The sequence below is a fragment of the Mesorhizobium sp. B2-3-14 genome (genome assembly GCF_006442175.1).
Lineage (GTDB): Bacteria > Pseudomonadota > Alphaproteobacteria > Rhizobiales > Rhizobiaceae > Mesorhizobium > Mesorhizobium australicum.
This window is the reverse complement of the sequence record NZ_VFVP01000016.1, coordinates 1-57,671: the sequence shown is the minus strand read 5'-3', so window position 1 is coordinate 57,671 and position 57,671 is coordinate 1. Positions and strand designations below refer to the sequence as shown.

General features: G+C 61.1%; 41 protein-coding genes (1 of these 41 running past the window's edge). 24 read left to right on the top strand and 17 right to left on the bottom strand.

The features are described 5' to 3' along the window. Window positions 1-554 carry the 5' portion of an EamA family transporter gene (locus tag FJ950_RS27715; protein ID WP_140620205.1) on the bottom strand. Its footprint begins 394 nt before the window's first position, so only the first 554 of its 948 coding nucleotides appear in the window; it begins with the start codon at window positions 552-554; its stop codon lies off the left edge, out of view. A 42-nt stretch (window positions 555-596) separates the two neighbouring features. Between FJ950_RS27715 and FJ950_RS27710 the strand changes: the two genes are divergently transcribed. After that, the gene (locus FJ950_RS27710) at window positions 597-1,232 is read left to right on the top strand and encodes an ABATE domain-containing protein (protein ID WP_246681393.1); all 636 of its coding nucleotides are present in this window, start codon (window positions 597-599) and stop codon (window positions 1,230-1,232) included. Window positions 1,233-1,411: 179 nt separating this feature from the next. Beyond that, window positions 1,412-2,005, top strand: coding sequence for an SOS response-associated peptidase family protein (locus tag FJ950_RS27705; protein WP_140620203.1), 594 nt, complete (start codon window positions 1,412-1,414; stop codon window positions 2,003-2,005). Window positions 2,006-3,688: 1,683 nt separating this feature from the next. Here the strand turns inward: FJ950_RS27705 and FJ950_RS27695 are convergent. The 3 genes from FJ950_RS27695 to FJ950_RS27685 form a co-directional block, all read right to left on the bottom strand. Continuing rightward, window positions 3,689-4,405, bottom strand: coding sequence for a Crp/Fnr family transcriptional regulator (locus FJ950_RS27695; RefSeq protein ID WP_140620199.1), 717 nt, complete (start codon window positions 4,403-4,405; stop codon window positions 3,689-3,691). A 134-nt stretch (window positions 4,406-4,539) separates the two neighbouring features. Then, on the bottom strand, window positions 4,540-4,821 hold the full coding sequence (locus FJ950_RS27690) for a hypothetical protein (RefSeq protein ID WP_140620198.1): 282 nt from the start codon (window positions 4,819-4,821) through the stop codon (window positions 4,540-4,542). Between the two features lie 435 nt (window positions 4,822-5,256). After that, complete coding sequence (locus FJ950_RS27685; RefSeq protein ID WP_140620196.1) at window positions 5,257-7,557, bottom strand: mannose-1-phosphate guanylyltransferase/mannose-6-phosphate isomerase; 2,301 nt, start codon at window positions 7,555-7,557, stop codon at window positions 5,257-5,259. 211 nt (window positions 7,558-7,768) lie between these two features. Here FJ950_RS27685 and FJ950_RS30145 point away from each other — a divergent pair, with 211 nt between their 5' ends. The 5 genes from FJ950_RS30145 to FJ950_RS27665 all read left to right on the top strand — a co-directional run bounded on the left by FJ950_RS30145 (window position 7,769) and on the right by FJ950_RS27665 (window position 13,258). Then, window positions 7,769-7,897 carry a hypothetical protein gene (locus tag FJ950_RS30145; protein ID WP_281405554.1) on the top strand — a complete coding sequence of 43 codons (129 nt, stop codon included), beginning with the start codon at window positions 7,769-7,771 and terminating at the stop codon, window positions 7,895-7,897. Between the two features lie 241 nt (window positions 7,898-8,138). Further along, window positions 8,139-8,474 carry a hypothetical protein gene (locus FJ950_RS27680; RefSeq protein ID WP_140620194.1) on the top strand — a complete coding sequence of 112 codons (336 nt, stop codon included), beginning with the start codon at window positions 8,139-8,141 and terminating at the stop codon, window positions 8,472-8,474. Between the two features lie 174 nt (window positions 8,475-8,648). Beyond that, on the top strand, window positions 8,649-10,475 hold the full coding sequence (locus tag FJ950_RS27675; protein WP_140620192.1) for a Wzz/FepE/Etk N-terminal domain-containing protein: 1,827 nt from the start codon (window positions 8,649-8,651) through the stop codon (window positions 10,473-10,475). A gap of 168 nt (window positions 10,476-10,643) precedes the next feature. Next, window positions 10,644-11,444 carry a sugar transferase gene (locus tag FJ950_RS27670; protein WP_140620190.1) on the top strand — a complete coding sequence of 267 codons (801 nt, stop codon included), beginning with the start codon at window positions 10,644-10,646 and terminating at the stop codon, window positions 11,442-11,444. Between the two features lie 251 nt (window positions 11,445-11,695). Further along, window positions 11,696-13,258: an acyltransferase gene (locus FJ950_RS27665; protein ID WP_140620188.1), complete on the top strand. Its 1,563-nt coding sequence runs from the start codon at window positions 11,696-11,698 to the stop codon at window positions 13,256-13,258. Window positions 13,259-13,573: 315 nt separating this feature from the next. On the opposite strand, the gene FJ950_RS27660 is transcribed toward FJ950_RS27665, so the two are convergent. Both FJ950_RS27660 and FJ950_RS27655 read right to left on the bottom strand, forming a co-directional pair. After that, window positions 13,574-14,881 carry a polysaccharide biosynthesis/export family protein gene (locus FJ950_RS27660; protein WP_140620186.1) on the bottom strand — a complete coding sequence of 436 codons (1,308 nt, stop codon included), beginning with the start codon at window positions 14,879-14,881 and terminating at the stop codon, window positions 13,574-13,576. A 13-nt stretch (window positions 14,882-14,894) separates the two neighbouring features. Continuing rightward, window positions 14,895-15,767: a glycosyltransferase gene (locus tag FJ950_RS27655; protein ID WP_140620184.1), complete on the bottom strand. Its 873-nt coding sequence runs from the start codon at window positions 15,765-15,767 to the stop codon at window positions 14,895-14,897. A 293-nt stretch (window positions 15,768-16,060) separates the two neighbouring features. On the opposite strand from FJ950_RS27655, the gene FJ950_RS27650 reads away from it, so the two are divergent. Continuing rightward, a complete protein-coding gene (locus tag FJ950_RS27650; protein ID WP_051407744.1) occupies window positions 16,061-17,245 on the top strand; it encodes a glycosyltransferase in 1,185 nt (394 codons plus the stop codon). Here the strand turns inward: FJ950_RS27650 and FJ950_RS27645 are convergent. After that, window positions 17,238-18,368 (bottom strand): glycosyltransferase family 1 protein, encoded by a 1,131-nt coding sequence (locus FJ950_RS27645; RefSeq protein WP_140620182.1) that lies wholly within the window; start codon window positions 18,366-18,368, stop codon window positions 17,238-17,240. The two genes, FJ950_RS27650 and FJ950_RS27645, sit on opposite strands and share 8 nt — an antisense overlap. Window positions 18,369-18,564: 196 nt before the next feature. Between FJ950_RS27645 and FJ950_RS27640 the strand changes: the two genes are divergently transcribed. Further along, a complete protein-coding gene (locus tag FJ950_RS27640) occupies window positions 18,565-19,842 on the top strand; it encodes a glycosyltransferase family 1 protein (RefSeq protein WP_140620180.1) in 1,278 nt (425 codons plus the stop codon). A 135-nt stretch (window positions 19,843-19,977) separates the two neighbouring features. After that, window positions 19,978-21,123 carry a glycosyltransferase gene (locus FJ950_RS27635; protein ID WP_140620178.1) on the top strand — a complete coding sequence of 382 codons (1,146 nt, stop codon included), beginning with the start codon at window positions 19,978-19,980 and terminating at the stop codon, window positions 21,121-21,123. A 30-nt stretch (window positions 21,124-21,153) separates the two neighbouring features. Here FJ950_RS27635 and FJ950_RS27630 read toward each other — a convergent pair whose 3' ends face one another. After that, on the bottom strand, window positions 21,154-22,605 hold the full coding sequence (locus FJ950_RS27630) for an oligosaccharide flippase family protein (RefSeq protein ID WP_140620318.1): 1,452 nt from the start codon (window positions 22,603-22,605) through the stop codon (window positions 21,154-21,156). Window positions 22,606-22,976: 371 nt separating this feature from the next. Between FJ950_RS27630 and FJ950_RS27625 the strand changes: the two genes are divergently transcribed. From FJ950_RS27625 to FJ950_RS27585, 9 genes are all read left to right on the top strand, one after another. Beyond that, the gene (locus FJ950_RS27625; protein ID WP_140620176.1) at window positions 22,977-24,425 is read left to right on the top strand and encodes a DUF4214 domain-containing protein; all 1,449 of its coding nucleotides are present in this window, start codon (window positions 22,977-22,979) and stop codon (window positions 24,423-24,425) included. A 60-nt stretch (window positions 24,426-24,485) separates the two neighbouring features. Then, window positions 24,486-25,796 (top strand): DUF4038 domain-containing protein, encoded by a 1,311-nt coding sequence (locus tag FJ950_RS27620; RefSeq protein ID WP_246677791.1) that lies wholly within the window; start codon window positions 24,486-24,488, stop codon window positions 25,794-25,796. A 122-nt stretch (window positions 25,797-25,918) separates the two neighbouring features. After that, window positions 25,919-27,091: a polysaccharide pyruvyl transferase family protein gene (locus FJ950_RS27615; protein WP_246681392.1), complete on the top strand. Its 1,173-nt coding sequence runs from the start codon at window positions 25,919-25,921 to the stop codon at window positions 27,089-27,091. 241 nt (window positions 27,092-27,332) lie between these two features. Beyond that, entirely contained in the window at window positions 27,333-28,313 is a 981-nt protein-coding gene (locus FJ950_RS27610; protein ID WP_140620171.1) for a glycosyltransferase family A protein, read from the top strand. A gap of 49 nt (window positions 28,314-28,362) precedes the next feature. After that, window positions 28,363-29,379 (top strand): glycosyltransferase, encoded by a 1,017-nt coding sequence (locus tag FJ950_RS27605; protein ID WP_140620169.1) that lies wholly within the window; start codon window positions 28,363-28,365, stop codon window positions 29,377-29,379. A 330-nt stretch (window positions 29,380-29,709) separates the two neighbouring features. After that, window positions 29,710-33,102 (top strand): Wzz/FepE/Etk N-terminal domain-containing protein, encoded by a 3,393-nt coding sequence (locus FJ950_RS27600; protein WP_140620167.1) that lies wholly within the window; start codon window positions 29,710-29,712, stop codon window positions 33,100-33,102. Window positions 33,103-33,570: 468 nt separating this feature from the next. After that, complete coding sequence (locus FJ950_RS27595) at window positions 33,571-35,463, top strand: PQQ-binding-like beta-propeller repeat protein (protein WP_181171470.1); 1,893 nt, start codon at window positions 33,571-33,573, stop codon at window positions 35,461-35,463. 198 nt (window positions 35,464-35,661) lie between these two features. Beyond that, the gene (locus tag FJ950_RS27590) at window positions 35,662-36,723 is read left to right on the top strand and encodes an NAD(P)-dependent oxidoreductase (protein WP_140620164.1); all 1,062 of its coding nucleotides are present in this window, start codon (window positions 35,662-35,664) and stop codon (window positions 36,721-36,723) included. A 5-nt stretch (window positions 36,724-36,728) separates the two neighbouring features. Continuing rightward, window positions 36,729-38,042 carry a DUF4910 domain-containing protein gene (locus FJ950_RS27585; protein WP_140620162.1) on the top strand — a complete coding sequence of 438 codons (1,314 nt, stop codon included), beginning with the start codon at window positions 36,729-36,731 and terminating at the stop codon, window positions 38,040-38,042. Here the strand turns inward: FJ950_RS27585 and rfbC are convergent. Then, window positions 38,037-38,585: a dTDP-4-dehydrorhamnose 3,5-epimerase gene (rfbC, locus tag FJ950_RS27580; RefSeq protein WP_140620160.1), complete on the bottom strand. Its 549-nt coding sequence runs from the start codon at window positions 38,583-38,585 to the stop codon at window positions 38,037-38,039. The two genes, FJ950_RS27585 and rfbC, sit on opposite strands and share 6 nt — an antisense overlap. Before the next feature lie 315 nt (window positions 38,586-38,900). Between rfbC and FJ950_RS27575 the strand changes: the two genes are divergently transcribed. Genes FJ950_RS27575 through FJ950_RS27565 form a run of 3 tightly spaced genes read left to right on the top strand, consistent with a single transcriptional unit; the run spans window position 38,901 to window position 41,658 of the window. After that, a complete protein-coding gene (locus FJ950_RS27575; RefSeq protein ID WP_140620159.1) occupies window positions 38,901-40,196 on the top strand; it encodes a class I SAM-dependent methyltransferase in 1,296 nt (431 codons plus the stop codon). Further along, window positions 40,193-41,008, top strand: a complete 816-nt coding sequence (locus tag FJ950_RS27570; protein WP_023774755.1) for a sugar phosphate nucleotidyltransferase — start codon at window positions 40,193-40,195, stop codon at window positions 41,006-41,008. The genes FJ950_RS27575 and FJ950_RS27570 overlap by 4 nt, the downstream gene beginning before the upstream one ends. Then, window positions 41,005-41,658: a PIG-L deacetylase family protein gene (locus FJ950_RS27565; protein WP_140620157.1), complete on the top strand. Its 654-nt coding sequence runs from the start codon at window positions 41,005-41,007 to the stop codon at window positions 41,656-41,658. The genes FJ950_RS27570 and FJ950_RS27565 overlap by 4 nt, the downstream gene beginning before the upstream one ends. Window positions 41,659-41,825: 167 nt before the next feature. On the opposite strand, the gene FJ950_RS27560 is transcribed toward FJ950_RS27565, so the two are convergent. From FJ950_RS27560 to FJ950_RS27545, 4 genes are all read right to left on the bottom strand, one after another. Further along, window positions 41,826-43,253, bottom strand: coding sequence for a glutamate-1-semialdehyde 2,1-aminomutase (locus FJ950_RS27560; protein ID WP_140620155.1), 1,428 nt, complete (start codon window positions 43,251-43,253; stop codon window positions 41,826-41,828). 563 nt (window positions 43,254-43,816) lie between these two features. Next, window positions 43,817-44,491 (bottom strand): response regulator transcription factor, encoded by a 675-nt coding sequence (locus tag FJ950_RS27555; protein WP_246681391.1) that lies wholly within the window; start codon window positions 44,489-44,491, stop codon window positions 43,817-43,819. A 771-nt stretch (window positions 44,492-45,262) separates the two neighbouring features. Then, window positions 45,263-45,487: a hypothetical protein gene (locus FJ950_RS27550; protein WP_140620151.1), complete on the bottom strand. Its 225-nt coding sequence runs from the start codon at window positions 45,485-45,487 to the stop codon at window positions 45,263-45,265. A gap of 1,174 nt (window positions 45,488-46,661) precedes the next feature. Further along, complete coding sequence (locus FJ950_RS27545) at window positions 46,662-46,895, bottom strand: hypothetical protein (RefSeq protein ID WP_023781630.1); 234 nt, start codon at window positions 46,893-46,895, stop codon at window positions 46,662-46,664. A gap of 388 nt (window positions 46,896-47,283) precedes the next feature. Here FJ950_RS27545 and FJ950_RS27540 point away from each other — a divergent pair, with 388 nt between their 5' ends. Both FJ950_RS27540 and FJ950_RS27535 read left to right on the top strand, forming a co-directional pair. Next, window positions 47,284-48,792, top strand: coding sequence for a phosphomannomutase/phosphoglucomutase (locus tag FJ950_RS27540; RefSeq protein WP_140620149.1), 1,509 nt, complete (start codon window positions 47,284-47,286; stop codon window positions 48,790-48,792). A gap of 890 nt (window positions 48,793-49,682) precedes the next feature. Continuing rightward, entirely contained in the window at window positions 49,683-50,003 is a 321-nt protein-coding gene (locus FJ950_RS27535) for a DUF982 domain-containing protein (protein WP_140620147.1), read from the top strand. A 218-nt stretch (window positions 50,004-50,221) separates the two neighbouring features. On the opposite strand, the gene FJ950_RS27530 is transcribed toward FJ950_RS27535, so the two are convergent. The 4 genes from FJ950_RS27530 to FJ950_RS29975 form a co-directional block, all read right to left on the bottom strand. After that, complete coding sequence (locus FJ950_RS27530) at window positions 50,222-51,955, bottom strand: tetratricopeptide repeat protein (protein ID WP_140620145.1); 1,734 nt, start codon at window positions 51,953-51,955, stop codon at window positions 50,222-50,224. A gap of 30 nt (window positions 51,956-51,985) precedes the next feature. Beyond that, window positions 51,986-53,347, bottom strand: coding sequence for an HlyD family type I secretion periplasmic adaptor subunit (locus tag FJ950_RS27525; RefSeq protein ID WP_246681390.1), 1,362 nt, complete (start codon window positions 53,345-53,347; stop codon window positions 51,986-51,988). Between the two features lie 84 nt (window positions 53,348-53,431). Then, entirely contained in the window at window positions 53,432-55,723 is a 2,292-nt protein-coding gene (locus tag FJ950_RS27520; protein WP_140620142.1) for a peptidase domain-containing ABC transporter, read from the bottom strand. A 223-nt stretch (window positions 55,724-55,946) separates the two neighbouring features. Continuing rightward, window positions 55,947-56,126 carry a hypothetical protein gene (locus tag FJ950_RS29975; RefSeq protein WP_246681389.1) on the bottom strand — a complete coding sequence of 60 codons (180 nt, stop codon included), beginning with the start codon at window positions 56,124-56,126 and terminating at the stop codon, window positions 55,947-55,949. Window positions 56,127-57,671: the final 1,545 nt, after the last annotated feature.

The window sequence follows — 57,671 nt, the reverse complement described above, 5'->3', positions numbered from 1 at the left end:
AATGGGCTGCTGGACGTTGGGGACTGTTCGGATACCACCGTTCCGACGCTCCAGGACAGGGACGCGCCAAGCAGCAAGAAAATGTCGATGAAGTGCACCGCCCCGATTCCGCCACCGCCTTCTTCCCAGGCTATCAGCGCAACGCCAACGACACCGGGGACGAGAAAGGTCAGTGACAAGGGGCTTGGCCGATCGGGACGTCGGAGGCCTGTCTGAAGCGCCGCAATCCACAAAGGAATGGTCGCCAGCATGATTGCGGCCAGGCCTGTTGGAACACGCTGCTGAACGTTGGCAAGGATGCCGTGGCATCCGACGAAGAAAAGTAATCCGCATATGACGCCGTATAGCAGGGACCTCCTTGACGGAGGCTTCGCACCGGATGCTGCGGCAATGATGAAAAGGATCAGACCACCGACCAGGCAGCGCGCCGCCATCAGCAGGAATGGCGGCAGTGATTGCAGGGCCAGCGTCAAGGCCAGGTAAGTCGAGCCCCAGATGAAGTAGATGGCGCCGAAGGCAGCTATCAGGAGAAAACTTGCGCTGGGGAGCTTCATAGGCGTAAAACCTCTTATGAGGTTAGAATTCGGAGATCGCGCTTGGGTTCCCCGCACAACCTGAAAAAGCGGCAGCCGACCGATGTCGCAAAGGAGGATCTAGCGATCCGCTTTGTCAACACGGTCGCCTGGCGCCTGCGGCAAGCCACTGAGGAGCGGCTTCCCACGTCCGCGGCACTGCTGGATTGGCTTGATGAAAACGGCGTGCGCATTTCCAACGATGCTGCTGAACTCACGCGGGGGAGGGGAGGGCACTTTCAAGGGGCCCAAACCGCATATGCAAGCGCCATAGCGCTGCGCGAGACGATCTATGCACTCCTGGTGGCACAGATCAGAAATGTCAGTCCCGTTGCCGACCACGTCCAGGCATTCAATCGTTTTCTGCATCACAGGCCAGCCGCTTTGCTGGAATGGCGTGCCGGGAAATTCGGCTGGAACGGCTCGCATCCAAATGAACTCGATTTTTGCACGCCGATCGCCATCTCCGCGGCTGAACTCATGACCGGCCCGCGGGCAGGACGGGTCAAGCAATGTGCCGACGATCGCGGCTGCGGCTGGTTGTTCATCGATGAGAGCCGGGCGCAAAACCGTCGTTGGTGTTCCATGGGAGACTGCGGCAACCGCGCCAAGGCGTCGCGCCATTATGCCAGGATCCGCGAGACCCGAACCGGGAACTGACGCCATGGCAGCCCCCACAGATGTTGCTGTAAAAGCAGGTGGCCCTGAGTCACGCCTATCATAGCGTCAACTGTAGCGGGCCATTTCGCCACAGTTCAGTGACAGGATACCAGCTGGCATGGGGTTTGCCGGAGGGGTGTAAGGTCGTATCCTACATCGCGCAAGCTGGATCAGACACTATGTGCAACGACTACGAGCAACACATTCTGTGGGCTGAATACTGCAAGATGATGCAGAGGCTCGAACTCGGGATGCCTACCGGGCAGAGCGAAGGCGATCTGCCCGAGGCCGACGACATCAAGATCAACGATGTCGGCCCGGTGATGCGCGCCGCCGGCAATGGCATCGAACTGGTGCCTATGAACTTTAGCTTCCCGCCATCGAGCCCGCGCGGCGGACCGGTTTTCAATTTCCGCTCCGAAGGCCGAAGCTTTGCCAATAGCAACCGCTGCCTCATTCCGGCCTCGGCATTCTTCGAGTTCACGGGCAAGAAATATCCGAAGGCCAAACATCGCTTCACAATGAATGATGAGCCGTTCATGGCGATCGCCGGCATCTGGCGGGAAGGGCAGGGCGGAGCGCCAGCGGCCTTCACGATGCTGACAACCGGTCCCGGACCAGACGTTGGGCCCTATCACGACCGGCAGATCGTCGTGTTGAGCCCGCATAACTGGGCGCACTGGATCTACCTTACCAAGACCGAAGCGGAGCTGCTTCAACCGTCGCCTGCAGGCACACTGCATGTTGAAACGGTTCGGCCAGGAAGCGACTGATGAGCGCTGCTGGCGGGGCCCAGATTGAAGCCCCTGCTGTTCGGTGACAGGCCCACGACTGCGTACAGGCGCGGCGTCAGCCAGCCTGGTTGGCGGTGGCATTTTCTTTCCAGCCGTGGCGCAGACCAGCCCGGCCAATGCCGGAGAGCACGGCGACCGACAGCTACACCACGTTCGGGACACGATCCAGCCAGCGTGCATCGGCGGGCCTGATCGTCACGGAGGCGACGCAAATGTCGCCTATGGAAAAGGGTAGCAGATCGCGCGCTCAAAGCACGTCGTCGTTGCGTTTCTTTCCCTTGCCTGCAAAACAGCTTCTGGGGGCGAATCCGGTTACCTGGGTCTCGAACCCGCACTAGAGGGAACATTCTGCCTGACAGTAAAATTGTTTAGCGATACCAGAAATGTCGTGCGGAACGATGAACAGACGATCTGCTTGGCGGATTGGAGCCATCGGCATCGGGGGACTTGAGTCGCCGGGTCTGAGATAAAGCGCATTGGTATCCGAGGAAACCTGATGTACCAAGAAACAACATATTGCTCGGCCTGGCCTTTGGCGTTTCCTTGGCACTTGTGCTTAGCGTCATTGAGTGCAGCCCTAAAGTAGTTCAGCATCGCTATGTCCGCAGACGAGACCAAAAGAGCCAAACTCGAACGCCTGATATCATCCGTACCGAAGCACGAATTCGAGTTTCTGATGAAGCTCGGAAAGCTCAGCAGGCAAGAAGCACAGGCGCTCGTCGAGAAGCACAATGGCGATCGCGCCCGGATATATGCTGACTTGGCGGCCATAAGAACATTCAGATGGTAGGGACACATTGCCTGCGAGTTCCTCTAAGTCGAGCACGACGCCGACCCTGGGACGGCAATCTTGCGCCATCCCCATTCTCTCTACTCCAGCGTCGCTATATGGCGGTATGACGGCACCATCTAACGCATGACGAAAGGGCTAGGGCCGCCGACGAGCCCTGCCGACCTCCCGCTCCGGACGGCTCCAGCTCGCTGCCGCGAGGGGAGGGATCGTGCTGTATCGAGTCGCCGCAGTCGGCATTCCCGACGCTGCTCTAGCATGCCGTCCTTCAGCCTCTGCGTTCCGCTCTCCAAACAGGTCTGAACAGCAAGTCCGCAATGCTCGGTTTGCACTCGATCCCTCCCGGTCCCGGCGATGGTGGTGGTCGTCCGATAGGCTTAATTGCGCTGTAGCTAATATAAGATATACCAAGCCTTGCGGGAGGCCCCCCGACCGCGATGGCCGGTGCGGCCCGCATCCCAACATCCCAGACCGCGCCGGCCATTCCAGCTCGTGTCCAATGAGGGATGTAGCTCGCGCTAACAAAAGCTGCTTGCATGTGGATTTGACAGCCCCGCGATGAGCGTGCCGCGCGCCGGAGGCATCGGCGCTGCGCCATGCTTTGGTGGCGGACACCCAACGTTTGCCTCAAAGGGCTACGATGAGGGTTTGCAGGCTAGCAGCTAAAGGGAGATGGAAATCACCCAGGCGCCGGCGCCGCGGAAGGATGGGCGGTCGAACACGCAAGGGTGCGGGGAGCCGGCCCGGCGGAATCCCTGGGAAGGGTCAGCCGGCGCCCAATGGCCGTGCAGAGCCAGCCCCTTGCTGCCGGACGGCAATGCGCCCCTCGCTCAGGAGGCATCTGGATGCCAAGTTGCTCCTACATACAGATGTCAACTGTTTATATAGCTGCATTCGAAACCCGCATATTCCGTCATGCCTCGTAGATCGAGCACGCGAACACGGCCTTGCCGGAATTCGAGAAATTTACGCTCGCGCAGTTCGCGCAGCATCCTGTTGACATGAATCGGAGTGAGGCCGAGGGCGTCCGCGAGATCGTACTGGGTCAGAGGGCATTCATAGCTATCGCGGGTGACGAAGCCTATGTGTTCCAGGCGCGTCCTCAATTCGAGGAACAGATGTGCGGTCCGCGCCAGGGCACTGCGTCGACCAACATTGGTGAGATGTTCAGCGATGACGGCCCCCTTGTGCCCAAGAGCCGCGACGACCAGGGAGAAAAGATGGGGGGATTTCATGGCTGCGAGCGTAAATGTCTTGGTCGAGGCTACCAAGACGTTCAGTTCGGTTCGAGCAACAAACGTTTCAAGCGCGCCACCCCCGCTCGACCGGGACAGGACGAGATCGCCTTTCAAGGCAAAATCAAGGATCTGTCGCTGCCCCCCTGCAAGTTCGTGCGACAGGCAACCCCAGCCCGACTCGACTATGAATACGCGATCATTGTCCTCACCCTGGCTGAAAATGACCGTCTCGGGTGGATAACGCTTCGGTGTGAACCCCAGCGTCTTCATGAGCGCCGAATCTTCGTCGGCAAGCCTGATATACGATGACCGCTTTTCATTCCCGCCCAAAGACTGTGAAGCGTACAACATCTATAATCCCGCCCGATGTCTTCCTTTCTATCCCCAACGGATCGAATGTACATTAAATTTGGCGTGATGGGTACCTGTGCGACGTCGCAGCTACCAGCATGCGAAAGCAAGCGTTGTGCGTCGCAACCCCGCAGCTAGCTTTTATTTCTTGTGAAAGTTTCTTGCATGGAATCGACTATTTCGGCGGCGATGAAGCTGCTGCGATTGTCCACTTGGCCGGCGGCATTCCGCAAGGTATTTGATGCGTCCTTGAGCAACCCTCTTATCTGTCTTGCCGACAACAATTCCGATGCCTCAAGTTCAAGCAGCACCGATTCACTTACGTGCAACGCGGCAAGGGCAACAGCTCGAGGCCTGGTGGCCAGTAATTTCAAGAGATCACTGCTGGGCCTAGTACGCGATTTCTTTGTTGCCATAGTATGCTTCTCAACTGTCCGGACAAGAAGGGTGTTTGGACTCACATCACCTCGCCTTGAGCGATTTAATCGCGATCCGCGGCGGCAACGGGATTGGAAAAGCTCAATCTGTGCGTCGCTTTAGACATATTGTAAGCATGCTATCCCGGTTTGGAGCGACGACACAGAGGCAGGCATACCGAATTAGCCGTAGCTTGCCCTTCCACCTTGGGACACCACGATACCGCCGTCGCCGCTGAGACGTCGCATCGGAGAACGGCGACAAGTCTTTTATCAGAGAAACCATGGTCACTTCCCAGCTCACGGGGTCACCGCTTGCCGTCCGCGACGGGTCTCGCCACCTTTGATCGGACGGGCGCGTACATCGCTGGCCTGCCACGCCGTCGAATTCTTCCGTACCCAGCCGGATGAATAGTGTGGGGCCGACCGTGAGGCTTAGCCCAGAGCCCGCGCGGCGACGCTCTTGCCCAGGCCCAAAGCCGGCATCGGGAAAGATTCGATCTGCCCTTCGGTCTTGTCCAAATACTGCATCAAGGCCGTCACCAAGTGGTAGAAAATGCTGGCGGGAACCTCCGTTGCCTGTGATCTTCCGCGCTCGTCAATTCTGTCGATCCACAAGCCAAGGGGGGCGGGATCGATATGCCATCGAAAGAGGCGGGCGACACGGGCCTCTATCTCTGGTTTCAAATCAGGCCCGCCTATGCCGTCCAAGGCTATGGCTGCCTTGATGGCCTCGCATTGCGGCCAACTGCGGGAGAGCCGGTCGATTGGCATTCCCTGCCGCGACACAGCCGCGTAAGCCAGACCCGTAGCCCTATTCAAGCCGCTGGCGATCGCGGACGAATAGAGCTTCCGTGCATAACTGGCCAAGTCCTTTTGTCCGCTTTTTTGAGCGAAATCGATGAGAAGCGAGGCCCATTCGAAATGGTGGCCCGGTTCGGTCGACAGGCCTTTTTCTCCAGGCAAAGGTAGCCAGTCGACGTCGAAATTTTCCCCCACCGTCCAGCTCTCCTGGTCGAAGAAATGGCATCTGAAGAGATCTACCACGCGAGCCGCCCGGCGCAGATAGGTGCGGTCGCCACTAACGTCATGCCACGCAAGGAAAGCCTCCAGCATGTGCATGTGCGGGTTCGAAAACCGCATCCCGTTCGAGCCCGAGGTTTCCAGGAAGCCGTTCAGACGGTCGTCTTCGAGATGCGCGTCGATGAAATGAAATGTCTCTTGTGCCAGTCGCAAGGCCTCGCGATGGCCGCATCGATGAGCATGGCAAAGTGCCAGGAGTACGCAGGAATGATCGTATGCGTCCTCCGCAGGGTCAGCCACGCTGCCATTGACATTAAGGGTGCGCACCCAGCCGCCACGGGTGGTACGGCCATATTTGGCAATGAAGTCGATGCCGTGGTCGATCAGCTCGTCGGCTGGTCCGGCCCAGCCGCGTTCCTTGGCCACCGCGAAGGCGTAGATCTGGCGAGCCATGGTGCGCATGCGCTTGGGCTTCCCCAGCGGCCTTGTGTCGAAACCGAGCGCCTCGTGAAAGCCGCCGTTCACATCATCGACCCCTACGGTGGACCAAAGCGGCAGGGTTTCGTTGAAGAGCCAATGTTCGACGCGCTTGCGCCAGGAACCGTTGATGATGACCCGGTCTCCCGAGGGCGTGTACTTCGTCTCAAGCCGTCCGCTCTTTTCCAATTGCTCGACGACCTTCTTCACGTTCTGGCTGTGGCTGACAGGGGCGACGAACACCGCGTCCGGTGTCGCTACTACCGCAACCCCCCTCATGCCGATGACGGTCAGCAGCCTTCCTTGGCTTCTAAGGTAGGAGCTGTCGCAGTCCATGGCGACGATGTCGCCCATCACGACATTGCCATTGCCGTCTGTCGGGCTGGCTTCGAGCAGCGATTGCCACGACCCAAGGTCGTTCCAGCGGAAGGAAGCCGTAACCATGGCAATATCGCGTGCATGCTCCATGACGGCATAGTCTATCGAGGTGGAGGGGACGGCCGAGTAGAAACCCTGGGGGAGACAGATACCCGAGAGGTCCGTTCGTGCAGTCTTGTAGGCCCGTTCTGCAGTTTCCCAGATGTCCGGCTGGAACTCGAGAAATGCCCGGCGCATGGTGTCGGCACGAAACAGGAAAATGCCGGCATTCCAGTAGAATCGTCCTGACGATACGTAGTTGCGCGCTGTCTCTGCGTTGGGCTTTTCGACGAAGCGCGAAACTGCAGCCACGCGGTCGTCAGTTGCTGCAACCTCGATGTAGCCGTATCCAGTTTCCGCATGCGTTGGCTTGATGCCGAACACGATGATGCTCCCTGACTCGGCGGCATGAACGCCCGACTCGACGGTCTCCCAGAATTGCGCGTCGGTCGATATTTCATGATCGGAGGGAACCACGAGCACAAGTGCATCGCTGCCATGTTCCGAGATTGTCTGCAGGGTGGCTATGGCGACGGCTGCGGCGGTATTGCGACCGACAGGCTCGAAGATCGGTTTACCGCCGTTCAGGCCGAGCGAAGCAATGTCAGAGATAACACGATCGGCATGTCGTTCGGAAGCGATCAGGTAGATTGGGGTCTGATTGTCGGGCCGCGCCTTGAGCCGCCGGACAGTCTTTGCGAGCATTGAACCGTCGCCCGAAAGGTCGTGGAATTGCTTTGGATTGTCTTCGCGCGAAAGCGGCCAGAGGCGTGAGCCCACGCCCCCGCTCATGACAAAACACACCAGCTCAAATGCCATATTCGAGTTCCCTTCTCAGAAATCTCTAACTACTGGCTCGACCTTTGGATCTTGGCGCAACTGCAGGTCGAGAGCATCAACCATGTCGTGGCGCCCTTTGGACGGAGCAGCGCACCAGAGCCGGATCATAGGCTTCTCCGACGAGGCTGTCACTGTGGCCCCGGCGAGGAGCTGGCAGCAGCGGCGTGAGGCAGGCAGACTGCGAAAAGCCATGCCGACACTCCTGGACCAGGCCGCCAAGGAACAGCCCGGCGATTGGGCGCCAGGCAGCGATCAAATGGCTGCCCAAGTCACGTCCACTACCATCCAGCGCGGCGGCCGGCCCGACGCCGCGTCGTGATGCAATTGAGTTTGTAAAGGACACCTTCCGCTCCGAAATCGCTCACGAGGGAGGGTTTTAGCATGCTGTGGGGCGCCGGCCTCGTCAGGAATTCGGGCAGTCCTGACACCCAGATACGCTCCCCTCATCCAATAGGAGATGCCAATCGGCCGCCGAAAGGATGTCTCGTAGAGGCGAGAGCGTTTTGTATTCTGGCACATGCGTTCCATTCGGGCGCTCACGTTAAGGATTGGGCCGCAAAATGCCGCTTCCCGCATTGAGGTCCCCGTCGCGCGAATATGTCGATGAAAGGCGCCTTGGCCGGCTGGTTCGCCTTCTTCAGGCCACGCAAGTCGAAATCGAGAAGGAGGCGACGCAACTCTATCCGTCGGAAAACGCGATGGCGGACTGCGCCGCGTTTTCTGTGCAGGCGCTCGAGAACGGCGAAACTCTCGAAGTTATCTCCGTCAGGATCGATACGCTCACACATAATATGATGTTGAAACACACACGGCAGGTCTCGCTGCAGCGGCAGCTGTCATTCGTGCGCAGGACTCAAGCAGAATTGCAGCGCCTTCTTCCCTCCCATAGGACGTAGCCGCATACGCCAATTGGCGGCGTTTACCTTCCGGGGCGCAGGCGTAGTCTTCCGCGGCAGTCTGGGATCGCGGGGCCTCGGCTTTCAATGAAAACAGTGGCCGAATGCCAAGGACCACCTGCATGGGGACGGCGTGCGCGCAGGGTTTCCGCGCACGCCTGCCGGAGGCGTTGAATGAACCGCATGTTTCCCAATCAATGGCCCTCGACAACGGACCAGCAGGCTTCCGTCGAACAGGAGTTCATTGGCCTCTCCGACATAACCAGATTTCTGCGGTGCTATGTTGGCACCATCATCGCCTGCCTTGCCGCGGCGCTCTTGGTGGCCGGCTTCTACAATTTGACCACCGACCCAACCTTCACCGCCAGCGCGCAGATCCTGATCGAGCCGAAATTGCCGCAACACCTGCAGGAGGGTGGTGAAGTAAATCTGTCATTGGATACCGCCCAAGTGGAAAGCCAGATCGCAGTCATGCAGTCGGAAAAGATCGCTGCGATGGTCATCGACCAGCTGAAGCTCATCGATGACCCCGAGTTCAACCGTCCGCAGGCTCCGACTTTTCGGGAGAGATTCAGGAGGATAGGAGCCATCCTGCTTGACGCTTTCGGGCCCCGGAAAAGCGCCTGGTTCACCTCGCTTTGGGAGCATTTCGGCCTAGGCGTGCCTGAAACGCCTGCGACGCTGACCGATTACCAAAAGTCTCGGCGCAGCATGTTTATTTTCCGCAACGGCATCGACATCCGCAGGGTCGGCGTTTCCTATGCGATAGACATATCCTTCACCTCTTTTGATCCCGAGGGCGCAGCCAGGATTGCGAACGCCACGGCCGATGCCTTCGTGCGCGAACAGATCGAAACCAAGACCGACGCCGCGAAGGAAGGCGGCGCGTGGCTCGAGCAGCGCCTTGGCCAGTTGCGCACCCAGATGAACGAGGCCATGGCGAAAGCGCAGGAGTTCCGGTCGCGGCACGACTATAGCGTCGGCCACGAAGCCAGCGGCGGCACGAGCGCTGTGCCGACGCTCGAAGAGCTTGAGGTGACTGCTGAAACCTACCAGAAGATGTACGAAAGCTTCCTCCAGGCCTACACCAACTCGGTAAGCCAGCAGTCGTATCCGGTCGCCGACGCAAGGGTGATCACGGCTGCGACGGCGCCGCTCTATCCGAGCGCTCCCAGGCCGAAACTGTTTCTCGCCTTGGCGGCGGTTACCGGGCTCATTCTCGGTATCGGAATTTCGTTTGCCAGGCATACGTTCGACTGGACCATAAGGTCGCCGCGGCACATCCGCGACAATCTGGGTGTCGAATGCGTCGGAGAGGTGCCGCCCACCAGCTGGAGAATGGATTCCGGCCGCCTCGACGAAGTGGTGAAATACCCGTATTCCCCCTTCAGCCACGGCCTCAGGAAGGCACGAACGGAAATCAGCCTTGCGGAAACCAGTCATCCGATAAGATTCCTTGGGTTGACCGCTGTCTCCAACGACAGTTCGAAAAGTTCCGTCGCCAGCAATCTTGCCACGCTTTACGCGATGTCCGGCCTGAAGACGCTGGTGATCGACGCCGACATCCGGGCGAGCATGACCACACGTCTGCTCGGCCCGTCACAGGCCTTCGACAGACCGTGCGAGGATCCCGTTCGCCTCAACATCGTCCGCGCCCCGGGACGGCCGTTCGACATGCTGCCAAGTTCGGTGGTGGACGAAAAGCATCTGCTGGCGCCAGACAAGATGAAGGCGCTCCTTGCGGAACTTACCGCCAGTGACCTGGCCGCATACCAGTTTGCCGCCTACGACATCGTGATCGTCAACCTGCCGACGCTCGCCTCGGGCGCCGACGAGCTGATTGTGGGATCGGTCCTGGACTGCGTCGTGATCGTCGCCGAGTGGGGCAGGACACAAGTCGAAACACTGCGGGAACTTGTCAGGACGCTGCAGGCCAGCAGGACGCCGATACTTGGCGTGCTCCTGGCCCGCGCGATGACGTCCAAGCGCCGCAAGGCGTGAGGCCGGTATCGAGAATCCTCCTTCGGAAGTCGTCAAAGCGTGTAGGGGGATCATTCCTTGGGATAAGGGGATAGCCCCGGAGCGCCGCGCTACCTCCTTTGCCTTTCTTGCTCACAAGCCTCGGCCTTGGAAGAGTGTCGAGGACAATTTCGAACCGGCAACCGTCCAATGACAACAGACGCCTTCGAGAAACAGCCGCACAAGGGAGCGACGATCTGGATTCATCCGTTCCTCCCCGAGCCTGACGACGGCCGGACGACAGTCCTGCATGTCGTTGCCTCGCCCAAGCCCAACAATGCCGGGGCAGTGCTGGCAGACCTGTCGCCCTCGCTTAGGGCAGGAACGACGAACCCTCCCCTGGGAGGCATCTCGAAGCGGTTCATGGATCTGGTCGTGGCAATCTCGGCCCTTGTCATGGCCGCGCCGGTCATGATCGTCGTTGCCCTGCTGATCAGGATAACGACGGGAGGTCCGGCGATGTTCTCACACAGCCGGGTCGGCTTCGGCGGAAAGCCGTTCAATTGCTACAAATTCCGCACCATGGTCGCGAATTCGGACGAAGTTCTCAAAGCATATCTCGAAGCCAATCCCCAGATCACCGCGGAGTGGGAGGAGACTCACAAGATCAGGGACGATCCTCGCGTCACGTCCCTCGGGTGGATCCTGCGCAAGTCGAGCCTCGACGAACTTCCCCAGCTCTTCAACGTCATCCGTGGCGACATGAGCTGCGTGGGGCCGCGGCCCATCGTGAAGGACGAACTCCAGCGCTATGGCGACCATCTGGAGGAATACCTTCGCACGAGACCGGGCGTTACCGGCCTCTGGCAGGTAAGCGGCAGAAGCAGCATGGACTACCCCAGCCGTGTGGCGCTGGATAGCCAATATGTGCGGAACTGGTCAATCTGGCTCGATCTCGCCATCTTGTTCAGGACCGTGTTTGCGGTGATGCGCTTCGACAGGGCTTCCTAGAACGGGGGATCGTCTGTGTCGGATGGTCCATCCTATCCCGTCTCATTGTTTTTAGCCGGACCCCTGCGACGCCACGAGACTGGCTAAATGCCCCCGGGTGGGCATGGGCGTGGCAAGATCGCATTTTTTCGGGTGAACCCCATGGGACAGGCGGTCACCAAAGTATAGAGTAAAAGAAGTTAGCGTTTTGGGGCGTTAAAGATCCAGAAAGTGGAAAAATAGAAATATTTTAGAGGAGCGGGGAGGCTCAATTGGTCGCTAACTTACAGGCGTTGCGAGGCATCGCCGCGATAACGATTTTACTTTATCATCTTGGACCCATGTTAAACCGCCGTTTTGGCACCGATTTCCACAGCGATATAGGTGCGGAGGGCGTCGACATATTCTTCGTCATTTCCGGCTTCGTGATGGTTTTTGCGTACGCGCAAAAAGAACGTTCCGCCTGGGCGTTCTACGGTGAACGGGTGATCAGAATTGCCCCTCTCTACTGGATGGCAACCCTGGCGCTCATTGTCCTGTTCGGGCTCGGATTCCGGCCGAACGGGCTGCAGGACTATAGCCTGGCCGACATAGTCACGTCGTTTGCGTTTTACCCTAAAGTGCGGCTGGACGGGGAGAAGGCGCCCATTCTGTCGCTCGGGTGGACCTTGATCTACGAAATGTTCTTTTACCTGGTATTTGGCGCGTTCCTCTGGGTTCGCAGCACACGCGACAGAGTGGCGGTTGTTTCGGCGGTCCTCCTCGTTGTCGTGGCGGCTGGGTCGCTGTTCGGACCGGATAGCCCTTTCGCGCTGCGTGTCTATACCAATTCCATTGTGCTGGAGTTCGTCGCCGGATGCTGGCTCGGCTACTGGTATTTGTCCCAGCGAAGGAAGCTCGGGCTGCCCGTCGGCGTTGCGTTCGTTGCAGCAGGCCTGGCCGTGCTTTCCATCGAGTATTACTTACAGGTCTCTTCAAGCGAGTACAGAATCGTAACTTACGGGTTTCCGGCTGTCCTGGTGGTAACGGGCGCCCTGGTGGCTGAGCGCAGTGGGGCGACGACGTGCAACTCGATCGTGCTGCTGGTTGGCGCCGCGAGCTATTCGATGTATCTGTTTCACCCCATGTTGTTGCAGCCGTTCGTAAACTTGGCGGCCAAGATTATGGCCCCAGAGCCAACAATGGCCATTGTGGTAATGCCACTCGCGGCAGTCACTGCCGTCGTCGTCACAGTAGGAATTCATTTGGGATTGGAGGTCCCTCTGACGCGCTGGCTACGCAACCTCTGGGATCGGGACCGAACGGCCCAGGATCCCGGAAGGTTCCGTGATCAGTTGAATATGCGGATTGCAAATGAAATCTTCCTTTGCAATCCCTTCATCGATCCTAATCTAAGGGAATTCCAGAAAGACTGGTTTCTGTCCCGCACTGAAGAAAATAGTCATAACAATTCTACGAATGTGAACTGCTCAAAAAGCCGAGGCGGCCTACGCTTGGGTCCGTTTCCTATGCACGGAAATCGACAGGCCGACGATGTAGGCGCAAGCCATTGCGAACGCCAGGATGAGGAACCTGGTGATCGTCACGTAGCCCGGCAAGCCAAGGCCATTCCAGACAAGGCTGCCGATCAAGAGCACGGCTGTCCCGGCGATCAGGGCGGGAGCCTTGAACCGCAGTCCCATCAGAACGCCTGCCGCCGATACAGCGACTACACTCATGAGCACCGACATCTCCAGCTGCGACATCACGGGACCGATCGGCTCGCTGCGGCATGGAAAGACCCGCTAGTCGCGTTGGCCACTCCTGTGCAGTTGGTGCGGAAGCCGGTCGAATGATCACTGATATGCGGCCTCAAAAAGCATAGCAAGGGCCAGGATCACTGCATGCACAGTTCACTCAGGCATGACGCGGATCGGCCTGTGCCCCGAGCCCTTCATGGCAGCATCCCTCCTGGCAGAGATAAGCGGCGGCTCGCCGTCCCGAGTGGCCAACAACCGCTTGCGATCCGGCGAGTACGTATCCTCTGACGCATGTCGCGCAACACTGTGCGGCGGTTCTGCGTCTCCATGAAACAGCGAGAGCTGCTCGCAGGCAATCGATCGACGCTCGGGCGGCAGGCTGCCGCCCGAGCCCAAGCTGTGCGGGCTTGATCAGTTGGTGTTCTGGATCGGAAGCGCCTGTCCCTGAATCTCGCCATCCGCGGGGAGGGCGGACAAGGCGGATGTCGGCGCGGGTATCTCGATCTTCACGGTATCGCCCGGCTCGATCGATGTCGTTTCCTCGGCCGCCAGTTCTTGCGGACCATTGGCCGTCATCCTGACGATCTTGAAGATCGGCTTGGCCCTTTCGGCGTGTTCCCTGAGCGCAAGCAGGGCAGGAGCCGTGACCGCGGTTTCGTGCAGCAACTGCGATGCGGTCTCGGCTTTGCTGACAACTTCATTGAGCTGCGACTGCGTCTCCCGCAAGGCCGCGGCGATCTCGTTGGCGTGTTGGTTGTTGAGATTGAGAATCTCGATGTCGGTCTTGCTTATCTCCTGCCTGACCCGCAAGAGCGAGGTTTCGGCGGCCAATCTGTCGCCCTGCATCTGGGCAACCGTCCCTTCCAGATTGAGCTCCCGCGGTGCAACCGCAAGCCCCTTCTGGACAAGGCTCGAAACGCCTGCCAATTCCTTCTGGATAAGCTCGATCTGCTTGTCGCGGAAAGTCAGCTGCTGCTGGAGCGAGTCCAGTTCCTTCTCCAGGAAATCCTTGAGTTCGCTAAGCGAACGCAGTTGCGTTGTCATCGCTTCCTTGCGGACGGCGAAGATCCTGCGTTCCTGCTCCATCGCCACCGCGACCGTTGCGTTCGAAGCCCTGTCCTTCAGCTCCGCAGGAAACGCGATGTCGTCGCTGCCGGCCTGCTCGGCTTCCAGCCGCGCTTTGCGCGCGAGCAGGGTGACGCTGCTCAGCGCCAACAGGCCCACGTCGCCCTGGCCGGCGATGACCTCACGCTCGAGCCTCGGGATGTCATCCTCGCGCGTCCGCAGGCCGCCGGCGATTCCCAGCGCCTGCAGCACCGTCAGTCCGGGTCTGTAGGGGAATTCGCCGGGCTGCGTGACGTAGCCGACGATGTAGAACGGTCTGTACTGGGCGATCTCGACGGCGACATCCGGATGGCGGCCGAGGCCCATCTGCTGCATCAGGCGGTCGCCGATTGCGCGGGCGAGGTCGCCCGGCGAGGTGCCCTGCGCGCGTATCTGGCCGACAAATGGCAGGAAGAGCGTGCCGTCGGCGCCGACAACGAAATCGTCGTTGAGAGCGGTCCATTCAAAGATCACATCGCGCGACGCACGCCACTCGTAGACCTTGAGCCTGACCTTGTCCTGAGGTCCGAGCAGATACTCGGCAGCCATCGCCGGCAAGGCGAAGGCGGTCGCCGCCGCCAAGGAAGCCGACGCCGTTACAAGCCATTTCCGCATTGTCTTTTCCGCCTCAGATTTTCAGGATGTATTCGGGTTCGATTCGCCCCATGGCGACATGCAGGATCGCAAGCATGTTGCCCTTGAGCCTGCCCCTCCGGTCGACATACGGCTCCGGCCGCAGGCTCCTCGCCAGGTTGGCCGCGATGTTCCTGAACATCAGGGGCAGCGCGAAAGAGGCCGGAACGGAGCCTTTCCTGACCAGGTAGATCGCGTTCGCGACCTGGGAGTAGCCGAACCGCTCTCCGCTCACCCGCCCCGTCTTGATGCCGAGATGGACGCCCGAGATCGAGGTCACGCAGACCACGCGCCCCTTGGATCTCATCTGGCTGGTGAAGTCGATGTCTTCCTGCCAGCCGTAGAGGACTAGGCGCTCGTCGAAACGCAGATCTCCCACAAGCGAGGAGCGGAGCGACATGTTGCATCCGTATGCGCCGACATGGTCGACCACCAGCGGTCCCTCATGTTTCTTGCCCTCGGCTTCCCGCAAGGCGGCTTCGGCGGCTTCCCAGGTGAGGCCGGCATTGGTGGCTCCGTCCCTGACCACCATGCCCATCACCACCGCCCATCCGTCATTTTCCGCGAAAGCTTTCTCGATCTGCTCCAGATATTCGGCGGATGGAACGAAATCGTCGTCGAAGAATGTGATGATGTCGGAGCGCCCCAGGGCAGGTACGAGAGCCGTGTTGCGCTGGGCGGCCAGCCCATTCGGCCCGAAAACGAGTGACACGGGGAAGGGACAGCTTTCCGGCAATTCGACATGCGTGGCGTCGGGCGCCGACAACACGACCTCGTCGGGAAGTCTCGTCTGGCCGCTCAGATAGCTGAGCAGGCGCGCGACCTGTTCGTTGCGGCCGAGGGTCGGGATGATCACGATGAGTTTCATGGCCGGTCCATATTCGGTTCCAGCTGACCCTAGACCGGTGACGGGGTCGAAACAGCCTGCATAAAAGGAGACGGAGGGAGCCTGGCTTACCCCCTGGCTCCGGCTTTCGGAGTATCCCCGGCGAACGGCCGCAGCCATAAGTATTAGCCGAACATGCGCCCGGAGCAGCCTGTAGCCGATCGGAGAACTTGCCGGGGTCGTTGCGAGGAATGGAGACTGCTGGCCTGCCGAGGCAAGGGGGAACCATGCTCCACGAACGCGCTTCCGATCTGGCCCTTGCGGCCAGGGTCGATATGCCCATCGAGGAGGTGCCGGCTGCGCCGAGGCTCGACGTCGACAGATATGCGAGGATAGCCGTCGTTCATGACTGGTGCCCGAATTTCCGGGGTGGTGAACGGGTGCTGGCGCAGATCTGCAAGCAGCTCCCCAATGCCGAAGTCTTCACGCTTTTCGATTTCCTGCCGGCCGACGTGAAGGAGCAATATTTCCACGACGTGGAATTCCATACGTCCGCGGCCAACCGGATCCCGATGGTGCAGAAATTCTATCGGTCGCTTTTCTTCTTTTGTCCCTTCCTGATCGAACAGTTCGACGTGACGGGCTACGACGCGGTGATCTCGTCTTCGGCGGCATTTTCGCGCGGCGTGATCACCAGGCCGGACCAGCCGCATCTTTGTTATGTGCACAGCCCGGTCCGTTACGCCTGGGACGAGCAGTTTTCCTATCTTCAGCAGGGTCGGCTTGGCTTCGGCCCCAAGGGAATGCTCTATCGCTACATGCTCCATCGCCTGAGGACGTGGGATACCAGAACCGCGCATGGCCCGGACCTCATGCTGGCCAACTCCAACTATGTCCGCTCGCGGATCCAGCACATCTACGGACGCGAGGCGCGCGTCGTTTTCCCTCCGGTCTCGCTGAAGGAACTGCCCTGCGTGGAGGACAAGGACGACTACTATGTCTCGGCGTCCTTCCTCGCCCCCTACAAGCGCACCGACCTCGTCATCCGGGCCTTCAACGAGATGCCGTCGCGGCGCCTGGTCATCGTCGGCGAAGGCCAGCAATCGGCCAGCCTGCGGGCACTTGCCGGCCCGAACGTCACTTTTTCCGGATACCTGCCCCGGCAGGATTATGTGGACACCCTGGCGCGGGCAAAGGCGATGGTCTTCGCCGGCTGCGAGGACTTCGGCATAGCCCTGGCCGAGGCACAGGCCTGCGGAACGCCGCTGATCGCTTTCGGCCGCGGCGGAGCGGTCGACATCGTGCAGCGCCTTGGGTCGTCTCCCGAGCCCACCGGCGTGCTGTTCAAGGCCCAGACGGTGGATCACCTCAAGGAGGCGGTCGAACGGTTCGAAGAGAACAGCCACGCCATGACGCCCCGCGCCTGCGCCAGGAATGCGGGACGCTTTTCCGAAGAGAACTTCGATCGCGCCATCCTGGAATCGCTCGGGGCCGTCCAGGCGCTTCACGCGATCATGTGAGTTCGCGTATTCGGACGACCTTCGTTTGCGTGTCGACGCCGTCGGCTGCAGCCATCGCCTCGAGATAGCGCAAGGCCGTCGCTTGCCAACCAAATGCTGAGGCTCTCGCTCGTCCCCGGCGTATCATCTGGGTCCGCTTGTCCTCGCAATCGCGCAGCTGCATAAAACGGTCGAACCATGCTTCCGGGTCGTCGGGCGGCGCAAAAAGCGCCGCGTCTGCGCAGACCTCGGGCAGGCTGGCGCGGTCCGACACCACCACGGGGCAGCCGACCGCCATCGCCTCGAGGGCGGGAAGGCCGAAGCCCTCGGTGAGCGAGGGGAAAGCCAGGCAGAGCGAATCCCCAAGGAGAGCCGCCAGCTCCCCGTCGGAAATACGGCCGAGCCAGTGGATGTTTTGCGCTTTGGCCTTGGCGGATCCCGACCTGAAGACGCGCGCGTCCGACATGCCGAGGATTGCGATGCTGAGGCCGGCCGCGGCAAGGCGCTCGGCCATGTTCAGGATGAGTTCCACATTCTTGTGGGGGGCGGCGCTGCCGATCATGACAATGGTTTCCGGCGAGGCCGCCAGCCGGGTTGCCGGGGAATGTTCAGGCATCCATCGCAGGACATGCTCATGGCCGTTCGGGGCTACGAAGGCCCGGTGGGCGAGGACGACGCCGCGGCGGACCAACTCGCCCAGCGAATAGTCGGAAACGGTCGAAATGCCCCACGCGGTTCTGCCGAGACTGGGCAGCAAGGTTCGGTACAAGCTCCTGAAGGCAAGGGAATAGCTCTGCGGAGCATTCCAGACGTTCGCGTCATGGATGCAGACGATATGCTTGCGGGAAAGCAGCGGTCCCGTGTTGCAGAGGCTGAGCAGTCCGCCGCCGCCGAGGGATGAGGGGAGTTGCGTCTGCTCCCAGACGTGGCCGCTCGTGCGGCCGATTTCGACGCGTTCGATGAAAGCGAGCGGGATCTCCTGCGACCCGGGCGGGCAGTGCAGGCGAACGTCGAGACCGCGGGCGAGGGGCCCATGTTCTGCGAGCAAAGCGTCGAGCGAACGGACGACCTCGCGCGCATAACGCTGGACGCCTGTTGTCGGCTGTGAAAGAAAACGCCCATTGATTGTCCAACGCCGCGCCATGCCGTCCCCCTTTGAACTTCCAGTGTGGGGCCTCCAAGGCGGCGGGTCACCATGGCCATCGGGTCATCCGGGTAACCCGGAAATCATCCGGATAGGCGAGGTTTGGCAGTCTGCCTACCTCAAACGTTCGAGGACCTTCGTGCCTCGCGCGATGCTAGTCTGGTCCAGGGCGCCGAGACGGCCCGGGGAGGCGGAGATGGGTAAAATCGAGTTCGACACGACAGAATCGCCACCGGCACGATCGGCCAGCCGCTTGAATGGACACCGCTCCAGGACACCGCTGGCGACCTCGCTTGCCGGGGACGCCGGATCGCTGATCGGGCATTCGGCATGGACGTGGTCGGACCGGGAAGCGCCGAGGCGGCGCTGGACGATAAACGGGGACTTCACGACACTTCGGCCGACCGGAGTGGCCCGCTACGCCAGCGAAGTGACCATGGCCCTCGACGCTCTCATTTCGGAAGGGCATCCGCTTGGCCGCGACCTGGAGATCGATCTCGTGGTGCCGCGTCCGCTTCCCGAAACCTTCCGCCTCGACGCCATCCCTGTCCGGGTCGTGCCTGAATTCAGCAAGCCGCGTCTCCCCCAATTCTGGGTGCAGGCCCAGTTGCCCTGGCATGTACCGGGAGGATTGCTGAGCTTCTGCAACCTCGCTCCCGTCGCATTGAGGCGCCAGATCGCGTGTATCCACGATATGCATACCAGGCTCATGCCGTCGAGCTACGGGCGGGGTTTCCGATTGGCGCACCGCCTTATCCTGCCGGCGCTCGGCAGGCGGGCCGCCCGCATCACCACCGTCTCGCAGCTCTCGCGCAGCCACCTGTTGGCGTTCGGCATCGCGCCGGACGAAAACATCGTGGTCACCTACAATGGCAGCGACCATGCGAAGAGATGGGATGCGGCGAGATCGTCCCTGACCGTCGACCGCGGCAGACCCTATGTTCTCTGTCTCGGAAGGCGGGACCAGGAGTACAAGAACATGGCGCTTCTCGCCAGGCTTGCCCCGCTCCTCGACGCCATGGGTCTCGATCTCTGGATGCCAGGCGATGTCGACGAGGAAACGATCCTGCGATACCTCCCGGAAATGCCCGGGAACATAGTCTTCCTCGGGCGGATAGGGGACGACGACTTCAAGAAGGCGCTCGAAGGCGCCCTGTGCTTTCTGTTCCCGTCGCGCATCGAGGGGTTTGGGCTGCCCGCCGTCGAGGCGATGGCCTCGGGCTGCCCGGTCGTGGCCTCGACCTCGCCCTGTCTGCCCGAAATCTGTGGGGATTCGGCTCTCTATGCCGATCCCGACGACATCCAATCCTGGGCCGAAACCGTCCGCCTGCTGATGCTCACCCCGGATTTGCGGGAGCGGCTGGTCGCCAAGGGATACGCCAGGGCAAGCAGTTACTCCTGGCGATGGATCGCATGGAAATACCTCGAGCTCATGGTTCAAGTCGACGCCGACTTCGGGGAGTTCAGCGGGTAACCGGCCCGGCAGGGACCGACCTTGCCGGGATAGTCGAAGCGGCGAGAGCGGACGGTTGGTTATGCATGCGCGGGAGCGGAACTATAGCTGGAGCGGCATAGCTCCCTGTCAGATCGCAGTGTGAAGAGGGGCACGATGAACAAACGGATCGATCCGCGCGGATTACGCGCCCCAGGCGGACTGGCGTCCGCCGGCACGCTTCTCTTCGACAACTCGCTGTCGATCCTGAACAGGACCGGGGCCTATCACATCGCCAAGGACCTGACCCGGGAATTCGTCCCCGGCAGGGCAGGGATCCGGCACTGGCGGCTGGGTTCCTTCGCTCCCGAGGGCCTGGTCCGCAAGATTGTCGCCCGGCTGATGATGCTGGAGATCAACTGGCTCCAGGACAGCGAAATCTTCCTGATCCGTGACAAGGTCGACGAACGCGGCACCCGGCTGTTCCTGGACCCGCTCTACGTCCTGAGGTCACGCCTGAGCGAGAACGACATTGTCCTTTGCCACGATGTTGGCCCGCTGACGCATCGCGAACTCTACGACGAACGGACCTGCGCCAATTATCGTCTTGCCTACGAGAAGATCCGGCGCGTTGGGCCAGGCGTCGTTTTCGTCAGCAATTTCTCGGCGCACCACTTCGAGATCCTTTTCGGGTCCGGCTTCCGGTTCCTGAAGACAATCCCGCTTTATCTGCGCACCGAACTGTTCGATGGTCCGGCGGAGGCGGTCCCCGGTTTAAACGGTCCGTTCTTTCTCACCGTCGGCGCGTTCGAAACCCGCAAGAACCAGGTCGCCGCCCTGAAGGCGTATCGAGACGGCGGCTTCCATCGCCAGGGGGTCGGATACGTCTTGTGCGGAACGCGCGGCGACGGCTATGCGGAGATAGCGGAACTCGCGGGCGCCGTCCCGGGTGTGAGGCTCATGGGATATGTTCCCGACGCGCAGTTGCGCTGGCTCTACGCAAATGCCGAGGCATTCGTGCTGCCAAGCCTTCTCGAAGGTTTCGGCATGCCGGCGCTGGAGGCCGCCTATATGGGACTGCTGCCGATCGTGTCCGCTGGCAGTGCCCTCGTGGAGGCCGTCGGGGGCGTTTGCTCGCAGGTGCAGCCGGATAATCCCGCCGCGATCGCGGAGGTGATGGGGAGAGCGCTTTCGCGAAGCGCCGCGGAGAAAACACAAACAAGCCGCGCGCTGCGCGACACCGCGTCAGCTGCAACCAAGGATCGGTTCCTGCAGCAATGGAGGGACGTGCTGGCTGCGGGGGCAATTCCAGGAAAGGCGTGAAACGGCCTTCCGCTGCAATGGCGCCGACAATTATGTCGGAGCAACTGCATTGCGGAAAATTCGACCGGCATTGACTATTTCGTCGAACAAGGGGTGGCCGGTCACGAACACTCCGACCAGCCAGCCGGCCGCGGCAAGACACCCGGCGAATATCGCCTGTCCCAACGACAGGTCGAAGCTGAAGCCGCCGGCAACGACCATGGCCAGCGGGCCGAGTGTGGTCAACGCGGCGACGACGCCGCTCTTTCGGACGGCGACAGCTATCTCGTCCCACCGCAGCGAAAGCCTGCGACGCACGAAACTCAAGGACACAAAGGCCTGGAACGGCACAATGAACATCAGGCTCAGCGCCGCGCCCATAAGTCCGGCAAGCAGGACCGCGGTCGTCATGACGACCGCCGAGACGGGGATGACGATCAGCGACCTTACGAACATGTCCCTGATCGAGCCCATCGCCATCATCACGGGATGGTTCAGCTCGAAGCTGAAGGTGAAAAGAGACGCCAGCGCGATGACTTGCACCAGCGGTGCAACCGCCTGCCATTGGTGGCCGAGCGCGATGTCCACGACGGGATAGGACAGCGCGGCGACGGCCAGCAATGCCGGCCAGTGAAGCCCGGTGATGATTTCAATGGCATGTAGGTAGGTTCGTTTAAGGTCCCCGCCCTGCCTGGCCGAGGCGGAAAAAGCCGGAAGCACGACCGCCATGGCTCCGCCAAGGATCAGTTTGTCGGGTATCTGGCACACCGTCAGCCCGCGGCTGAAGAGCGCCGCCGCATGTGGCGACAGGACACGGCCGAGCAACAGGAGGGGCAAGGCCTCATAGGCCCTGTATAGGAACACGATGGCGCCATTGTACCCGCCGAACGCGGCTATCCTGCGCCATTGCTTGAACGTCGGCTTGAACATCCAGAAATCCGGGCGCAGCGCTAGGGCCAACACGCCGGTGACCGTGCTGCTCGCCAGCCAGGCCCAGGCAAAGCTCATATAGCTGAACCCGGTCAGCGCCAGCGCGACGGTAGCAGCTCCGCCTGTCGCCGCCCCGGCAACGTTGATCATGGCGACCTTTCCGAAAGCCATTTCACGGCGCATCAGCGTGACGACCTGGATGGGCACCAATTCGACGAACAGGCACACCGACACCAGCCGAAGATAAGGCACCAGTTTTTCTTCGTGGAAGGAGGACGCGAGCGCCGGAGCGGCCACAACCAGAAAGGCTGCGATTGCCGCCGTGAGGGCGAGCATCAGGCTGAAGGTCCCGCGGATGTCCTCCCTGCTCAGGACCGGACGCTGGATCATGAAACTCGAGCTGGCGAATTCCCGCGCCGACAGCGCGATGCCGAGGATTGCCAGGCTGATCACCGAGATGCCGATCTCCTCGGGGGTCAGGACGCGGGAAACGGCGGCGACGGTGACAAAGTTCAAGCCGATCACGATGTAACGATCGCCCGTGCTCAGCAGAAGTGCGCGTTTGACGCTCATGAGGATCCTGGATGCCGGCTGCGAGTGAACAAGCGCCGGACGATGACGTCTGGTCTGCCCGCCTCCCAAGGCAGGAGAACATAGGCCGGCGGTCCGAAGTAGAAGCCAAAAGGAAGTAGGTCCGTCCCACATTCGGTTGAGATCGAAGGGCGCGCGCCTGAGGCCGCTTCTGCGGCAGCAAGGCCCTGCATCGCGAGAAGGTCCCGAAGCGGTCGCCCGTACTGGGGTGCCGCCGTCGCCCATAGCGGCCGAAAGGCTATGAGCCGCATTCTAAAGACGTAAGGCGGATGAAGCCGGTCTCCCAATAGTCAGATTGTTGCGACCCGCGACGAGGATAGTGTTGCAGCCTCGTGAGAACCGGGCCACTGAAAATGTTGAAATGTGCGTTGATCGGGGCGGCTTGCCTGCTCGCCATGGCCTCGTCGGCCTCCGGCGACATTCTCTGGGGGGCTAACGGCCACCCGATTACGGCCTATCCAGGCATCTCGGTCGAGCGTCAGTTCGACTACCTCGAAGACCTGGGGATGAAGTCCTACCGCGTGAACATTTCCGACCTTTCCTCGGCGGACAGGCTGGCGGAAATCGTGGCGGAGGGCAAGCAGCACGGCATCGAGGTGCTGCCCGTCATCACCCCCGGCAATGTCGACCTTGATAAAGACAACACCGACGAGCTCTACGCCAAGACGCGCGCTCTGGCGGTCGCATTGGGATCCCGGTTTAAGGATGACATCCGCGCCTGGGAACTGGGCAACGAGACGGAGAACTACGCCATCATCCAAGCTTGCGAGAAGCGCGATGACGGCACCACATATCCCTGCGAATGGGGTCCGGCCGGCGGCACCGGAGTGCTGGACTATTTCGGCCCGCGCTGGGCCAAGGTCAGCGCCGTCCTGAAGGGATTGTCCGACGGCATGAGCGAAGTCGACCCGGGCATTCGCAAGGCGATGGGCACTGCGGGGTGGGGCCACACCGGGGCATTCGAACGAATGAAGCAGGACGGCATCAAATGGGACATCTCGGTCTGGCATATGTATGGCCAGGATCCCGAGCCCGCCTTCAAGGTGCTCGCCAGCTACGGGAAGCCGATCTGGGTCACCGAATTCAACAATCCTTACGGAAGCCGGCAAAGCGAAAGACAGCAGGCCGAAGGACTGATGCAGTCCATGCTGCGGCTGCGCCAGCTGCAGGCCAAGTACAACGTGGAAGCCGCTCACATCTATGAGCTTCTGGATGAAACCTATTGGGCGCCCGACTTCGAAGCATCGATGGGGTTGGTCAGGCTTGTCGGCTCGGCGGAGCGCGGCTGGAGCCCGGCAGGGCCTAAGGCCGCATACATTGCGGTGAGGGACTTGATACTCGGCCCGCGGCCGCTGCCGAGGCCGGAGCGCGGCTGCGATTTCGCGGACAGCGGCAAGATCGTGACCGCCACCATGCGCCAGGCGAGTTTTAGTCATTGCCTGATACTGGGGCGCAAGGCCAGCGATGAAGATATCGAACGGTGGTCCGCTGCCCTGGACGACGGCTCGGCCGATGTCCCCAAAATGATGATCGACCTGATGCATTCGCGGGAATTCTTGAGGAAGTATTGCATCATCGGCCTGAGCGACCGTGCCTATGTCGGCTTCCTCTACCGGCTGCTCATGGACAGGGACGGCGACGGGTACGGGCTGGACGTCTATTCCAAACAGCTGCGGGACGGCTCGATGTCGAGGGATTCCATAGCCCGCGGCATGATCACCTCCAGCGAATTCACCGACAAGTATGCCGTCCACCTCGCCGCGACCGCGAAAACGGCCCCCGCCGCCGAAATGGCAAACTAGCCTGCGGCTGAAGAGGTCTGGACCGTCATGGATCTGCGCTTCTGTGGTCTCGCATTTTGCATGCTGGCTGCGACGACCCTGGTCGGCCATGCCTGCGAAGCGCCCATGGCGGCCCAGCAGCCGTTCCCTCTGCGCGTGGAACCCGGCAAGCGATATCTGGAAGACGCTGCCGGCTGTGCCTTTCTGATCAATGGCGACGCCGCGTGGTCGCTGATCGCCGATTTGACCCGCGAGGATGCGGATGTCTACCTTCGTGACCGGCGGGCACGCGGGTTCAACACCGTGCTGATCAACCTCATCGAGCATCGCTTTGCCCGCAACGCTCCCGCCAATGCCTATGGCGACCGCCCTTTCCTTCGCGATGGCGACTTCAGCGCCCCCAACGAAGCCTATTTCAGGCATGCCGACTGGGTCTTGCGCAGGGCGCGCGATCTCGGTTTCGTGGTGCTGCTCGTTCCTTCCTATCTCGGCTATGGCGGAGGGGACCAGGGCTGGTACCAGGAGATGGCCGCCGGCGGCGAGAAAAGCCTGCGAGCCTACGGCCGATTCGTCGGACAGCGCTATGGCGGCCTCGGAAACATCATCTGGGTGGAGGGCGGCGACTACAATCCGCCGGACAAGAGCCTGGTCAGGGCGGTCGCGGAAGGGATCCGGGAAATCGACCCGAATGCCTTGCAAACCGTGCACAACGCGCCCGAAACGGCGGCTCTGGATTACTGGCGGGGCGAACCGTGGCTTTCCGTGGACAATGTCTACACCTACGAGCCCGTCCACGCGGCGGCGCTTGTCCAGCACGCCTCGGGCGAGATGCCGTATTTCCTGATGGAGAGCGCCTACGAAAACGAGTTCGGCGCGGACGCGCACCGCGTGCGGGTGCAGGCCTACCAGGCGGTTCTTTCCGGCGCTTCGGGGCAAATATTCGGCAACAACCCGATCTGGCACTTCGGCGGTCCGGGCCTCTGGCCGGCGGACACGACCTGGCAGCAGGCGCTCGACAGTCCGGGGGCCAGGAGCATGCAGGTTCTCCATCAATATTTTTCGTCGATCAGATGGTGGGAACTCGAACCTGATACGGGAAACGACTTCCTCATCGCGGGACAGGGCAGCTACCACGCCCGGACGATGTCGGCGCGGAGCAAGGATGGGTCGTTCGCACTCGTCTACCTTCCCAACGGGAGGGGCATTACCCTCGACCTTGAAAAGCTCGCCGGGCCGCAAGTCTCGGCTCGCTGGATCGATCCTTCCACGGGAGGGAGCGAGGCGGCTCCCGGGTCACCGTTTTCCATGAATGTCCGGTATTTCGTGCCGCCAAAAGGCGATCACACCGATTGGATGCTGGAACTCCGTACGCAACCGGTACAAAGCCAATGACCGCCAGGAACGACGCCGCAGACAGCTTTGACAGCCTGGCGAGCACCGGTGCGATCGGAGCGGCGTCCCGTCAGCCAAGCGGCCACCGCACGGAGGTGCTCCGGGCGCCGCGAAGAATAACATTGTTCGGGCTCTTCGGCTCCGGCAATTTCGGCAATGAAGGTTCGCTCGAAGCAATGGTCGGGTTTCTGAGGAGAGAGAGGCCCGAGGCGGACCTTTCATGCGTCTGCGGCGAACCCGAGGTGGTCAAACGGACTTTTGGGATCGAGACCTCGCCGATCCGGCGGAACGGGCCTGCGGCGGGCCTGTCCGGACGCATCAACCGGCTGCTCCTGAAAATCCCCGGAAAACTTGCCGATTTCGCGCAGACGGTTAGCCGCATCCGCAAGTCCGACGTGATGATCTTCCCAGGCACCGGAATCCTGGACGATTTCGGGGAGAGGCCGGCGGGCATGCCTTACGACATCCTCAAATGGTGTCTCGCCGCTCGCCTCGTCGGCACGCGCATCGCCTTTGTCAGCATCGGGGCCGGCCCGATCAGGAACCGGCTGAGCCGCTTGCTGATGACGTCGGCGGCCCGCCTGGCTCATTACCGGTCCTACCGCGACCTGCAATCCAGGGAATTCATGGAAAGCGTCGGCTTCGACACCCGTGGAGACGCGATCTATCCAGACCTCGCCTTCGGCCTGCCCGCGCCAATTCGATCTCCTCGGACTCGGCCGGAGGCGCTGAAGGTGGGCGTCGGCATCATGGCCTATCGCGGCTGGTACGGCTTTGCCGAAGGCGGTCAGTCGATCCTTACCGGCTATATCGGCAAACTGGCGCGTTTCGTCGTCCACCTCCTCGACAGCGGCCACGATGTCCGGCTTCTCATAGGCGACGAAGAAGACAGCATCGCCGTCGACGCGCTCCGGGCGGCCGTGGGTGACCTGCGGCCCGGCTCGAGGCTGGCGCACGAACAGGTCCATTCGCTGGGCGACGTCATGGGGCAGATGGCGCTGACCGACATCGTCGTCGCCACGCGGTTCCACAACATCGTCTGCGCATTGATGATGCGCAGGCCGACCATCTCGCTGAGCTACGCGAGGAAGAACGATGTGCTGATGGAAGAAATGGGCCTGGGCGAGTACTGCCAGCATGTCGAGACCTTCAATGTCGAAACGTTGATCGCGCAGTTTTCGCAGCTGGCGGCTGCCAGGGAAAAGCACGAACAGGCAATTGGCGAGCGTCTCGTCGAGTTCAGGGAGCAGGTCGACAGGCAGGACGCCTGCCTCCTCTCCGGCGTGATCGGTTGAAGCGCATGGTGTTGATCGCCCGCATTGCGCCTCCAGGCAATGCGCAACGGCGTTCATCCGAAAGTTGCGGACCAGGAGTAGGGGCTACATCCATCGTCTGAAGGTCAACAATGACGTCGAAATGCTAGTCTGTTGCGGTCTCACTCGTGCGAGCAACATCATCGATGGAAACAATGCTGAAGAAGCCTATAAGGACGCCAGCGAGCCTGGCAATCCTCATCCTCATCGGAGGTTCTGATTGATGGCCAGCGTCGACATTGTCATCCCTTGCTACAATTATGCGCACTTCCTGCCGCAATGCGTTCAAAGCGTTCTTGTCCAGGGAGTCGAGGATGTCAGGATCGTCATCATCGACAACGCCTCCACCGACGACAGCGTCGAGGTGGCGCATCGGCTGGCGGCGACGGATGACAGGATCGAGGCCATCTGGCATCCGGTGAATGTCGGTTCCCATGCTTCGTTCAACGAAGGCGTGGATTTGGCCCGCGCCGAGTATTTCATGATCCTCTGCGCCGATGACTTGCTCATGCCGGGAGCCCTTCGCCTTGGGATGGCGCTCCTCGACCGCTTCAAGGAGGTATCGTTCGTGCTGGGCAAGCACATGGCGCCATGGGTCGGGAACGACCTTCCCACCCTGTCTGCGCAGGCCGACGGCTGGACCCTGACGGATGGCAACCGGCTGATCGAGACCTGCTGCCGGAAGATGAGATTCAACCTGACCGCCCATGCCATGCTCGTGCGGACATCGGTGCAGAAGGCAGCCGGCCACTATCGGCCGTCCGTCCCTCTGCTCGACGACCTGGAGATGGCTCTGCGCCTGGCCCGCTTCGGATCCGTTGCGGAGCTGTCCGTGCCGCTGGCGATAACGCGCGAACACACGACCAATATCTCTCAAGTCATGTGGCAGGACGGGCTCCGCAGACTGCAGGAGTATGAAACCGTGCTGGAGAGCTTCTTTGCTCACGAAGGCAGCACCATGCCCAACGCGCCGGCGCTTCTTCGCATGGTCCGGCGCCATCTGGCGGCGGCCGCTTACTGGTCGGCACTATCGCATCTGATAAGGGGCAAGCGCGCGGCCGGCGCCAAACTTTTCAAATTCGGCCGGAGGCTTGACCCGGCCTCCATGTTTCTGCCGCCCATCGGTCATCTGTTCACGGCGGACGGCTCCCTCAAACGTGCGAGACGGGTCATCTTGGAGGTTCTTGGAGCGACGCGCCCTTAGCCGTGTTTCTCGGAATTTTGCAAAGCGCTCAACATCGATTGGGCAATAGATGTCGGATCTGATCGTGACCTTGCCATTTGCCCAACAAAACCAACGCGAAAAAACCTCCGGCAAGGTGGCGGTGGTTCTGGTCACGGACCAGAACTACTTTCTTCCGACGTTCGCAACGGCATTGTCCGCCGATGCCCATACTGGCGGCGACATCTCCATTTATCTGTTCGTCGTCAATGCGAAACAGGCGTGGTTACAGCAATTCGGCGCGGCTGTTTCCGGGACGAAGATATCAATCAAGGCGGCGAGCTTCCCGCAGCTAGCTGAACTCTCCCGATTTCACCGTGACGTCGTTCCCCCGATAGCGCTGGCACGGTTGTGGATCGGCTCGTTGTTGGAAGAGGATATCGGGCGCCTTCTGTACATCGACGGCGACACCATGGTGGACGACGAGCTCGACAGCCTGTTGGCAATTTCGCCGCCCGAGCACGGTCTGATGGCGGTACCGGACTTCATGAGAATTTACATTGATGAATTGAGCCTGTCTAAAGGGAAAGACATAGCCCATCTGACAGATTTGGGCTGCAGTCCGACGGCATATTTCAATTCAGGCGTAATATATGCATCGAAAAATGCGTGGAATTCCATAGCATCGTCGGCCATCAAGTTTCTGCGTGAGCATCCGGACCGCTGCATCGCGTCCGATCAAAGCGCGCTCAATCACGCGGCGCAGGGAAACGTCGACTTTCTGCCTCTTCGCTACAATTATCAGAGCGAATACATGATGGCGTTGGATCCGCGCGAGCTGGGATTCAAGCCAACGATCTGGCACTTCGTCGGCGCGCCCAAGCCGTGGGACGCACCCGGCTGGCCTTGGGATGAGTATTTCAACAAATTCTATCGCCAGGCGGAGTCGGTGCTGCGAAACTGCAGCGTCACGCTTCCGGTCCCTCCAAAGGCGCAGATAGTTGCGGGTCTTTCCCATCGGGAGCGCAACAGATTTCGCATGAAGTGGGTGTATCCTTGGCGCAGATACACACGCAGGCGAAAGATACTGTCCTTGCTTTCGCAGTGACGCGGCGGCCGCGAACCCGGAGCCGGACGGCGCCATGTCGTCGAAGTAGGTCCATACGATCCGAAAGAGCCGATGGATAGGCTTATGGAGGTATGGCAATACGGCAAAAGGATAGTGCGCTCAACCTTGTCGCCGCCTCCTACTCCCATTGCCACGCTTGCCGGCCAGGCGTCGTTTCCCGAAAAGTCAGGCATCGGCGCCGCGCCCGGAACCGGGACATTATCGCGGGTCGCCAGCCCAGGAAACTATGACATGCATGCCGATGCGCGGGGAGCCAGCCATATGAAGGAAACGCAGGGCTGCGGCCGGCTCGGGCGGGCTTGACGACAGATGCAGATCTCGCCTGCCGGTCTCGTTGTCTGCGCGGCGGTGCTGCTGCTGGCCTACTACTACCGGGCGCCTCTGATCGTAGGGCTTGTCGCATCGCTGGCTTTCGGCTCAACGGCCCTGATGACGCTCAGTTCGCTGGGCGGATCGTCGCCGCTTATCTACACCTTCTTCGGCGCTCTTCTGCTGATGGGGGTCGCCGCCAGGAGGCGGATCTGGCAGGACCTCGGCGATGTGTTCGGCAAGATCCGGCCCGTATGGGTTCTCATTGGTCTTATGTTTTATGCAGCGGCCGGAGCGTGGCTTTTCCCGCGCCTGTTCGCGGGACAGACCAGCGCGTTCGTGCAATCCACCACGCGCCACGGCGTCGTAGTAGAGGCCTCGCTCGGGCCGGTCTCGTCCAACATCTCGCAAACCGGATATTTCATTCTTGGCGGCCTCACGGCCATCGCCCTTTGCGTCCTGCTCCTCAACAAGGACAGGACAGACGAGATCCGGCGCGGTTTTTTCGTCTGGTGCGTCCTCCATGTGACCATGGGACTGCTCGATTTGGCGGGCAAGTTCGCGGGAGCCGGGGACCTTCTGCTGGTGATCCGGACCGCCAGCTACGCGATGCTCACGGACCAGATCCAGTCGGGTTTCTTCCGCCTTGCCGGAGCGTATTCCGAAGCATCGGCCTTCGGCGGCGCGTCCCTGGCGTGCCTGTCGTTTTGCTACGTCTACTGGCGCAAGACAGGCTCTCGGCTGGCCAGCTGGCTGTCGGCGGCCATGCTGCTGCTGCTGCTGCTTTCCACGTCGTCGACGGCATATGTCGGCTTGGCCGCGCTGAGCCTTCCCGTTGCCTTTTCCCTCGCACGTTCGTTTCTGGCCGGTCGTGTCACTGCCGATGAAATCCTGATCGTCGCGCTCCTGACGATCGGGGTCTGCGCGGTGATGGCGATCATCGTCTACGATGAACGGATCCTCGATCCGGTCATCGACCTCATCGACTCGACCATCATCAGCAAGGGCAGCACGGACTCCGGTCACGAACGGACTTACTGGAACGTCAAGAGCCTCCAGTCCTTCGCCGACACCAGCGGCCTGGGCGTCGGGTTCGGCAGCTCGCGCGCTTCCAGCTGGCCGATTGCCGTCGTCTCGCAGCTCGGCTTCGTCGGCAGCCTGATGATGGCGACGCTCCTGGGCGTGCTGATCCGTGGACTGGGAGGACTGAGGCCTTACGTCGATCGCGAAACGGATGCGGTGGTATCCTCCGTCCGGGCATGCGCCCTGGCAGGAATCGTCGCCGCCTCTATTTCGGGCGGGAGCGCGGATCCCGGCATCGTTTTCTTCATCGCACTCGCCGTCGTCGCCTCAGCCAGGGCGCTCGCCCGCAGGAACAGGCATGCCCGCGAACGGTCGTTGCAGGGATACCAATCCCCGGAACTGATCGATGATCCGGCTGTCGCCAGACATGCGGCGATATCCGGGCAGTGGCCGCCCGCGTCCGGCTGGGAGAATCCCATTGACCGCGAATTCATCGGCCTTTCTGACATTACCGGCTTCCTGAAGCTGTACGCGCGCTCCATCACGGGTTGCCTGGCGGCAGGCCTCCTCGCGGCGGGGTTCTACGTCGTGACCACGGACCCGACCTACACGGCGAGCACCCAGATCCTCATCGAGCCGAACCTCGCCAAGCTGCTTCAGCAGCAGCCGCGCGAAGCCAACGTGTCCCTGGATACAGCGCAGATCGAAAGTCGGATCGCCCTCATGAGGTCGGAAAGGACCGCGATGATGGTCATCGACTCACTCAACCTGCGGGACGACGCGACGTTCAATCGGCCGCAAAGTCTTACCTTGGCCGAACGGTTTGACCAATTCGGGGCGCTTGTGCTGAAAACGCTGGGCTTGCGGACAAGAGCGGCTGCCGGTGGGTCTGAATCCGCCGGCGATGGACAACCGCTTTCGGGCAGCGCCGACGGCACGGCGTCCGAGATCGCGGAATTCAGGCGCACCCGCCATACGATGCAGGCCTTTCAGAACGGACTCGACATCCGTCAGCTGGGTGGCTCCTACGCGATCGAAATCTCCTTCAGTTCCCACGACCCCGAATTGTCGGCCAGGGTAGCCAACGCCATCGCGAACGCCCTCGTGCTCGAACAGCTGGGGACCAAGGGAGCGGTGGCCAATGAGGATGGCGCGTGGCTCGATAAACGTCTCGAGGAATTGCGGAGCCAAATGAACAACGCCACGCAGATCGCCCAGGAGTTCCGCGCCCGGCACGACTACAGCGTCGGCAGACCGTCGGGCGACGCGGCGGTCCAGGACAAGGCGATGGTTAATGCGGGCGGCGAGATGCATGACTCTACGCTCGAAGAACTCGATCTTACCGCGGACATCTACCGCAAGATGTACCGCGACTTCTTGCAGGCGCACACCAGTTCGCTCAACCAGGAAACATATCCGATTGCCGACCTGCGGGTAATCACGCCTGCTTCGCCATCGCCGTCAGCCAGCCATCCGCGACGTTCGCTGATGCTGGCTTTCGGCGCTCTCTTCGGCATCATGGTCGGAGTGGCCCAAGCCTTCATCCGGAACATGTTCGACAAGACCATTCGTTCGCCGCGGCAAGTCCGTGAGGGGCTTGGGCTGGAATGCATGGGCGAGTTGCCGCCGTTCGGACGGAGAGGACGTGGCGGCCGAACGGACGAGGTGACGAATTCTCCATATTCGCCCCTCAGCCACAGCCTCAGACGGGTCAAGACCGCGATCAGCCTCGCCGGCGGCGCCCGTCCCATGAAATGGCTGGGCATCACATCGACGGCGGAGGACGAGGACAAATGCTTGACGGCGATCAACCTCGCTTCGCTCTACTCGATGTCCGGCAAGCGCGTGCTGCTCCTCGATGCGAACTCCTCTCGTCCGGATCTGACCAGGATGCTGCTGACGGCTTTGCCTGCCGCTGGCGAGCGGGCGGCAGGCCCCATCACGTCGAGCATAGTGTCTGTGCCGAACCGGAAGTTCGATCTGCTTCCATGCTTGTCTTCGAGCGCCGGTGAACTGCTTGTCCCGCAGGCGATGCACGGCGCCCTCGCCGAATTGCAATCGTACGATATTGTCATCGTGGTCCTCCCCTCGTTCGCTTCGGGATCTTCCAAATTGGCGGTCAACCCGGTTCTCGATGGCATCATCCTGGTCGCCGGATGGGGCAGAACCTCCATGGACGTGCTGAAGGACCTCGTGCGGTCGATGCGTGCGGGCAGGGCACCGATAGCCGGCGTGTTGATCACCGGGGCTCCCGCAGGGTCTCGAAAGCATCTCGCCGCCTACGGATTGCCCTCGGCAAGCCGGCTTTTCCTGCGCGAACTACCACTCTTGTTGCGTGGATCGGCAATGCGGCTAGGAGCCCATTCGTAGGGCTTAGGGATTACGTCTTCGTGCGGCTACTCCTTTTGCATTTCTTGCGGGCGGGCCCCGCTTGCTGGGAAAGTCCCTTGACATGCACCATCCGTCGACCAACCGTATCGGGACGATAAGGGTGTCTGTCCTTGACTCCTGTCGGTGGCTGACAGGAAAGGAGTCTCGATGTGACCGCTTCGCTCGCGTGATAACAAGCACGACAGTAAAGTGCGGCAGACAGGAAAAATGCCAAGATAGATGGCACATTCCGCCAAGAGAAGATGGAAGTTACGATTTTTGTACGCTGCGATGATTTCTGTTTTCATCGCAGTGGTGGGTGGATTTGTATTATACAATAATATGCATAAGCCCGAAGATGAGGCGAAAAGTACAAAGATATGGCATTCACTAACCTGGAGAGTCCAGCTCTATACGCGTAAGGTGTTTGGGGGAGTTCCGGACTTGTCCTGGTCGGAGCTTCTTCAGATGACGAACCCTTCGAGCGGGTTCGTTTTGACCACGACGGTGACGGAAGGGCGCTCCCTGGATGCCGCCGTCAGCAATCCTTTTGTCAGTGCGGAGGATCGCGCCAGCGGCGCCGATATATTTCGCAGGAACTGCGCGGCCTGCCACGATGGATCGGGGACACACGCTCCGCTTCTCGACCGGCCACTCAGACACGGCGACAGCGACCTGGCCATCTACAAGGTCGTGCGCGACGGTATTCCCGCAACCTCCATGGCGTCCCACGCCGATCTGCCGTTCGACGACCGTTGGAAGGTCGTAAGCTATATCAGATCGCTCCAAGCCAGGACTTCGGCCACGAGCGACGACAACGCGCCCCATCTTGATATCCGCGTGAAGGGCGACGATCTGATTGCTCCGAATTCGGGCCAATGGTTGACCTATTCGGGTTCGCTGGACGGTCGGCGCTATTCGCCGCTCTCCGAAATCACAAAGGACAATGTGCCCCGGCTTCGTGTCCGCTGGATCAGCCAGCTCGACACCGATGACCGTGTTCTAGAGGCGACGCCGCTTGTCATCGGCGGAGCGCTCTTCACCAGCGTGCCTCCTGCCGGCATCGTTGCCTTCGACACCATATCGGGCAAGGTGATCTGGAAGTACGACAGGCCTTTGCCCGATAATCTGCCGATGTGCTGCGGCAGGGTAAACAGAGGCGTTGCCGTTCTCGGCAGCACGCTCTTCCTGGGCACTTTGGACGGCGTCCTCGTCGCGGTGGATGCCAACACCGGCAAGGAGGTGTGGGAAACCCAGGTAGCCAAGCCCTCCGAAGGTTTCACGATGACCGGGGCGCCTCTGGCCACAAGCAATGCCGTCGTGGTCGGCGTTGCCGGCGGCGAGTTCGGCATTCGCGGATTTCTGGCGGCCTACGATCCCGCGAGCGGCAAGCAGCTGTGGAAATTCAACACCATCCCCGGTCCTGGCGAACCGGGGCACGAGACGTGGAAGAACGACGCCTGGCAAACCGGCGGCGGCCCGACATGGGTGACGGGTAGCTACGATCCGTCGCTCGATCTCGTGTACTGGGGCGTGGGCAACCCGGGCCCGGACTATAATGGCGACGTACGCCCCGGCGACAACCTGTACACCAATAGCGCGGTCGCGCTGCATGCGGACACCGGCAAGCTCGCATGGCACTTCCAGTTCACGCCCCATGACGAACACGACTGGGACTCCAACCAGACGCCTATCCTTACCGATCTCACCATCAACGGCGTCAAACGCAAGGTGATTTGCTGGGCCAACAGGAACGGATTCTACTATGTGCTCGACAGGGTCACCGGGGAATTCCTGACCGGCGTGAACTTCGTGGAGCAGAATTGGGCCGATGGCCTGGATCACGCGGGGCGGCCGGTCCTATCGGCGGGCGCTTCGACCCAGGGGCGCCTCATACGGCCGGGCGGCGGAGGAACGAACTGGCAAAATCCGGCCTTCGACCAAGGCCGAGGGCTGGTCTTCGTGCCGACGACCGAAGGGGCATCGATTTTTACGAAAACCGATCCGGACAATGTCCAACGAGGGGAGGGGGGGCTGTTTGTCGCAAGCGGGGCCGCGTGGGTTTCTCCGCCGGTGCGGGCCGTGCGTGCGCTCGATGCTGCGACTGGCGAGAGGAAATGGGAATTCCGCTCCCCCACGGCAAAGGACTCAGGTTACGGCGGCCTGCTGGCGACCGCCGGCGGGCTGGTTTTCGGCGCCTCCGGAGGGGTGCTGTTCGCGCTCGACTCCGCCTCCGGCCAGGAGCTTTGGCGCGTGCCGCTTGGCGGAGAGACGAGAGCCGCTCCGATCTCGTTCACCGTCGACGGCCGGCAGGCCATCGCGATCGAGGCCGGCCGCGCGCTGTTCGTCTTCGGACCGTAGGACTCGAGCTCCAAAAACACGGTTTCGGCGGTCCCTGAGACAACATCCGAAAGGATTAGGCGCGCACCAACCGAATGACCTATTCGGCGGCAGGGCCTCGTCCAACAGGGCATTCCGACCGCCTATTGGCGTTCTCGCCCAGCTCTTTGAGCCTCGGTAGGCTCTGCACCATCACTATCTGCTTGAGGAAGATGCGCGATGAAAGTCATGGTAACCGGCCATCAAGGCTATATCGGGTCGGTGATGGTGCCGATGCTGCTTCGTGCCGGGCATTCGGTGACGGGGTATGACAGCGATCTCTACCGGCGCTGCACCTTTGCCGCTGGGGGCGAGCGAGCTTCAATTCCATCCGTCCAAAAGGACGTCAGGGACGTGCATGCGCGCGACCTCGAAGGGTTCGATGCCGTTATCCACCTTGCGGCCCTTTCCAATGATCCGCTGTCCGACCTTGATCCGGACATCACTTATGAAATCAACCATCAGGGGAGCGTCCGCTTTGCCAAGGCAGCCAAGGACGCCGGCGTGTCGCGCTTCCTGTTCGCCTCGTCGTGCAGCAATTACGGACAGGCGGGCGACGGGATGGTCGATGAAACTGGCGAACTGAATCCGGTAACGCCCTATGGTTGGTCCAAGGTCCTTTCAGAACGGGATATTTCCGAACTGGCCAGCAACAGCTTTTCTCCCACCTATTTCCGCCCCGCCACGGCCTATGGGCTCTCGCCGCGGCTCCGTTTCGACATCGTGTTGAACAATCTGGTCGCGTGGGCGGTCACCAAAGGCGTCATCCTCCTGAAGTCCGATGGAACACCGTGGCGGCCGATCGTCCATATCGAGGACATTTCCAGGGCATTCATTGCCGGGCTGGAGGCGCCCCGCGAGGCCATTCACGATCAAGCCTTCAATGTGGGACGAACCGACCACAATTACAGGATCCGGGACATCGCCGAGATCGTCGCCGAGATCGTGCCCGATTGCCGGCTTGAACTCGCGCCCGACGCCGGACCCGACAAACGCTCCTATCGGGTCAACTTCGACAAGATCGCGCTTGCCCTGCCTGCCTTCAGGCCACAATGGGATGCGCGCAAGGGTGCCGAGCAACTCTACCAGGCATACCGGAAGTCGAATGTCACGCTGGAGGAATTCGAGGGGCCGCGCTTCCAGCGTATCGGTCATATCAGGCATCTGTTGACCAGCGGACTTTTGGACGAGCGGATGCGGGTCGCTGGAGTATCCAAGCCATTGGAGGAGGCGCTCGGATAAGCTGGATGGAACACCTGAACCCCGCCGGGATCGGGCCGCCGCCGGCAACCGGAATCGGTCACGAGATTTATGGCCTGGCCGAACGTCTGTTTCCCATCTGCCGGAGCATCACGGGAAACGGCGTGCGAGCAACGCTGGATGTCTTGTCACAGCATATCGAGTTGGAACGGCACGAAGTGCCCACCGGGACGCAGCTGTTCGACTGGACCGTTCCAAAGGAATGGAACATACGCTCGGCAACCATCACAGGCCCGGACGGACATACGGTCCTCGATTTTGCGGACTCCAACCTGCACGTCGTCAACTACAGCTTGCCGTTCAAGGGGATCCTGACGCTCGCCGAACTGAGGCCGCACATTCATACGCTGCCCGATCAGCCGCAACTGATCCCCTACCGGACCAGCTATTACGCCCCGACCTGGGGCTTCTGCGCAGCCCACGTCGGTGTGGCTGACCTGCCCGACGGTTTCTACCATGTGGAGATCGACGCCGAGCTCGAGGACGGCAGTCTCACATACGGCGAATACCTGCACCGCGGTCAGACCGAGCGGGAGTTCCTCCTCTCGGCGCACATTTGCCATCCCTCACTTGCCAACGACAACTGTTCGGGCTTGGCGCTGCTGGCGATGCTGGCGAGAGGTCTCAAGGCAAGGAAGACACGGTACAGTTACCGCTTCCTATTCGCTCCCGGCACGATCGGCGCGCTCGCGTGGCTGTCGCGCAATGAGGACCGAACATGTCTCATCGACCACGGTCTGGTGCTGTCATGCGTTGGCGATTCAGGAGGCCCGGCATACAAGCGCAGCCGCCGCGGCGACGCCTTCATCGACCGAGCCATGTCCCACGTGCTGGGGCATCGCGCCGGGGCAAAGCTGATGGATTTCTCCCCATATGGTTATGACGAGAGGCAGTATTGTTCGCCGGGCTTCAATCTTCCGGTCGGCATGTTCCAGCGAAGCGTCCACGGCACATTTCCCGAATACCACACATCGGCCGACAATCTTGACTTCATCAGCCCAGAGCATCTCGAGGATTCCTTCCGCATCTTGATGGAGGTGATCGACATTGTCGAAGAGGACTGGACGCCGTTGAACCGCTTGCCCAAGGGCGAGCCGCAGCTCGGCAAGCGCGGCCTTTATGCAGCCGTGGGAGGGCAGAAGTCGTCGGGGGCGACGTCGATGTCCCTGCTTTGGGTGCTGAACCTCGCCGATGGGCAGCATTCGCTCCTGGCCATGGCGGAGCGCTCGAACCTGCCCTTCAAGGAACTGGCCGCCGCTGCGAAACTGCTGTTGGAACATGAGCTCCTGGTAGCCTCATGAGGCCGTTACGGTTCGCCGTCTGACAAGGGGCCAACTTTTGTCCCTTTCCGACATGGCCGTCGGCATCAAGGGCCATGCGATGGAAAAGGTGGGGTCATTGTAGAGGACGCCGGTCGACGCGTTGGGCGTATAGAACTGTGATATGAGATACGAGACCTCGGTGCCGTCGGTTAGGGTCTGGAGGCCGTGGGCGAAGCCGGCAGGGATATAGAGCTGCTTCATGTTTTCGGAAGTCAGCTCGAAACCAAGCCACTTGTAGCGTGTCTGCGAATTCGGACGCAGGTCCACGACGACGTCAAAAATCGCGCCGCGGACACAGGAGACCAGCTTGACCTCTGCGTAAGGCTCCTCCTGGTAGTGCAGCCCCCTGAGAGTTCCCTTTTTGATCGAATGAGCCCGGCTGTGCTGGACAAAGCGCGTCGCCAGACCACAATCGGCCATCTCCTTCTCACAGAAAAGGCGGGTGAAAGAACCACGGTCGTCAAGCATGGGAGTAGGCTCGATCACCCAGACCCCTTGAAGCTCCGTTTCGGTGAACTGCATGCCTTGACTCCCCGGCGCCGAGCGAGACTGCCGCATCAATTGTCAGCGTCGCCAGCCCACGCTGTAAGGGCTACCTAAGCCTTAGCTGGCCTCTCCGATAGCGGTATGTGCGGATGAAAGCTGACTACCCGTTCGGCGAGCCTGGCGTCGGGATCACCGCCGCCGGCTCGCTATAAGGATTAACGCGCCCGACGGATTGGCAAATCGAAGCGGAGAGGGCCGGATCCTAACCTGCCGTCATGTGCCTACTCAGGCGCGGCAGGCATGGGTTCTGCGGAGCGGACCCGCGGGTTAGGTAGAAGACAGGAGCGGGGAATGAATATTCAGGCTATCGAAACCGTTCGCGGTCACGGTGCGGCAAGCCGGGATGTCGGTTGCAGGCTCTGCGGGTCGCGCCTGCGCCACACCTTGGTGGATCTAGGCATGTCCCCGCCTTGCGAAAGCTTCCTGCAGGCCGAGCAGCTTGACCAAATGGAAGCTTACTATCCGCTCAACGTGCTTGTCTGCGACACTTGCTACCTGGTGCAGCTCAAGGAGTATCTGAGCCCCGAGACCATTTTCAGCGAATATGCCTACTTCTCCTCGTTCTCGTCCAGCTGGGTGGCTCATTCGAAAGTGTATTGCGAGGCCATCACCAGACGGCTTGGGCTTGGCCGTGACAGTCTTGCGGTCGAGCTCGCAAGCAACGATGGCTACCTGCTGCAGCACTTCCTGCCACTGGGCGTTCCGGTTTTGGGCGTCGAACCGGCAGCCAATGTTGCGCGCGCCGCGATCGAGAAAGGCGTGTCCACCCGGGTCGACTTCTTCGGGGTCCGGCTGGCAAATCAACTGGTCGGGGAAGGACGTCGCGCCGACCTGATCATTGGCAACAACGTCCTGGCACAGGTCCCGGACCTCAATGACTTTGTCGCCGGGATAAGAATCCTGCTCAAGCCTGAGGGCGTGGTCACGCTCGAATTTCCGCATATCGAGCGGCTGATGGCGGAGAACCAGTTCGATACCATTTATCATGAGCACTTTTCATATTTCTCGCTGCTGACGATCGAAATTATGGCGGCGCGCCACGGATTGCGGCTGATCGACGTCGAGGAGTTGCCCACCCATGGCGGCTCGCTGCGCGTCTATCTCGCCCATGATGGCAGTCGCTGGGGCGTGGATGACAGCGTGGGCAAACTTCTCGCCCGAGAAAAGCGGCACGGGCTAACGGAGATGATTACCTATGCCTCCTTCGGTCACAAGGCGCAGCGCGCCAAGCGCGACCTGTTGGCGTTCCTTATCTCGGCCAAAAACGAAGGGAAGAAGATTTGTGGCTACGGCGCTCCAGGCAAGGGCAACACGTTGCTCAACTACTGCGCTATCGGCACCGACTTCCTTGACTTCACGGTCGACCGTAATCCTTACAAGCATGGTCGCTTCACACCGGGGATGCATATCCCGATCAAATCCGTCGAGGCCATCGACGAAGTCCGGCCAGATTACATCCTCATCCTGCCGTGGAACCTGAAGGACGAGATCATCGAACAGATGCGCCATGTCGCCTCCTGGGGTGCAAGGTTTGTGGTCCCAATTCCTTTTGTGGCGGTGATCGATCCATCGGAGTTAGGCAGATGAAAGTTGTCCTCTTCTGCGGCGGTCGCGGAACCCGGATCCGCGACTATTCCGACAGTATACCCAAGCCGATGATCCCGCTTGGCCATCAGCCGATCCTGCGCCATGTGATGCAGTGGTACAGCGATTATGGACATGACGAATTCGTCTTGTGCCTGGGCTACAAAGCCAATGTCATCAAGGATTTCTTCCTCAACACACGGCCGCAGACCTTTTCCGATTGCGTGGTCACGCAAGGAGGTCAAGACGTGAAACTGCTCGGAGACCAGGTCAAGGACTGGAGCATTACCCTGCTTGATACCGGGGTCTGGCGCAATATCGGCGAACGCCTCTGGGCGGCAAGGGACCAGGTTAAGAACGAGAAGATGTTCCTGGCCAACTACTCCGATGGTCTGACCAACGTCGATCTCGACGACGTGGTGGCGAAATTCGAAGCCAGCGGCAAGATCGGTTGTTTTCTCGCAGTGCGCGCACCACTGACATACCATTTGGCCGATATCGCGGAAGACGGTCGCGTGCGTGAGTTCCGCACAACTGATACCTCGGAGATCTGGATCAACGGCGGCTACTTCCTGTTCCGCCCGCAAATCTTCGACTATATGCGCGATGGCGAGGAGCTCGTTCTGGAACCTTTCAGACGACTGATCGACGACAACATGCTCATGGCGTACAAACATGATGGCTTCTGGCGATCGATGGATACGCTACGCGATTGGCAATCGCTCGAAGACATGGTCGAACGGGGCGACATGCCCTGGAATAGAAAAGTTACCGCCGAGAAAACCAGGCGCGGTCTGGTGATGGCCGCTTCATGAGAGGGCTTGGCCTCGCACGTGGCGGGGAGGAACTCTCGATCCTCTGCCTTGGCGCCCATTCCGATGACATCGAGATCGGCGCCGGCGGCACTATCCTTGGTTTGATCGCGTCGGGGGTGAAACTGGACGTCCACTGGTGTGTGCTGAGCGCCGGCGGCCAGCGGTCGGTCGAGGCCCGCGCTTCGGCCGAAGCGTTCCTGAAAGGATCGAAGTCGTCCGTAATCGACATCGCGGATTTCGAAGACAGCTATTTCCCGGCCCATAGCCGGGCGATAAAGCAGCGGTTGATAGATCTAAGATCTCGCGTCCATCCCGACCTGGTGCTGACCCATGCGAGGTTCGATGCCCATCAAGACCATCGGGAGGTCAATCAACTGACCTGGAATGTCTTTCGCGATCATCTTGTGGTCGAATACGAGATTCCCAAATGGGATGGCGATCTTTGCCAGCCAAATGCCTACGTGCCGCTCTCTGCCGCAGTGCTGGAACGCAAGATCGAGCTCCTGCAACAGCACTTCGGCACGCAACGCTCCAAGGACTGGTTCGACCGCGACACATTCGCGGGGCTGGCGCGATTGCGCGGGATGGAGTGCAGGGCCCCGGAACATTTCGCCGAGGCGTTTACACTCAGAAAAGCCAGACTTCTTTAGCGGATTTCCGTCCCGATTTGCTTGAGGGCTTGTCTGAGCCGAGGGGGCGCATGGTTCCTGGGGAAGACTTCGGGTCGGGCTTTGCCTTCAGGAGCCATTCTCGACGTGGTTGGCGATCTTCGCACGACACTTTTGGCGCACCACGCTGCCAGATCGGGGTTACCGGCTCATGAAGTGGGTACGAGCCCGCGGGTTTCTGATTGTCGTTTGGTCTCACTGCTCGCTGGCCGAGGGTTCTGTGAGACGGCCGATATCTGGGCCTGTGCATCGCCATTGTTGAAGCGACGAAACACGATCTGCGAGGGGCGGCCGACCAAAAATTGGCTTGCTCCCGAATCCATGGCCTTCGCGTACACGCCCAGAGCACCATCGACGGCGTCTATGGTTTTCATGACCGACGCGTCGTCGTGCGTGTAGCTGACGACGAGAGATGGCATGAGGACACCACGCTTGATCGTCTCCTGCAGGAACAGGGAACGGTATGTCTGTGAGGGCTTGCCGTCCTGGTCAAGCGTGGCGTAGGCGAGACAACTGGGACGGCCGACAACTTTGAAGTGCCGATCCAGTCCATGGCGTCTGCAAACCTCCGTGATGCCTTCCTTCAATTTCGTTCCCTGACGGTGCAGGTGTTCGATGACGGACTGGTCCTGATAAACCCGCATGGTCGCGATGGCCGCGGCAAGCGCGTGGGTTTCCGCACCATGCGTGGTCGACAGCAGAAAGACACGGGGGCGATCCGTATGCTCGAGCCCACCCAGCCGCATATATTCGCGTTTGCCTGCCAGGGCGGAGACCGAAAAACCATTGCCAAGAGCCTTGCCGAATGTCGACAAGTCCGGTTCGATGCCATAGAGCCTTTGTGCTCCCGCTGCATGCCACCTGAACCCGGTGATCATTTCGTCGAGAATGAACAGCGCGCCATTTTCCCGGCAAAGACGCTGGACATTATGCAGGAAGCCGTCGGCCGGATCGTCGCCACGGGAAGGTTCCAGGATCAGAGCGGCTACCTTACCCGGGTGCCTGTCGAACAAATCCTTCACACTAGCGATGTCGTTGTACCGGAAAGTGAGGGTCAGGTTTTGAACCGCTTCTGGAATTCCCGCATTCATCGGTGTGGTGCCGATGAACCAATCGTCTGTCGAAAAGAAAGGGTGGTCGGCGCAGCACGCGACGAGATCGCGACCCGTGTAGGCGCGGGCAAGGCGGACGGCGCCTGACGTCGCGTCCGATCCGTCCTTGCAGAATTTGACCATCTGCGCGCCGACAAGTTCAAGGAAGGTTTCGGCGCAGTCAACTTCGATCCTTGCGGGGCGCGTGAAGTTGGCTCCGCCTGCAAGCGCCGCCTCCACCGCCCTGAGCACCGTTGGGTACGCATGCCCCAGCCCGACGGAACGGTTGCCCATGCCGTATTCGATGTATTGGTTTCCATCGACATCCCAGACGTGGCACCCCAGACCACGTTCGATAAAGCCCGGCGCGAGAACGGGATACTGATCCTCGCCTTTCGCGTAGGTGTGGCTGCCGCCCGGGATCAGCTCGCGGCCACGTTCTTGAAGGCGTCCCGATTTGCGAAAACAGAGGCTTTGCTCAGGCATGCGGACTGCTCCAGTTCGACAGAAAGTCTAGATGTCTGAGCCTGGATTTTCGCGTTCTCCATAAGGTCACCGGTTTAGCACTTATGGTGGATGGTTGGCCCGATTGTGCGGTCTTGTGCGGCAAACGCGCAACTGACAAGCAGTATCAAGGCGCAAGCGAATGAATTCGCGCAGCGTTGCCTGCGGCCGGGAGCAGCTAATCCAGCGTAGGTTGCTTGAACCAGGCTCAACACTGGGACCCTGGGCGAACAGCCGGCATGTCCGAAATGCTGATGAGCATTTGCGCCGCGGCTGCCGCGAACTACGACCTCTGACCCGCGGACAACCCGGAAATTCCAGGCGATCCTGCCAAATAGCAGTCCCCTGCGTGATCACGCCATTCACGAAAAAGAATCTTATGGTAAACAGCTAGCAGCGGTCGATTCCCCCGGGATGTAGCCGCTCAGAATGAAGCCCGCCCGGGTCGCTACCGTGGCGGGCTTTTCGTTGACGGCGACGCGCTTGGTGCGTTCGCTACAACAAGACCGCGATCGTACATTGAGGGAGGCGGCGTGTGATTGCGATCACCGTTCAGCCGCAGTTCCTTCCGCGAAGAGATCATTGACCTTGTATGCGACTTCCGTGCGGTTGGTCGCCTTGAGCTTCTTCATGATGTTGCGGATGTGCACCTTCACCGTGCTTTCGCGCAGGTTCAGTTCAAAGGCGATGATCTTGTTGGCCTTGCCGCGTCGGAGCGCCTGCGCGACCTCAGCCTGCCTGAGCGTGAACATGCCGGTCAAAGGCGCATCACGGCTGCCTGAATCTATCAGGTGCCGCATAGACAGAACGCTACTTGCCGGAACGAAGATGCCTCCCGCTGCCGCAAGATTGATTGCCTCGACACAGACATCGATCCCTACAGAGGTTGGAATGTAGCCACGCGCGCCACATTCGAGAGCCGTCAGTATCTGTGCGAGGTCTTCGGTGTCCGCCAAAATCACTACGGGCACTGACTTGAATTCGCTCGAAATTCGCCTGATCTGGTCCGCGATACCCTGGTCGGTGACTTTCCGGCCACCTAGGTTGAAGAGAATGGCTGCAAGGGTCATCCCCTCTTTGGCGCGCCATTCGGCAATCGATCCCATGGCCTCGACGGCCAGGCCGAGATCGTGGTCGTCCAGCGCCGATGCGAGACATTCGCGGTCGAGCGCCCTGCCGTCCAGGATGAGCAGACATTCCCTGCCTGCTCGCTGCACCATTCCCGCTCCGCTTGACGGGATTTCTGCCTGATCTGCCGAAGTATATTTATGCAGTCCTACTGTGGAGCCCATACACTTACCCACCCTTTTTCCACGCGATCCGCCCTGCGGCGGCCAATTAGCCCCTCACTCTTCAGTTCCTCCAGAAATTTAAAAATAGCGCCCACCATTTTGGGAGCTTCAGCTGGAATTTGCCCAGCTTTGCACTCACTGCTGTTCCCTGTTCCCAATCCCAACCAGAACAACCTAAGCTTATGGGCTATTTATGAGCCAGCGCTAACTTAGATTAACATTTGGTTAAATTTTTGAATGTGCGAAAAACACTAACGGCTAGCCCCGCCGCGGACGCTACCGTTTTAGGTAAACATGCGAGCTGGCCCGTCGATGGATGTTGTGGAGCGTCTGAATACCGCAGGACATCGCAACGCTGCGAAGGTGAACCCATCCGAAGACAGCTGGCCTCGGCGGTCCTCATCCCATAGGCGTAGCCGAGGACTACCCCTCCGGCAGTCAATAGCCACGTATCACCAAAGCATCGGTTGACTGCATAGGCGCCGCCACTGTCATCTAAGCGCCTGCTTCGCGCAACGCTCAGCCAAAGGACCGCGTAGGGCAACTCCATGGCGCTCCTTGGACGCTGTGGCAAATGCCAGCTCGTTTGGTCGGAAAGGGGAAGGCAAATCCGCCAGCATCCCTAGCGGACATGAGGTCCGAAGCAGCACACGGTGCCGCCGCACTTACACCGACAGCTACGCCATGTATAGCTCGGGCTCAGGCGGTCCCCTGGGGATCATTCTCGGTCAGCCAAGATGCGTCCAGAACAGGTCCGGCATTCTGGACATCGGCTTCGAAGGCGTCGATCAACCTTTTGGCGGCTTTGCTGGCGATATGGCTCTCAGGGTAGGTGGCCTTCACGGCCCGTGCACACTCGTAAACCTCCTTGAGTTTCCTAACCTGCTTGAGCCCTAACGCGCGATATACTCCATGGCTGGTCATATCGCCTCTCCTCCCTGTAGTGGAATTCTCCGCTGCCTGGCCTACTACGCGCCTGCATTGACAGAGAGTTTCCTGGCTGAAAGCAAAAAACTGCGTGCGACTGTAGTAAGGTCGTCGGCTTCCCGGGTCGAGGCGTTCTTTAGGGGGCCCGCCGGAACCAGGGCTTAGCCATTCGCGGGAGGGTACGACCCGCTTCGCGCCTCCGTCGCAGACCTGTTTGTTGTCGAATTGTGCTCAGGTGCATGTTTTGGCGCGACGTTGATGGGGACATTCGATCACTCAACGCCAAGCGCTTTTGAGCGCACGCCACCACCTTGACTATCAAGGCCACGGAAGGGATGTGGGGACGAGCATTGGCGCGCTCTACCATCGCCGGTGGAAGGCTACCCCCTTTGACTCACTTGCTCAGGACATCCAGCTGTCGAAAGATTAGCGATCGGACAGCTCGCTGTATCCGCCCACCTATTGGAATGTAAAGAGCCTGAAGTCGTTTCTCGATACCAGCGGCCTGGGTGTGGGGTTCGGCAGCTCAAGAGCATCGAGTTGGCCGATCGCTGTCCTTTCCCAGTTGGGATTGTTCGGGTCGCTGATGATGGGTGTCCTGCTGTGTGTCCTGGCTAGGGGGCTGGGGGCGGTTCGGCAATGGGTGGCCCCAGAAACAGACGCCGTCGTGGTCAGCGTCAGGAATGCTGCCCTTGCAAGCATAATTGCCATGTCGGTATCGGGCGGCAGCGCTGATCCAGGCATCCTCTTTTTCATTGCACTTGCAGTCGTTTGCGCCACGAGAGTCAGTGCTCGGCGCGGCATTGCGGCATTCGAGCGATCTAGCCCGGCGTCCGGCGACGGTGCGGCCAAAGTCGTGTACTCCGGTTCCGCCGAGTTGGCTTTGCGACGGCAAAGGTTGCTGGCAATGTGTCAGGGCCCGGTCATGTTCAAAATGGACGGGGATATTGACTAACCGGCGAGCCTGGGCTCGATCGCCCTTGGCTGGGGCGCCGGTCGCCTGGCAAGAAGAGGAGGGTTGCCGCCAAAAGCTGGTCGCAGCCTACGGGCTGTGCCGAACAAGTGCAACACGCTGGCGCCACACGCCTGCCTGACCTGACCTGCGCATCCGACGGTTACATCGTTGCGGGGCAACTCATCCGTGCGAAGCTGATGCCGGGTTTGGGGATTTTCAGAAGACTTTTATATTGCAATCAATATTTGCTTCCATCACGGGCCTACGGCTTTCGTCGGATACGACTACCGAAAGCTTGCTTTGCAGCTCGCCCTGAACTTCGTCCTGTGCCATGGCGACCAGCATTCTGACTGCGTCTACCCGGGCCTCAAGCGCACCGACGTAATGGGTGCCCTCGGTGTCGGGAAAATGGGATTTGCCGTCCCGGACATCGAAAAAAAACAGTGGCATTTTGCATCCGCGCTTAACAACAAACCGCTCGTCAAAGCGGGGTTTTGCATCTTGCTCACGGCTGCTTAGGGCATTCGCCCACAAGATTCTAGCAACCGCAGATGGTCAACCGGAGACGGTTGTGGAGAACTCAAATCCGGTTGATCACAAAATATTAAAAAGGTTCGATTGGCCGACAAAACCGTTTCCCGAGACTTCGCCTTCTGCACCGTCGGGAAAGCGACAGCCATCGCCTTTTCAAAAGCAGTGTCGGCCCGCTAAGGCCGCAGCAGGCGTCGAGCCTGAGCAGGCTCAACCAAACTGATAGATAGGCCTGAGGAACGGTTCCGGTAAGCTACCGCCTCGACAAGCGCATTCGTGTCGTTTTCATCGTGCGGAGTTTCCTTTCGTGCCTCTGAATTTCATTGCCGAAGCCCGGCCCAACACCTTCGCGTTTGAAACCTCTGCGCTGATCAAGGCATGCGGCTTCAGGGAATATGACGCGCGCTGGTGGTTTGGCCAGGTCGCGCCCGAACTCAACCTGATCGGCGTCCAGGCGTTGGGTATGGGGCTCGGCACGATGATCCGCCGTCTCGGGGTTGGGCCTGACATCGTCACCGGACATGATTTCCGTTCCTATTCGCTTGGCATCAAGCTGGCGTTGGTTTCCGGGCTGATGGCGACCGGCGCACGGGTGAAGGATATCGGTCTGGCGCTGTCGCCGATGGCCTATTTCGCGCAGTTCGCGCTCGATACGCCGTCGGTGGCCATGGTCACGGCCTCGCACAACGAAAATGGCTGGACCGGCGTCAAGATGGGAGCGGCGCGGCCGCTGACCTTCGGCCCCGAGGAGATGAGCGCGCTGAAGGCGATCGTGCTGGCCGGCGATTTCGACCTTGTTGGCGGCGGCTCTTATGATTTCGTTTCCGACTTTCGAGAGACCTATCTCGACGATCTGACCCGAGACAAGCGCATCACACGTAAGCTGAAAGTGGTCGCCGCCTGCGGCAATGGCACTGCTGGTGCCTTCGCACCTGAGGCGCTGGAACGCATTGGCTGCGAGGTGATCCCGCTCGATGTCGAGCTTGATCATACGTTTCCAAACTACAACCCCAATCCGGAAGACATGCAGATGCTGCATGCCATCCGAGACAAGGTGCTGAAGACAGGGGCCGATGTCGGGTTGGGATTCGATGGCGATGGTGACCGCTGCGGTGTCGTCGACAATGAAGGCAAGGAGATCTTCGCCGACAAGGTCGGCGTCATGCTGGCACGCGACATTTCCAGCCAATATCCGGGTTCGACCTTCGTCGTCGACGTCAAGTCGACCGGACTGTTCAACACCGACGCGGTGCTGCGCGCCAATGGCGCTGTTACCGACTATTGGAAGACTGGCCATTCCTACATCAAGCGCCGGGTTGCCGAACTCGGCGCGATCGCCGGCTTCGAAAAATCGGGCCATTTCTTCTTCAACCCCCCGATCGGGCGCGGCTATGACGACGGACTGGTCACGGCAATCGCCATCTGTCAGATGCTGGACCGCAACCCCGCCAGTTCGATGGCCGATCTCTACAGGGCCCTGCCGCTGACCTTCGGCACGCCCACCATGTCGCCGCACTGCGCGGACGATGTGAAGTACGGCGTGGTCGAACGGGTGGTCTCCGATTTCCAGGCTCTGAAGCGGGACGGCGACAGTTTCGCTGGCCAAAAGATCGGCCACCTCGTCACCGTCAATGGGGTGCGGGTCGTTGCCGAGGACGGCACCTGGGGTCTGGTGCGCGCCTCGTCGAACAAGCCGGAACTGGTCGTGGTCGTCGAAAGTCCGGTCTCGTCCGAGCGTCGCCGCCAGATGTTCGATGCCGTCGACGCCGTGTTGCGCCGCAGTCCGGAAGTCGGCGCCTATAACCAAACTTTTTGAGCGGGCCAAGCGGCGAGAATGGCGGCTTGGTGCAACTGACTATTGCAAAGTGGGACGACGGGCTCTTGCATCCTCAGGCTCCAGGGCAGGCTCTGCCGGGGTTCGCAGCGTCAAAGGTGTGCCGTAATGGGCCACCCGCAAATGGTCCCTCAATTGCATCTCCCATCCAGCGTCAGGGGTGAACCTTTGGCGAGCGCTGGGATAACCATCATGATTTCAAACACACCGCGGCTCGGCTGCAACAGGTGCAAACTTGCTCTTGTCGGCGATGAGACACGACCCTCGAATGTCCTGAGATGCCCTGGGTGTGGGGCTTCAGACACGTGCGAGAATGTCATGCTGGAGATTGACGAAAGGCGAGCCGAGGCGCTCTCGCGCGCCCTTTGCCGCCCAGAAATGCGGCGTGTAAGAACGGGTCGGACAAAAGTGTACCGTTTCGCGCTCCTGTTTGGGACAGGGCGGCTCGTGCGAGCCGACGTCAAAGACGGGCAGTAGCATCGCGCCGGCGGGCGGCCTTTGCCAGGCCGACAGCAAACGCCAAGATCAGGTGCTTCTGTTGACGTGATCGCGAGCCGTAATGGCAAGCTGTACTCCACGATTGTCAATTGGCTGCCATGCACCTTCCTCAGGCGAACGATTTGCGGGCAGTATGCAAGCTGTATGTAGCCATCTGAAAAGAGCAATTTAGGTAACGGCCCGCACCGCGGCCCATGGCAGCTGCCGGAAGTAGGCGCGACTTCAGAATTCGTCGGAGGCTCTTAGTCCGTAAGACCTACTTGAATATTTGCCAGACTATGATGCATCCTGAGGCCACAAATGGTCCTTGGCCCGGTTACCTCAGTGCTGAGCTAGTGGCACTCTGACTACGGTCGTCGAAACGGAGCTCAACAATGACGCCCAAGCGCTTCACCCGCCCGGTTCATGTAATTGTGGGACTTGGCTTTGCGCATGAGGTGTCATCTGTCATGGATGCCTATCAGCTTCTCGACGAATGGGTCGGGTTCCGCAGCCCAACACATGCGGCCACACTTGCGCTTTTCCGGTCTGCCCTTGCAGACGACGAAGATGCGGAAACGGCTCGCCTTGCCTTTGAGGCATTTGCTCGATCTCAGGGAATTCTCGCCGCGGAGGAAATCGTGTCCTCTGGTGGTGCTGCAGAAGAGTGGATGACAGCCTATGACAGACGGTCAGAAGTCGTGGTTGATGGCTAGTGCACGGTGGCCAACAGTGACTTCGGTTTTGGGAAGGCGACACGCATAAGACCTACGTAAAGCGCGTCGCCTGAAATCCGTCTCGACGCGAAGCGCTTCAGGCGATGACCGCAGCGGTCACCCCGGTGGCTTGCAAGCTCTGGACGTGTCCGCACGAGGCCACCTCGGCGGGCGGTCCCGCGACGAGCCTGACGGTTTGTTGACAAAATCGGCAAAGCTCAACCAGATATGGGCTCGGCGAGTTCGTCGGCCGCTTCACTGACGCCGCAGGCAGCCGCGCGCTCGAGCCAGACCCGGCCGGCCGCGGGGTCGCACTCCCCGGCCAGGCCATCGACGAGGTAACGCCCGAGCATGAGCTGGGCTTGGCCATGACCACGCGCGGCAGCGGCGGCGAACCATTTCTGCGCCGCCTTGTGGTCAACCGGCAGGGCCTGGCCAGCACCGTACAGCGCACCTAGTGCAAACATCGCCCCAGCGTGGCCGTCGAGAGCGGCCTGCTTGAACAACTGCGTTGCGACCTCTGGCTCGCGTGCGCCACCGCGCCCGTTGAGCAGCATCTCGGCAAGCGCGACCTGTGCGTCGAGGACGCCGGCTTTGCCCGCCCGGGCAAACCAGAGGCGGGCCTGCCTTGGGTCCGTCGCCACGCCGCGGCCATCCTGGAGGAGGCGGGCATACATATATTGCGCCTCCGCGACACCTTCGGCGGCCCGCCTCAGCCACTGCGCCGCTTGTGCCTCGTCCTGGCGCACGCCAACGCCGTTGGCGAAGCAGAGCCCGAGATTGAATGCTGCAATCAGGTCGCCCGATGATGCGGCGGCCTCGAACCAACCGGCAACGCTTGCGCCGTCGTCCGGCTCGCCGGCTCCTCCGAGGACGAGATTGGCGAGGTCGATCTGTGCGTCCTGATTGCCGGCATTGGCAGAGGCGCGCAGCCAGCGTGCTCCCTCTTCGACGTCCTCAGCCACGCCGTTCCCCGTTAGGTAGAGAGAGGCCAGGGCGCGGGCGGCGGCCTGGTGACCCGCTTCGGCCGCCCGCCGATACCAGTTTGCCGCTTCCGCAAAATCGGGCCGCTGGTTTTTCACATAGCGATCGCCCAGGAGATAGGCGGCCTCGCTGTTGCCGGCCAAGGCGGCACTGCGCATCCAGGCCTCGCCGGCAGCGGGATCATGGTCGACGAGGCCCCCATCAATCAGTGCCAAGCCCAGCCGGAACTGTGCGGAGGGAAGGCCCTTCTCTGCGGCGGCCTGATAGAGTCGAGCGGCGGCCGCCAGGTCGCGTGAGACGCCGAGCCCGTGCTCGGTGAGGACCGCCAGAAGATAGGTTGCGGTCGGCAGGCCGGCGTCGGCCGCGCGTCGTACCTCGGCCGCAATCCTGACCCGGTGTTCGCGATTGCCACACCGGGCGAGCGACAGGGCAAGGCCAAGACATCCTTCGGCACAGCCGGCGGAAGCCGACTTCTCGTACCAGTGATGCGCCGCATCTGCGTTGCGCATCGGCTTGGGGCCGCTGGTGAGGATATAGCCAAGGATCGCCTGTCCGGTTGGCGAGCCCGCCTCGGCGGCCTTGGTGGCCAGTTCGAACGCTGCCGTGAAATCCGGTTCGCCTGGGCGGTCGCGTTTGAACAATTCTTCCGATCCGGCGCCTTTACTGGCGGCTTCCGCCGGGACCAGCCCGGTCACGTAGAGAGCGGCAAGGAGCGCCTGCGCATCGGCGTTGCCGTGATTGGCTGCCCGCAGCAGCCAACGCGCGCCTTCCACACGGCTGGGCGGCACACCCGCTCCCTCGAGATAGCAACGCGCGACCCGGTATTCGGCGTCGACCATTCCCGCGCGCGCCGCTACCGCCACCAGCGGAAAGGCTTCAGCTGGTTTGCCGGCGTCGAAAAGCTGGATAGACCGGCGCAACGCTGCCGCCGGGGAGACGCGTCCAGCCAGCCGATGCAGAATTGTCATCGATCCCGAACCTCTGATTGCTCCGATCCTCTATGGCTCCCGCATCGCTTCCTGGCTGACCGGGAGCATCACTGCGAGTATGTACTTGAGCACAGTACGCCGACCGACCTTGACGTCGGCGGTCACCGGCATTCCGGGGCTGACGGTGAAACCGGCAGGCACGCCGTGAAGAGCGACCTGATCGATGGAAATGCGCACGCGATAGAACGGCTCGGCGTCGGAAGGCAGCATAGCCAGCGAGCTGTTCGGATCGCGCGCTTGCTCCTGGGCAGAAAAGGAATCCGGGCTGAGCGTCCGCACGGTGCCATGCGCGAGCCCGTATTGCGAATAGGGGAAAGTGTCGAACTTGATGACCACCTGGTCGCCGACATGGACGAAGCCGCTGCTGCGGCCGACGATGTTTGTCTCGATCTCGAGCGGCGCGTTAGCCGGCACGAGCGTAATCAAGCGCTCTCCGGACTGCAGTACCGATCCGACCGAGACCTTGGCCACCGATTGGACGGTGGCGTCGGCTTCACTCTTCAATTCGACCAACTGCTTGCGCAGCTTTGCCTTGTTGAGAAGTTCGCGCGCGTCGGATATCCGCGAACTCGCCTCCGACAGACTTTGCGAGACATCGGCTCGCCATCCCTGGATGTAGCCGTCGCGCTCGGCGGCCACGGCCTGCTGCTGGAGCCTTGCGGCTTGGGCCGTCTGCTCGGCATTGCCAAGCGACCGGGACATTTCGGCGCGATTGTCTTCGGCCAGCAGCGTGTTGAGGCGGCTGCCCACCTGCCGTGCTTCGAGCTGCTTGCGCATCTGTTCGATCGAGGCCGCCACAGCGAGCCGCTGGCGGTAGCCGTCGGCATCCGACAGCGAACGCGAGATCACGGAACCGAGTTCGTCGCGCTGGCGGTCGAAATTTTCGACCTTGGCGTCGTAGACCGCCTTGCGGCGCTCAAAGATCGATGCCTGCAGGGTCCAGCTTGGGTCCAGACCGTCATAGTTGAAGACCTTGCCGTCTGCTTCCGCCTTCAGGCGCGCCACTTCGGCTTCAAGCGTCGAAACCTGCATCGCAAGCGCCGCCAGGTCGGCCGAAGCAAAGGTCGCATCGAGGCGAGCAAGCACTTGACCGGCCTGAACGTGCTGTCCTTCACGAACGTCGATGGAACGCACGATCGCCGTCTCCAGCGGCTGCACGAGGATGTTGGGCGCGTTTGACACCACCAGCCCCCTTGCCGTCACAACCTGATCGACCGGTATTAGTCCTGCCAGGGCGATCAGCGCCATGACGAGGCTCGCAATGATCCAGACGATGGCGCGCGCCGTGCGCGGAATGGGTGCATTGGTGACGGCGCTTGACGGCCACTGGAACTCCAGTATGGCAGGGGTTGTTGGATCCCTCGTTTCCATCCGCTGCCGCCGGGCGGGGAGGGCGATGAGCGAGGTGCTACTCATGGGTTACAGGACCTGAAAGCGTAGATTGTCTTGGCATCGTCAAACCAACCGAGGCGGTATGGCGACCGGACGGCCTTGGCGGCCATCGAGGTGCCGGTTTTGCTGCGACCACAGCTGGCGGTAGAGCGTGCATCGCTCGAGCAGCGTCGCGTGCGGCGCGACGTCGAGCACCTTACCCTGATCCATGACCAGGATGTTGTCGCATTCTGTCAGCGAGGACAGCCGGTGCGAAACGATGATCATGGTGCGCCCGCTGGCGATGCGCATGAGGTTGGCGCTGACCACTGCCTCGCTCTCGGGGTCGAGCGCGCTGGTCGCTTCGTCGAGGATGAGGATTGTTGGATCGTGGATGAGGGCGCGCGCGATCGCCAGCCGCTGCTTTTGACCGCCCGACAGATTGGGCGAACCTTCCTCGATGTAGGTGTCGTAACCATTGGGCATCCGCTCGATGAATTCCTGGGCGCCGGCGAGATGCGCGGCACGCATGGCGTCGGAAAGCGTCAGCCCTGGGCGCCCGGCGATGATGTTGTCACGGATCGAGCCGCGGAACAGAAAATTGTCCTGCAGCACCACGCCGAGCCCTTGGCGAAGATGGCGCAGGTTGATCTCCTTGAGGTCGACGCCGTCAAGCTTGAGGAAGCCGCTGTAGTCACGGTTGATCCCCTGCAGGAGGCGCGCGATGGTCGATTTTCCCGACCCGCTGCGCCCGACAATGCCGAACATGGTGCCGGCAGGGATGTGGAAGCTGACCCGGTCGAGCGCTGGTGTCTTTGTAGCGATATAGCCGAAGGTCAGGTCGCTGAACGCCACCTCGCCGACGAGCTTGGGTCTCAGGCCGGTGGAATTCGAGCTGCTCTCCAGCGGCCGATTGAGAACCGACGCTGCCTCGCCGATCGCCGCTCCGACCTCCTCATAGTCTTCAACCAGTCGCGCCAGGCCGACCAGCGGCTGCGCCACGCGCTGGGAGATCATCATGAAGGCGAACAGGCTGCCGACCATGTAGCCGGACCGGTCGTTCATGGCGAGATAGGCGCCGATCAGCATGGTGCCGAGCACCATCACGCGTTCGATCGGCGTGACCAGGGTCTGCGGCCAGCTGGCGAGCTGGCCGAAGGCGAGACGGGCCTTTCCCGCTTCAGCCACCCGTTCATCCCAGAGCGCCTTGCGCTGGGGCTCAAGGCCGAGCGCCTTCACCGTCTTGATGCCGACGACAGTTTCGCCGAGCGCCGCCGACTTCCAGGTCTCGGCTTCGACCACCCGTTGGTACCTGCGGCGCAGCGGCTTGAGATAGGCAAGGATGATCAGCATGATCACGACCGCGCAGGCCACCACGACCCAGGCCAGCGTGGCGTTGATATAGAACATTACAGGCACCAGCACGCACAGCGTGATCAGATCCAGGAACGTGCTGAGGAGCTTTCCGGTCAGGAATTCGCGGATGCGATAGACCTGGGCGAGGTGATACATCGTCTCACCGGCCGGATGGCGCTCGAAATAGTCGAGCGGCAGGCGCAGGAGCCGGCTGAAGACGTGCAGATGCAGCTTGGTGTCGAGACGGGCGCCGACGACGTTGATGATCAGCCGCCGCGCATGGCCAAGCAGGGTCTCGTAGACGAAAACCACGGCAATCACCGCGGACAGGAGCACCAGAGTGGACAGGCTGTTGAACTGCAGCACCTTGTTGACCAATGTCATGACCATCAGCGGCGGCAAGATGGTAAGGACACTGAGCGTGAAGGAGGCAATGGCGATGTCGCGCAGGGGGCGGCTTTCGAGCCGCACCAGTTCGGCCAGCCAGTGCAGGGTGAAAGGCGCGTCCGCTGCCACATGCGACCGAGTAGGGCGCAGCAGCACGGCCTCGCCCGTCCACACCTGGGACAGCCGCAGCTCGTCGACGGCGGTGACCTCGCCGTCGTCTGGCGCGTCAGCACTTTTGAGGAAGACGACGTTGCGCTCGGCACTCGCGCCGGTAAGGAGACCCGCGCCGCCATCGTTGAATAACAGGACGACCGGTCCGGTGTCCTGGAAGCGCAAGAGGTGGGCCCAGCGGATGCGTATGGCGCGCGACCACATGCCGGCGTTTTGCGCCCACTCGGAGAGATCGGCGGCGCTCGGGACCGGGTTGGCCGTCCTGAATTCCGAGGGATCGAGTTCGACGCCGTGATAGCGGGCGGCCCGCAGTACGGCCTTGAGGCGCGCGCCGAGCTGGTCGAGCTCGGCGGGACCGCCGGGCGCATTCTGGCCGTCCGCCTGGTCCGCCGCAGCCTCTACTTCGGTGCCGGCGCGGATCCGGAGCGGCTGATTGTCGGCATTTACGGGAACGTTTACCACAGGCTTCTCATCCGGTACGCAGCGCCAACGATCCACAAGGCCCAGGGCCGAGGCGTTTCTGCCGAGGTTCCTGGCAATGACGCACTGTACTCCGAACTGATCGGGAGCGCGACTCTCATGGCTTTTCCTCTTTCGACATGATGAACGCGCGGGGTGCCGATTTCCAGCAAAGCCCGCGCGTCCTTTTCAACTTTGACCAGTCACCGTCCAGTCCGTTCGCCGCTCACTCATGTGGCTTCAAGAGATCCTTCAGGGTCGTCTTGCCGGTATGGTCGTTGCTGGCGTAGCCGGCGCCAGGCTTGGTCTGGTCGGAGGTAAGATCCGTGCTCGCCCCCGTCGGCTTGTTTTGGTTCTGACCGGATCCGCTGATCGTCTTGAGGACATTGAGCAGGTCTGTCGTCACCGATGTGGCTGCAAGCCCGATCAGGTTGCGGAACGACGCTTGGCCGCCGGGGTCACTGCCGTTGCCGGTCGAGCTCGACGGCAGGAATTGCGTCGTGTCCTTGAGCCCCAGCGTGCTGGCCGTGACGTTGGCTTTGGAACCGCCGTTTCCGTTGCCAGAGTTGCCCTGACCTTGGTGTGAGCTGTTGTCGGCATTGTTATGATCTCCGGAATTACCCGGCGCGGGCTGTTCTCCGTTGCCGTGGCCGTTGTTGGCATGACCAGTGTCACCACCACCCGAACCGGTTCCTCCGGTCGGGCCTGTCGAACCTGTTGCCCCGGTAGAACCAGTCGCACCAGTGGACCCCGTGGCACCAGTCGAGCCTGTGGCACCGGTCGAGCCAGTCGCACCGGTAGACCCTGTGGCACCGGTTGCTCCAGTCGACCCGGTCGAGCCTGTTGCTCCAGTCGAACCAGCGGCGCCTGTATCGCCTGTGGCTCCAGTCGAACCTGTTGCACCCGTATCGCCGGTCGCACCAGTAGCACCGGTTGCTCCAGTCGACCCGGTCGAGCCAGTCGCTCCGGTTGCACCCGTTGAGCCGGTGGCACCAGTCGCCCCGGTCGAGCCTGTTGCACCAGTCGAGCCTGTTGCTCCGGTCGAGCCAGAGGCACCGGTCGAGCCCGTAGCACCCGTCGAGCCAGTCGCTCCGGTATGGCCAGTCGCGCCAGTGGAACCCGTGGCACCGGTTGAGCCGGTCGCTCCGGTTGCACCGGTATGACCTGTCGCACCCGTCGAGCCCGTAGCACCCGCCGAGCCAGTCGCTCCGGTATGGCCAGTCGCACCAGTGGACCCCGTAGCGCCGGTCGAGCCAGTCGCTCCGGTCGAGCCAGTCGCTCCGGTATGACCTGTCGCACCAGTGGAGCCGGTTGCACCGGTAGACCCTGTGGCACCGGTTGCTCCAGTCGACCCGGTCGAGCCTGTTGCTCCGGTCGAGCCAGTCGCTCCGGTCGAACCTGTCGCTCCGGTGGCACCGGTATGACCAGTCGCGCCAGTGGAACCCGTGGCACCGGTTGAGCCAGTGGCTCCGGTTGCACCGGTAGACCCTGTGGCACCGGTTGCTCCAGTCGACCCGGTAGACCCTGTGGCACCGGTCGAGCCTGTAGCTCCGGTTGCGCCAGTCGAACCAGTGGTGCCCGTATCGCCGGTCGCGCCTGTGGCTCCGGTTGCTCCAGTCGAACCTGTGGCGCCCGTATCGCCAGTCGAACCCGTGGCTCCGGTTGCTCCGGTCGAGCCTGTGGCACCTGTATCGCCAGTCGAACCTGTGGCTCCGGTTGCTCCGGTCGAGCCTGTGGCACCAGTAGATCCTGTAGCGCCGGTTGATCCGGTTGCGCCCGTATCACCGGTTGCTCCGGTTGAACCCGTGGCACCCGTATCACCGGTCGCGCCTGTGGCTCCGGTTGCGCCGGTCGAGCCTGTGGCACCCGTATCACCGGTCGCACCCGTGGCTCCGGTTGCTCCGGTCGAGCCTGTGGCACCAGTAGATCCTGTAGCGCCGGTTGATCCGGT

What these genes read in the sequence shown, in the direction of transcription:
- FJ950_RS27545 (WP_023781630.1), bottom strand. Translation starts at nt 46,895, where the DNA reads ATGCCACTGTTTTTTTTCGATGTCCGGGACGGCAAATCCCATTTTCCC.
- FJ950_RS27650 (WP_051407744.1), top strand. Translation starts at nt 16,061, where the DNA reads ATGCCCATCGAGGAGGTGCCGGCTGCGCCGAGGCTCGACGTCGACAGA.
- FJ950_RS27525 (WP_246681390.1), bottom strand. Translation starts at nt 53,347, where the DNA reads ATGGAAACGAGGGATCCAACAACCCCTGCCATACTGGAGTTCCAGTGG.
- rfbC (WP_140620160.1), bottom strand. Translation starts at nt 38,585, where the DNA reads ATGCAGTTCACCGAAACGGAGCTTCAAGGGGTCTGGGTGATCGAGCCT.
- FJ950_RS27595 (WP_181171470.1), top strand. Translation starts at nt 33,571, where the DNA reads ATGACGAACCCTTCGAGCGGGTTCGTTTTGACCACGACGGTGACGGAA.
- FJ950_RS27630 (WP_140620318.1), bottom strand. Translation starts at nt 22,605, where the DNA reads ATGAGCGTCAAACGCGCACTTCTGCTGAGCACGGGCGATCGTTACATC.
- FJ950_RS27640 (WP_140620180.1), top strand. Translation starts at nt 18,565, where the DNA reads ATGGGTAAAATCGAGTTCGACACGACAGAATCGCCACCGGCACGATCG.
- FJ950_RS27625 (WP_140620176.1), top strand. Translation starts at nt 22,977, where the DNA reads ATGTTGAAATGTGCGTTGATCGGGGCGGCTTGCCTGCTCGCCATGGCC.
- FJ950_RS27675 (WP_140620192.1), top strand. Translation starts at nt 8,649, where the DNA reads ATGAACCGCATGTTTCCCAATCAATGGCCCTCGACAACGGACCAGCAG.
- FJ950_RS30145 (WP_281405554.1), top strand. Translation starts at nt 7,769, where the DNA reads ATGCCGACACTCCTGGACCAGGCCGCCAAGGAACAGCCCGGCGATTGG.
- FJ950_RS27645 (WP_140620182.1), bottom strand. Translation starts at nt 18,368, where the DNA reads ATGGCGCGGCGTTGGACAATCAATGGGCGTTTTCTTTCACAGCCGACA.
- FJ950_RS27705 (WP_140620203.1), top strand. Translation starts at nt 1,412, where the DNA reads ATGTGCAACGACTACGAGCAACACATTCTGTGGGCTGAATACTGCAAG.
- FJ950_RS27555 (WP_246681391.1), bottom strand. Translation starts at nt 44,491, where the DNA reads ATGGTGCAGCGAGCAGGCAGGGAATGTCTGCTCATCCTGGACGGCAGG.
- FJ950_RS27690 (WP_140620198.1), bottom strand. Translation starts at nt 4,821, where the DNA reads ATGGCAACAAAGAAATCGCGTACTAGGCCCAGCAGTGATCTCTTGAAA.
- FJ950_RS27565 (WP_140620157.1), top strand. Translation starts at nt 41,005, where the DNA reads ATGAGAGGGCTTGGCCTCGCACGTGGCGGGGAGGAACTCTCGATCCTC.
- FJ950_RS27585 (WP_140620162.1), top strand. Translation starts at nt 36,729, where the DNA reads ATGGAACACCTGAACCCCGCCGGGATCGGGCCGCCGCCGGCAACCGGA.
- FJ950_RS27655 (WP_140620184.1), bottom strand. Translation starts at nt 15,767, where the DNA reads ATGAAACTCATCGTGATCATCCCGACCCTCGGCCGCAACGAACAGGTC.
- FJ950_RS27685 (WP_140620196.1), bottom strand. Translation starts at nt 7,557, where the DNA reads ATGGCATTTGAGCTGGTGTGTTTTGTCATGAGCGGGGGCGTGGGCTCA.
- FJ950_RS27680 (WP_140620194.1), top strand. Translation starts at nt 8,139, where the DNA reads ATGCCGCTTCCCGCATTGAGGTCCCCGTCGCGCGAATATGTCGATGAA.
- FJ950_RS27530 (WP_140620145.1), bottom strand. Translation starts at nt 51,955, where the DNA reads ATGACAATTCTGCATCGGCTGGCTGGACGCGTCTCCCCGGCGGCAGCG.
- FJ950_RS27620 (WP_246677791.1), top strand. Translation starts at nt 24,486, where the DNA reads ATGCTGGCTGCGACGACCCTGGTCGGCCATGCCTGCGAAGCGCCCATG.
- FJ950_RS27670 (WP_140620190.1), top strand. Translation starts at nt 10,644, where the DNA reads ATGACAACAGACGCCTTCGAGAAACAGCCGCACAAGGGAGCGACGATC.
- FJ950_RS27590 (WP_140620164.1), top strand. Translation starts at nt 35,662, where the DNA reads ATGAAAGTCATGGTAACCGGCCATCAAGGCTATATCGGGTCGGTGATG.
- FJ950_RS27605 (WP_140620169.1), top strand. Translation starts at nt 28,363, where the DNA reads ATGTCGGATCTGATCGTGACCTTGCCATTTGCCCAACAAAACCAACGC.
- FJ950_RS27660 (WP_140620186.1), bottom strand. Translation starts at nt 14,881, where the DNA reads ATGCGGAAATGGCTTGTAACGGCGTCGGCTTCCTTGGCGGCGGCGACC.
- FJ950_RS27635 (WP_140620178.1), top strand. Translation starts at nt 19,978, where the DNA reads ATGAACAAACGGATCGATCCGCGCGGATTACGCGCCCCAGGCGGACTG.
- FJ950_RS27600 (WP_140620167.1), top strand. Translation starts at nt 29,710, where the DNA reads ATGCAGATCTCGCCTGCCGGTCTCGTTGTCTGCGCGGCGGTGCTGCTG.
- FJ950_RS27550 (WP_140620151.1), bottom strand. Translation starts at nt 45,487, where the DNA reads ATGACCAGCCATGGAGTATATCGCGCGTTAGGGCTCAAGCAGGTTAGG.
- FJ950_RS27610 (WP_140620171.1), top strand. Translation starts at nt 27,333, where the DNA reads ATGGCCAGCGTCGACATTGTCATCCCTTGCTACAATTATGCGCACTTC.
- FJ950_RS27560 (WP_140620155.1), bottom strand. Translation starts at nt 43,253, where the DNA reads ATGCCTGAGCAAAGCCTCTGTTTTCGCAAATCGGGACGCCTTCAAGAA.
- FJ950_RS27575 (WP_140620159.1), top strand. Translation starts at nt 38,901, where the DNA reads ATGAATATTCAGGCTATCGAAACCGTTCGCGGTCACGGTGCGGCAAGC.
- FJ950_RS27570 (WP_023774755.1), top strand. Translation starts at nt 40,193, where the DNA reads ATGAAAGTTGTCCTCTTCTGCGGCGGTCGCGGAACCCGGATCCGCGAC.
- FJ950_RS27695 (WP_140620199.1), bottom strand. Translation starts at nt 4,405, where the DNA reads ATGTTGTACGCTTCACAGTCTTTGGGCGGGAATGAAAAGCGGTCATCG.
- FJ950_RS27535 (WP_140620147.1), top strand. Translation starts at nt 49,683, where the DNA reads ATGACGCCCAAGCGCTTCACCCGCCCGGTTCATGTAATTGTGGGACTT.